36 protein-coding genes, 2 tRNA genes and 1 pseudogene are annotated in these 56,970 nt (G+C 33.7%); 24 read left to right on the top strand and 15 right to left on the bottom strand.

All coding sequences use genetic code 11. The features are described 5' to 3' along the window. Positions 1-1,837: 1,837 nt before the first annotated feature. Together ilvA and RINTHH_RS07900 are read right to left on the bottom strand one after the other, a co-directional pair. Positions 1,838-3,349, bottom strand: coding sequence for a threonine ammonia-lyase, biosynthetic (gene ilvA / locus RINTHH_RS07905; protein WP_008235114.1), 1,512 nt, complete (start codon positions 3,347-3,349; stop codon positions 1,838-1,840). 508 nt (positions 3,350-3,857) lie between these two features. After that, entirely contained in the window at positions 3,858-4,502 is a 645-nt protein-coding gene (locus RINTHH_RS07900; RefSeq protein ID WP_008235112.1) for a PAP/fibrillin family protein, read from the bottom strand. 849 nt (positions 4,503-5,351) lie between these two features. Here RINTHH_RS07900 and RINTHH_RS07895 point away from each other — a divergent pair. The 4 genes from RINTHH_RS07895 to RINTHH_RS07880 all read left to right on the top strand — a co-directional run bounded on the left by RINTHH_RS07895 (position 5,352) and on the right by RINTHH_RS07880 (position 13,053). Continuing rightward, on the top strand, positions 5,352-7,880 hold the full coding sequence (locus tag RINTHH_RS07895) for a mannose-1-phosphate guanyltransferase (protein ID WP_008235110.1): 2,529 nt from the start codon (positions 5,352-5,354) through the stop codon (positions 7,878-7,880). 307 nt (positions 7,881-8,187) lie between these two features. Next, complete coding sequence (locus RINTHH_RS07890; RefSeq protein WP_008235109.1) at positions 8,188-8,724, top strand: GIY-YIG nuclease family protein; 537 nt, start codon at positions 8,188-8,190, stop codon at positions 8,722-8,724. 1,114 nt (positions 8,725-9,838) lie between these two features. Then, positions 9,839-11,809: a serine/threonine phosphatase gene (locus RINTHH_RS07885; protein WP_008235107.1), complete on the top strand. Its 1,971-nt coding sequence runs from the start codon at positions 9,839-9,841 to the stop codon at positions 11,807-11,809. Between the two features lie 38 nt (positions 11,810-11,847). Continuing rightward, the gene (locus RINTHH_RS07880) at positions 11,848-13,053 is read left to right on the top strand and encodes a protein kinase domain-containing protein (RefSeq protein WP_008235106.1); all 1,206 of its coding nucleotides are present in this window, start codon (positions 11,848-11,850) and stop codon (positions 13,051-13,053) included. Between the two features lie 75 nt (positions 13,054-13,128). On the opposite strand, the gene RINTHH_RS07875 is transcribed toward RINTHH_RS07880, so the two are convergent. From RINTHH_RS07875 to gor, 3 genes are all read right to left on the bottom strand, one after another. Next, a complete protein-coding gene (locus RINTHH_RS07875) occupies positions 13,129-13,347 on the bottom strand; it encodes a DUF4327 family protein (protein ID WP_044258237.1) in 219 nt (72 codons plus the stop codon). A gap of 429 nt (positions 13,348-13,776) precedes the next feature. Beyond that, on the bottom strand, positions 13,777-14,904 hold the full coding sequence (locus tag RINTHH_RS07870; RefSeq protein ID WP_008235104.1) for a histidinol-phosphate transaminase: 1,128 nt from the start codon (positions 14,902-14,904) through the stop codon (positions 13,777-13,779). Positions 14,905-15,778: 874 nt separating this feature from the next. Further along, positions 15,779-17,158 carry a glutathione-disulfide reductase gene (gene gor, locus RINTHH_RS07865; RefSeq protein ID WP_008235102.1) on the bottom strand — a complete coding sequence of 460 codons (1,380 nt, stop codon included), beginning with the start codon at positions 17,156-17,158 and terminating at the stop codon, positions 15,779-15,781. Positions 17,159-18,584: 1,426 nt separating this feature from the next. Between gor and RINTHH_RS07860 the strand changes: the two genes are divergently transcribed. Next, positions 18,585-19,526, top strand: coding sequence for an FTR1 family iron permease (locus tag RINTHH_RS07860; RefSeq protein WP_008235100.1), 942 nt, complete (start codon positions 18,585-18,587; stop codon positions 19,524-19,526). 863 nt (positions 19,527-20,389) lie between these two features. Beyond that, positions 20,390-20,713 (top strand): slr1957 family protein, encoded by a 324-nt coding sequence (locus RINTHH_RS07855; protein WP_008235099.1) that lies wholly within the window; start codon positions 20,390-20,392, stop codon positions 20,711-20,713. 907 nt (positions 20,714-21,620) lie between these two features. Here the strand turns inward: RINTHH_RS07855 and RINTHH_RS07850 are convergent. Then, entirely contained in the window at positions 21,621-21,929 is a 309-nt protein-coding gene (locus RINTHH_RS07850; protein WP_044304887.1) for a DUF3067 family protein, read from the bottom strand. A 235-nt stretch (positions 21,930-22,164) separates the two neighbouring features. Here RINTHH_RS07850 and petC point away from each other — a divergent pair, with 235 nt between their 5' ends. The 12 genes from petC to RINTHH_RS07790 all read left to right on the top strand — a co-directional run bounded on the left by petC (position 22,165) and on the right by RINTHH_RS07790 (position 37,640). Next, a complete protein-coding gene (gene petC / locus RINTHH_RS07845) occupies positions 22,165-22,704 on the top strand; it encodes a cytochrome b6-f complex iron-sulfur subunit (RefSeq protein WP_008235097.1) in 540 nt (179 codons plus the stop codon). Between the two features lie 139 nt (positions 22,705-22,843). Next, positions 22,844-23,845 carry a cytochrome f gene (gene petA / locus RINTHH_RS07840; RefSeq protein ID WP_008235096.1) on the top strand — a complete coding sequence of 334 codons (1,002 nt, stop codon included), beginning with the start codon at positions 22,844-22,846 and terminating at the stop codon, positions 23,843-23,845. Between the two features lie 1,341 nt (positions 23,846-25,186). Beyond that, positions 25,187-25,867, top strand: coding sequence for a deoxyribose-phosphate aldolase (gene deoC, locus RINTHH_RS07835; protein WP_008235095.1), 681 nt, complete (start codon positions 25,187-25,189; stop codon positions 25,865-25,867). Between the two features lie 68 nt (positions 25,868-25,935). Then, positions 25,936-26,835 carry a DNA repair protein RecO gene (gene recO / locus RINTHH_RS07830; protein ID WP_008235094.1) on the top strand — a complete coding sequence of 300 codons (900 nt, stop codon included), beginning with the start codon at positions 25,936-25,938 and terminating at the stop codon, positions 26,833-26,835. Beyond that, complete coding sequence (locus RINTHH_RS07825) at positions 26,832-28,352, top strand: MFS transporter (RefSeq protein WP_008235093.1); 1,521 nt, start codon at positions 26,832-26,834, stop codon at positions 28,350-28,352. The genes recO and RINTHH_RS07825 overlap by 4 nt, the downstream gene beginning before the upstream one ends. A 418-nt stretch (positions 28,353-28,770) precedes the next feature. Further along, positions 28,771-29,913 (top strand): glycosyltransferase family 4 protein, encoded by a 1,143-nt coding sequence (locus RINTHH_RS07820; RefSeq protein ID WP_008235092.1) that lies wholly within the window; start codon positions 28,771-28,773, stop codon positions 29,911-29,913. A gap of 1,747 nt (positions 29,914-31,660) precedes the next feature. Next, the gene (gene rsfS / locus RINTHH_RS07815; protein ID WP_008235091.1) at positions 31,661-32,116 is read left to right on the top strand and encodes a ribosome silencing factor; all 456 of its coding nucleotides are present in this window, start codon (positions 31,661-31,663) and stop codon (positions 32,114-32,116) included. Positions 32,117-32,118: 2 nt separating this feature from the next. Beyond that, entirely contained in the window at positions 32,119-32,619 is a 501-nt protein-coding gene (locus RINTHH_RS07810) for a CGLD27 family protein (RefSeq protein ID WP_008235090.1), read from the top strand. 91 nt (positions 32,620-32,710) lie between these two features. Further along, positions 32,711-33,664: an asparaginase gene (locus RINTHH_RS07805; protein ID WP_008235089.1), complete on the top strand. Its 954-nt coding sequence runs from the start codon at positions 32,711-32,713 to the stop codon at positions 33,662-33,664. Between the two features lie 40 nt (positions 33,665-33,704). Further along, a tRNA-Met gene (locus RINTHH_RS07800) sits at positions 33,705-33,781 on the top strand. A gap of 228 nt (positions 33,782-34,009) precedes the next feature. After that, a complete protein-coding gene (locus RINTHH_RS07795) occupies positions 34,010-35,455 on the top strand; it encodes a YcjF family protein (protein ID WP_008235087.1) in 1,446 nt (481 codons plus the stop codon). Between the two features lie 1,450 nt (positions 35,456-36,905). After that, a complete protein-coding gene (locus RINTHH_RS07790) occupies positions 36,906-37,640 on the top strand; it encodes an HAD family hydrolase (RefSeq protein ID WP_008235077.1) in 735 nt (244 codons plus the stop codon). A gap of 546 nt (positions 37,641-38,186) precedes the next feature. Here the strand turns inward: RINTHH_RS07790 and RINTHH_RS07785 are convergent. Both RINTHH_RS07785 and RINTHH_RS11755 read right to left on the bottom strand, forming a co-directional pair. Then, the gene (locus RINTHH_RS07785; RefSeq protein ID WP_044304886.1) at positions 38,187-38,378 is read right to left on the bottom strand and encodes a hypothetical protein; all 192 of its coding nucleotides are present in this window, start codon (positions 38,376-38,378) and stop codon (positions 38,187-38,189) included. A gap of 1,311 nt (positions 38,379-39,689) precedes the next feature. Next, positions 39,690-39,958: pseudogene (locus tag RINTHH_RS11755) on the bottom strand (YciI family protein). Between the two features lie 113 nt (positions 39,959-40,071). On the opposite strand from RINTHH_RS11755, the gene uvrC reads away from it, so the two are divergent. Continuing rightward, entirely contained in the window at positions 40,072-41,943 is a 1,872-nt protein-coding gene (uvrC, locus tag RINTHH_RS07780; protein WP_008235075.1) for an excinuclease ABC subunit UvrC, read from the top strand. Positions 41,944-42,948: 1,005 nt separating this feature from the next. Here the strand turns inward: uvrC and mraY are convergent. After that, on the bottom strand, positions 42,949-44,067 hold the full coding sequence (gene mraY, locus RINTHH_RS07775) for a phospho-N-acetylmuramoyl-pentapeptide-transferase (protein WP_008235073.1): 1,119 nt from the start codon (positions 44,065-44,067) through the stop codon (positions 42,949-42,951). 88 nt (positions 44,068-44,155) lie between these two features. Next, entirely contained in the window at positions 44,156-44,386 is a 231-nt protein-coding gene (locus RINTHH_RS07770) for a DUF3134 domain-containing protein (protein WP_008235072.1), read from the bottom strand. A 1,093-nt stretch (positions 44,387-45,479) separates the two neighbouring features. Here RINTHH_RS07770 and RINTHH_RS07765 point away from each other — a divergent pair. From RINTHH_RS07765 to ndhO, 3 genes are all read left to right on the top strand, one after another. Continuing rightward, positions 45,480-45,686: a photosystem I reaction center subunit IV gene (locus RINTHH_RS07765; protein ID WP_008235071.1), complete on the top strand. Its 207-nt coding sequence runs from the start codon at positions 45,480-45,482 to the stop codon at positions 45,684-45,686. Between the two features lie 232 nt (positions 45,687-45,918). Beyond that, positions 45,919-46,755 (top strand): DNA-formamidopyrimidine glycosylase, encoded by an 837-nt coding sequence (locus RINTHH_RS07760; RefSeq protein ID WP_008235070.1) that lies wholly within the window; start codon positions 45,919-45,921, stop codon positions 46,753-46,755. 73 nt (positions 46,756-46,828) lie between these two features. Beyond that, on the top strand, positions 46,829-47,044 hold the full coding sequence (ndhO, locus tag RINTHH_RS07755) for an NAD(P)H-quinone oxidoreductase subunit O (RefSeq protein WP_008235069.1): 216 nt from the start codon (positions 46,829-46,831) through the stop codon (positions 47,042-47,044). A 611-nt stretch (positions 47,045-47,655) separates the two neighbouring features. Here ndhO and RINTHH_RS07750 read toward each other — a convergent pair. Beyond that, positions 47,656-49,122, bottom strand: a complete 1,467-nt coding sequence (locus tag RINTHH_RS07750) for a hypothetical protein (protein WP_044304884.1) — start codon at positions 49,120-49,122, stop codon at positions 47,656-47,658. A 536-nt stretch (positions 49,123-49,658) separates the two neighbouring features. After that, positions 49,659-50,825, bottom strand: coding sequence for a cysteine desulfurase family protein (locus tag RINTHH_RS07745; RefSeq protein ID WP_008235065.1), 1,167 nt, complete (start codon positions 50,823-50,825; stop codon positions 49,659-49,661). Positions 50,826-51,210: 385 nt separating this feature from the next. Between RINTHH_RS07745 and RINTHH_RS07740 the strand changes: the two genes are divergently transcribed. Beyond that, a complete protein-coding gene (locus RINTHH_RS07740) occupies positions 51,211-52,227 on the top strand; it encodes a sulfate/molybdate ABC transporter ATP-binding protein (protein ID WP_008235062.1) in 1,017 nt (338 codons plus the stop codon). A 429-nt stretch (positions 52,228-52,656) separates the two neighbouring features. Continuing rightward, a tRNA-Thr gene (locus RINTHH_RS07735) sits at positions 52,657-52,728 on the top strand. Between the two features lie 1,606 nt (positions 52,729-54,334). Here RINTHH_RS07735 and RINTHH_RS07730 read toward each other — a convergent pair. The 3 genes from RINTHH_RS07730 to efp form a co-directional block, all read right to left on the bottom strand. Beyond that, positions 54,335-54,682, bottom strand: coding sequence for an ArsR/SmtB family transcription factor (locus RINTHH_RS07730; protein ID WP_044304883.1), 348 nt, complete (start codon positions 54,680-54,682; stop codon positions 54,335-54,337). 62 nt (positions 54,683-54,744) lie between these two features. Then, positions 54,745-55,287: an acetyl-CoA carboxylase biotin carboxyl carrier protein gene (gene accB / locus RINTHH_RS07725; RefSeq protein ID WP_044304888.1), complete on the bottom strand. Its 543-nt coding sequence runs from the start codon at positions 55,285-55,287 to the stop codon at positions 54,745-54,747. 236 nt (positions 55,288-55,523) lie between these two features. Then, positions 55,524-56,087: an elongation factor P gene (gene efp, locus RINTHH_RS07720; protein WP_008235053.1), complete on the bottom strand. Its 564-nt coding sequence runs from the start codon at positions 56,085-56,087 to the stop codon at positions 55,524-55,526. Between the last annotated feature and the right edge of the window lie 883 nt (positions 56,088-56,970).

Raw genomic sequence — 56,970 nt, 5'->3', positions numbered from 1 at the left:
ATAATTACTACAATAAAAAACTAATCAAATATTCAAAATAAGTAATATTTATACATCAAGTAACAGAATGTATTTTAATAGTGCTTAAGAAATGTACTAACTGGTAGCATTAATTGCTTTTTATAGCTGGTAATTTATTTAATTTATATATTTTTTTGTTTAATTCATATAAGTTCGAGGACAATTTGTTGTGTTTAAAATATAATTTCTCAATTATGGAATAATATAGTATGAGTAGTATTCAAATTATTTCAAAGCTAACCTAAATAAAATACTTCTGATTATATAGATTAAATATCAGTATCATAAGCAAATGAATCATAGGTTTTTTATATCTTATTTATCGGTATATAAAAATATATGAATACTAAAATCAATATCTATCTTCATAATTAGAATGTATTATAATTGCATTGAAAATATTTACAAATACCTGAAAATTTCAGATACAATTGCTACTTCTTGACAACCTGATAAGGAAGATTTATTCATGTTTAAAAGGGCAGGTTACTAATTAATTATTAATTTAGCAACTTCCTAGTATTCCAATGATTTAGCTACTCAAAAACAAATTGTTGAAACATTAGGTACGGAATATATACATATCCCTATTGCTTGGGAAAATTCTTTGATTGATGATGTGAAGAGGTTTTTCAAAATTATGGAGCTCAATATCAATAAAGAGGTATTTGTTTACTGTATAGCCAATAAAAGAGTTTCGGTATTTATTTATCTTTATCGCCGCATTTATGCCAATATTATCTATGAAGAGGCGAAACAAGACTTACATAAAATTTGGATTCCAAATCAAATATGGTAAAAATTTATTGAAAATGTCATGAGAGTATATTCATAGAATATCTTTAACTCCTTTTAAATTGATCTAATTTATGACTTTTTCAAATTTGTTGGCAGTTAAAGAATTAATGTGGAGAGCCAGTAATTGTCCTATGTTTATTATAGTAATGTCTCAGATAAAAATTTGATTTAATATCATATATCTTCAAGTATATCTACTAAACTCCTTTCATTTTGCTAGGGAAACAAAATATATTTGATTTTCTCTACTACCATAATTTTATTCAAAGGCATAACTAATTTTTAGAAACTAGAATTTCATTCTATAGGCTTATTCCTCAATTTAAACCTTTATACTTCCTAACTTTTAATCAATATGTTATTCATATACTCTAGAGCAAATTTGAAGGTTTAAAAAAATTCTCAAAAATACTTAAGATTTGAAATTCAGATATCAAAATTTATAGAGCGATAGAACCTTTTAAGATACACTTTAATTATTTTATATTTTTGCCGAGTTTAAGTGGCTTAAGATTTAACTAAATTTTTTAGAAATATTTATAATTATACAATTACCTTCATGTTGTACTGTGGGTTAAAAAACATTTCAGATTATTTCCGTACAAAGATGGAAATAATTTTAACTGATGTGTTCAATTTAATAATATTTATTATTAGGATATTAACTAAGTGATTCAGTCCAAAAAGCATCATCTATTTTGAAAAATTAAAAATAGATGATGCTTTATTATAATGGATGCTCAAATTTTAGATTAATTTATGCTATTTTACTAACTAATTTACACAAGTCAACAAGTCAATATGTCAATATTTTTATTATATATATCCTCTCCAAATTTTTGTCATTTCTTTTTTTTTGAAGTCTTATCTATAAATAAGATTTAATAAATATTTTGGTATATTTATTAAATCTGCAAGCATTATAATGCTGATCTGCTTGGAGAGTTATATTCATAAAAGTTTATAGGGCAAAACAATTAATGTATAGTTCTATGCCCTATATCTATTTCATTAGATTTTATCCCAAGAAAAGTTTATATGCTGGATTAGTATTTTCATTCCAATAAGGATAACCCAAGGAATCTAGAAAATGTTGCCATTTTATTATTTCACAAGGTTTAACCTGCATTCCTAAAACAATCCTGCCGTAGTCAGAACCATTGTTGCGGTAGTGAAAAAGACTAATATTCCAGTTAGGACTCATCTTGGTAAAAAACTGCATTAACGCACCAGGACGTTCGGGAAACTCAAAACGGTAAATTTGTTCATCTTTAGCTAGGCTAGAATGTCCGCCTACCATATAACGCAGGTGCATTTTTGTTAATTCATCATCAGTTAAATCCAGAGTCGAAAACCCGCAACTTTCAAATATATTCACCATTGTGCAAGCATCAGCACGGTTTTGAGTTTGTACCCCAACAAAAATATGCGCTTTTTTTTCATCGGCAATACGATAATTGAACTCTGTTAGATTTCGCTTACCCAAACACTTGCAGAATTTTCTTAAACTTCCTGGCCCTTCAGGAATAGATACAGCAAATATAGCTTCTCGATGTTCCCCTAATTCTGCACGTTCTGCAACAAAACGCAGGCGGTCAAAATTCATATTTGCTCCACAAGCAACTGCCAGGAGTGTTTTATCCTTTATTTTTTCTCTTTCAACATATGCCTTTGCTCCTGCAATTGCTAATGCCCCTGCAGGTTCTAAAATGGAGCGTGTATCTTCAAATACATCTTTAATTGCAGCACATATATCATCTGTATTTACCAGGATAATTTCATCTAAATACTTCTGACATAAACGGAATGTTTCCTCCCCTACTTCCCTAACAGCTACTCCATCGGCAAATAGTCCTACTTGAGATAATCTCACTCGTCTTCCTGCTCTTAGAGACTGATTCATAGCATCAGCATCCAGAGGCTCAACACCAATAATTTTAATTCTTGGGCGCAACCGCTTGACATAAGCTGCAATACCAGAAATTAATCCCCCTCCTCCAATGGCTACAAATATTGCATGGATTGGTTGTTGACATTGGCGTAAAATCTCCATGCCAATTGTTCCTTGCCCAGCAATTACCAGAGGGTCGTCAAAGGGGTGTACAAAAGTCATGCCTTTTTCCACTTGCAATTGACGAGCGTAAGTAAAGGCATCATCATAGGTATCCCCATATAATACAACCTCTCCCCCCAATGATTTTACAGCATCTACTTTTACCAGGGGAGTAGTGACAGGCATAACAATAATTGCATGACTCTCCAAACGACTGGCTCCCAAAGCTACCCCTTGTGCATGGTTTCCAGCAGATGCGGCAATTACTCCCTGTTTGATGATTTTTGATGGTAACTGTGCCATTTTGTTATAAGCACCACGTAACTTAAAAGAAAATACAGATTGCATATCTTCCCGTTTCAGAATTAGCCTATTATTAAGGCGTTTTGAAAGACTAGGGGCATATTCCAAGGGAGTTTCCTGGGCAACATCATATACACGGGCAGTTAAAATTTGTACCAGATAGTCGCAAAACATTGTGTCAACAAATTGGTAGATTAGGAGCGGAAGATAATTCTATCCTTATTTATGACTTAGTATGAGATGTGAGGATGATTAATTATTCGCCAGTATAGAGTATCTGGATAATAGTTTACTCATGGATTTTTTTGTTGATACTAAATGAGAAATTATTCCCTACAGAATCAACGAAATTCGCTAATCATTTGACTCCAGGTTTAAGATTATTTTGATGTAATTCGGATTAAGTATTTAATAAAAATCATACGTATCTATAGATTATGTAAAATAATAGACAAATTTATGTCTACAGTTTAAATTCATAGAAAAATTAATCAGATTATCTAATTTTATTCGTGAACTAGTCAAAGTTACGGATGAATTAAGGAGATGATGTTCAGCCTATTTATTTTATGGTTATATTTTTTGATGTATATTTATGTATTTTATGTACTATCTTAATTTTATGTACTATCTTATAAGTGCTAAATCTTAAACAAGATGATTTTACTTCCACAATATACATTCAACAATTTAACTCTGGTAAGCCATCAGACTTAGCTAAAATAAACAAACTGCCATTACCACCTCTTCCAATACGAAAGTCTTCATCTAAATAGGTAATATCTAAGCAGGGAGTTTCATTATAAGAGCTACTAACTTGAAAAACCTGAAATGGATCGAGCTGAGGAGTGTAAATACCCACAATTGTTTGAATGGATAAAAAACGTTTATCAAAGTAAACATTGATTCTTTTATCTGGTAACATTGCCCCATTAGTCTTGATAGCCTCAAAGGTTGCTGTTACTTTTACGTAGCCTGAAATCACTCCCCAGGGATGCTTAATAAAAGCTAGGTTAAAGAAAGATTTACTGCCAACATCGATTACTTGATAAATTTGACTCACTCTTAACCCTAATGGCAGTGAATCTAAAGAACGTATTTCTCTGGCATTAGAGTATAGTAAGGACCAACTTCCTTGTAGCAATTGGAGGGCATGTACTAGTGGATATATGTTAGGGTTTAAACCTTCTAATTCTCCAGCAATTTGCTCAACTTCTGCTTCCAAGCTGGAAGCTAATTTCAAGTTGGTCACTGGAAAGCCACCTCTGTTGATTTGAATTTTCTTGAGGGTTGCTTGTAGTTTTTCTTTAACTGTTAGGTAGTACAAAATTATACTTCTTTCCTTGTAAAGTCCTGACTGCCTCTATATCCTTAATTGTAGGAAGTAAAAAACCTTCGTCAAAATGTATTTTAGTGCATTTTGGATATTATCAGACTTAAGAGTATAGACCAGAAAAAAAGTTGCTTTCAACAGGAAACTAACACAGCAACAATTAGCCAAACCCAATGTATGGATAATTTCCTAATCAAAAATTGGATAAAGTACAAATTAATTTATTTCAAATAGGGTATTCGAAATTTTCACTTTCTCAAAAATTGATGAGAATTACATATTGTTTTAAATTTCCGTGTAGAGCATTCAGATGGTATACCTTAGAAAAGAATTAAATTATTAGCCATTTGAGAGTAAGGAATGGTTAAAGATGGTCATCTATTGCAAAATAAGGAGAAATAAAATGCTATAGATAAATCTTACAAAGCTGCAATCTTCTAAAAATCATAATTGTGAGTACATACTCTTCCAAACTTCATAATTTTTGAGCATATCTCCTTTGAGGTAGCAAAAACTATAAAAATACCCACATCTAGACAAATCTTCTGAGAAAGTATAAATATTTTCCTAGCGGTAATATAGCAACTAGGTGATATGGCAACTAATTTACGTGTTCAGCAGGACTCACTGTGTGTGGTACTTGGAAGATCTACAATGGCAGGTTTAACCCTCATTTTTACTATTAGAACATGGCTGGTTAAAATAGAGAGTTATTTGCACAAAATCAAATGTAATACTCTGGAATAAATAGGTAGACAGTTTACGTGGCTTTATTTTAGTAGGCTTGTTCAAGCATCTTTAATTAGGAAATTTAACTGTTAAGTAATGACGTGAGGAGGATTTATGCGTGCTATATTGATGGCCGGAGGTTCAGGTACCCGACTGCGTCCACTTACTTGCAATCTACCAAAACCGATGGTGCCTATCCTCAATTTACCGATCGCAGAGCATATTATTAATCTTCTCAAACATCACCAAATTACAGAAATTGTAGCAGCATTACATTATTTGCCCGATGCTTTACGGGACTATTTTCAGGATGGAAAAGATTTTGGTATACAGATAACATATTATGTAGAGGACGAAGAACCCCTGGGTACAGCGGGGTGTGTAAAGAATACTGCGGAGCTCTTAAGTGAGACATTTTTAGTTATTAGTGGTGATAGTATTGCAGACTTTGATTTAACAGCAGCAATCATTTTTCATAAACAAAAAAAATCCAAAGCGACTTTAATATTAAACCGGGTTAACAATCCTTTGGAGTTTGGTGTAGTAATTACCAATGATGAGCAAAAGATTGTCCGTTTTTTGGAAAAGCCTTCCACCAGTGAAATTTTCTCTGACACTGTCAATACAGGAACATATATTCTTGAACCAGAGATATTGGAATATTTACCAGAAAACACAGAATCAGATTTTTCTAGGGATTTATTCCCTTTATTACTGAAAAATGGAGAACCAATGTATGGTTACATTGCTGAAGGTTATTGGTGTGACGTCGGTCATTTAGAAGCTTATCGTGAGGCCCAATATGATGCTTTAAAGAAAAAAGTAAAACTGAATTTTCCATATGTGGAACTTGCTCCTGGCGTATGGGTTGGTCAAAATACTCATATTGAGAATATCAATAATATTCAGGCTCCAGTATTAATTGGTGATAATTGCCGTATTGGAGCGAGGGTAAAGATCGAAGCAGGAACAGTAATTGGTGACAATGTTACTATAGGTGCAGATGCCAACCTAAAACGGCCAATTATATGGAATGGGGCAATTATTGGAGATGAAGCTCAGTTATGCGCCTGTATAATTGCCTGTGGGGCTCGGGTTGGTCGCCGTGCCCGCGTGCTAGAAGCTGCAGTAATTGGTTCCTTATCTACTGTGGGAGAGGAGGCAAAAATTAGTACAGGAGTTCGAGTATGGCCTAGTAAAAAGATTGAGTCTGGTGCCACGCTAAATATTAATTTAATTTGGGGTCATACAGTCCAACGAAACTTATTTGGACAAAGAGGGGTAGAAGGATTAGCAAATATTGACATCACGCCAGAATTTGCGGTGAAACTTGGCTCTGCTTATGGTTCTATTTTAAAGCCTGGTTCTGAGGTAAGCATATCGCGGGATGAGCGCAATGTCTCCCGTATGGTAACACGTTCACTCATTGCAGGCTTAATGTCTGTGGGGGTGGGGGTGCAAAATCTCGATGCCACAGCAATTCCCATAGCTCGTACTGTTATCCCAATAATGGGGATTACTGGAGGTATCCACGTCAGAGCTCATCCATATCGACCAGATTGCATCTTAATTGAGTTTATAGATGGTCAGGGAATTAAGATTCCTCAAGCTCAAGAAAAGAAAATTGAGGGAGCTTACTTTAAGGAGGATATGCGGCGATCACAAGTACAGGAAATAGGTGATGTTGCATATCCTAACCAGGTAGTTGATGCCTATTGTTCTGCTTTTGAGCAGCTACTACAAATAGATACTATTCGCAATAGTCGCGCTAAGGTAGTAATTGATTATGTCTATGCCGTTTCAGGAGCAGTCTTACCCCAAATGTTAGACAAGTTTGGGGCGGATGTAGTTGTGCTCAATGCAAGTTTGAATAAAAACTTTGTATCCACTCTAGAAAGGGAAGACTTGTTAAATCAATTAGGTCGTGTGGTAGAAGCAGTAAAAGCCACATTTGGGGTACAGGTATCAGCAAATGGAGAACAATTAATTTTGGTAGATGAGTTAGGAATGCCAATTCGTGGAGAAATGTTGACAGCCCTTATGATAGATTTAATGCTCACATCCCACCCACGAAGCTCAGTAGTTGTTCCTGTACATGCAAGTAGCGCAGTAGAACAAATAGCCCGTCGACATGATGCCAAAGTTACTCGCACTAAAGTCAACCCCACAGACTTAATGGAGGCCTGTCTGACAAATTCCAATGTCGTGTTGGGGGGAAGTGGAGAAACAGGTTTCATATTTCCTCAACTACACCCAGGATTCGACTCAATGTTCTGCATTGCCAAATTAATTGAAATGCTTACAATTCAGGAGCGCTCATTGGTTTCTGTACGTTCAGAATTACCCTGTGTAATCTATCAAAACCTCTCTATTCGTTGTCCTTGGAGAGTTAAAGGTTCATTAATGCGTTATCTCGTAGATACACACCCCACTGAAAATCTGAGTTTAATAGATGGAGTAAAAATATACCAGCCCTATAGTGATAATTGGGTGTTAGTATTACCAGATGCCAGTGAACCAATAGTAAATTTGTATGCTAGTAGTAGTGATCGCTATTGGGTAGAAGAATCCCTAAAAGACTATCGTCAATGGGTACAAGCTTTTATACTTAAAGAGCAAGAACAATATATGGCTGAGATTTGACTAAAACTTATAGAATAGATAAATACCATGAGTTCTCCGGCAAAATATATTATGCCAATCTATAAAAATTACGATATACACAAATTTAAGGTTTAAAAACTAATGCATCATTTAAGGAATGTAATCTTGTTTAAATTCTATCTCTAAAATTTCCCAATTAATAATTATATTAATGTTAGATTCTTAATGTTTTCATAAGATCTGATTCATAAGTCTACTAGGGGGATAATTAATATATAAAGTAGTCCATAATTTTTTTCACATTCTTTATCTTTATTAAAATATTTTTTGGAAAGTGCTACATAAAATGACTCAAGAGCAAAAATTAGCTGATATAGAATATATTTCATATATAAACCAAAATGGCGAATTGCCTGAGATTTTACAGGGTAAAATCGGAGTGTATGCAATTTTTGATAGGGGAAAAAATCTTCAATTTATAGGAAATTCTCGTAATATATACACAAGTCTAAAACAGCATTTAGTTCGCCAGCCACAATTATGCTATTGGGTAAAAGCACAAACTATTGAACATCCTAGTCGTAGATTTTTAGAACAAATTCAACAGGCATGGATTGATGAAAATAAAGCTATACCTATGGGTAATAGAGAAAATAAGCAAATATGGACTCATCCCATAGATGTTCAAATGTTATTCACTCCTGAAGAGAAAGAAAACTATAGTAATCATATGAATGATGAAATTACAAAAATAAAAATAATAAAAGATGTAGCCCGACGAGTTGAAGCGGAAATTTTGCAAATACTGGAAAACCGAGGGCTGAAAATGCAGATTCGTTTCCATCCAAAATTAAAAGAATCAGGTTTATTAGATTTGAAATAAGAATTTTCACTTTTGATTAAAAGCTTTACCCTGAGTTATTAGTTTGATAGATGACTTAAAATTTTGTTTGAATACTTTATATATACATTTTTATTATTAAAAATAATAATTACACTTGCTACTACCCAGAAAAAAATTGCAATTTTATTGGGATTTTTTGTTTAGATCTATTAACTAATAATTGTTGGTTTTCCTAGACTTAATTTGCTTTGATTGTATTAATAATACTTTCACCAAAATCAATATAATATAGAAATATAACAACTTATTTTAATAACATCTCCATTATTATGCTCTAAGAGCTTAACTTAATACAGTAGTTCGATAAAGTAGTACAATTATTGCAAACTCCCCACTATTAAACATAGGAACTAATTTGCCTAGTTTGAATCAGTGATCCACTTGGCTTAGAGTAGGTAATTGTAGAATTACTAACAAAGAACTGTAAATTTATCCCCATTAGTAGAATTGATGTTACAGTTATAACCCAAATACGATTAGACAATATATAATTCCAATTCGAAAATTTTGGAATACAAATACTCTCTACATAATTCTCAAAAATCTTTGATAACTTATATTGTATTCTAAGGAACAATCCTTAGGAGCAGGTTTGTTCTGGACTTAATCTAGTACTAGTAAAAAATATTAGAATATTTAGGAAGTCACATTTCTATGGCTATTCAAGGTAATTCGACTTGCTTAATGATTGTCTTGTCTTTAATTCCAAATGATAGGCTTAGCAAGTAAATAAGTGTTATGTTGCTAGAGTTTAAATAATCAGAGAGACCAAAATAAATTTGGTATTCTCGAGTGAACTTGTTTCATTAGCGGTGAAAGAGATTTGATAATAGGCAGAGAATCTAATATATAGGTGGTTTATAAATGAATTGAACAATAGTTTGCCAGTACTTAATTATTTACTCCACCTTTAACTTTTGTTGTGTTGGAGTGGAGAATATTTGACTTAATAAATCTCTTTGAAACTTTTAGTTGCCATAGACAATAAATGACGCTAGTAACGATTGTATATAATTGAAGTTATTATTCCTATCAGTGTGTGGAAAGTAAGTTATATTAAGCACCTTGGAGCGGGAATTAAGGAATTTCCATAATGCTAATTTGCCATGAGTGTCAATTTGAAAATCCCAGCAATCATAAATTCTGTCAAAACTGCGGCTCATTACTAAGTCAAAGATTATGTTGTGAATGTGGCACTAATATTGCTAATAATGTTGAAAAGTGTCATGAGTGTGGGGCAGTTTGTGGTGCTGTCCGAATAGCATTGATTACTAAAAATGACTTACAACAAGACTTAGTAGGAGTATCTTTGGAATTGAGAACGACAAAAGTTGATCATTCTTCTATGATCTGCCACTATCTGGATTCCCAAAAACGTTATCAATTATTAGAACCACTACCTCCTTTGGATGAAATATCTAACCCTGAGGGTATACACATTCGAGTATTAGACTGTCAACCCAATCAAATTACGCCCTTACAAGCAATTATCACTAACCAAGCCCAAAACTTGTCTCCATCATCTATGATTGATAGAGAAGGTATACCCCCTCTGGCCCAGGCATATATTGCTATGCAATCTCAAAACTACAGGGGTACTCCTAAAATTCATGATGCTTGGCAACAGGATGGTATACAGGTAATACTACTGCAATACCGTTCTCATTGGCAGTCCTTACTGACATTTTGGCAGGAAGATAGTACAACTTCATTGCAGAGATTGGAGTATTTCTATCAAATGACTATATTCTGGGAGAAGTTAGCACCTTTGAATGCTTGTTATAGTCTCTTAGAGTTGTCTAATTTTTTCTTGGATGAAGATAAATTCTTATCATTACAGCGTTTATATATAGGTAGAAAAAAGTCTACAAAAGAATTTAATCGTCAAGAATTAAATAAGACTCCAAGCATTCAGGATTTAGGAGAACTATGGCAAAATCTATTTAGGAAATCTCAGCAAACTAAATTTTCTTCAATATTTGATTTATTGGCAGATTTAGAACAAGGAAAAATTGGCACAATTAGGGATATACAGTCTCGCTTGGCAGATCTTTCTCAAAAGTTACGGGAAAATACATCAGAATTTGCTGGACAAAACATAATAGAGGAAAATTTAATTCATAGTGAGTCAATTACTACTGAAACAGTTACAGTTCTCCAACAAGATAAAAACAATGATACAAGGACTATTGCAAATGCTATATATGAAGATTTAGCAACTATTACCACACCAATAGAGTTAAGTAATCTTGATGATGCTGGCTATACCAATGCAGGCAAACAAAGAACTCACAACGAAGATTGCTTTGGCATTGAAACCCAAATAAGTAAAGTTGAATTGCCTACCAGTAGAACTATAGCTGCCCGGGGGTTGTATATATTGTGCGATGGTATGGGGGGACATTCTAGTGGGGAAGTTGCAAGTAATTTAGCAGTTAATACTCTGAAAGATTATTTTCAATTTCATTGGACTGAGAAAAAAATACCTAGTAGAGAAGTGATTTACCAGGGAGTAATAACTGCCAATCAAACAATTTATGATGTAAATCAGAATGATGCTCGTTGCGGTGTAGATCGTATGGGCACAACTTTAGTTTTACTTATAATCCAGGATAATAAGGTAGGTGTAGCACATGTGGGAGATAGCCGCCTATATCGTCTAACTCGTAGGCAAGGACTAGAACAAATAACAGTAGATCATGAAGTTGGTCAACGGGAAATTTCCAGAGGTGTCGAACCAGATATTGCCTATGCTCGCCCTGATGCTTACCAACTCACACAAGCAATTGGTCCTCGAGATAGTACTTCTATTACCCCTGACATAAAATTTTTGGAAATCAATGAGGATACGCTGTTTATTTTAGTTTCTGATGGGCTTTCAGACAATGATGTACTGGTAAAACATTGGGAAACTCACCTATTTCCTTTGTTAACTTCCAATGCCAATTTAGATATTGGTGTTAAAAACTTAATTGATTTGGCGAATCAATATAATGGTCATGATAATATTACGGCGGTTTTAGTCCGGGCAAAAGTTCGCCTGGTCAGAAGAAACCAATCTTAACCAATTTTTTTTATTCTTTTATTTTAGATTACTTAATTGTGGTAAGTTTGACCTTGCTAGAATTACAGAAACAAGTGCCTTTACAAAATTGGTGCTTTGAGAGCGAATCCGTAATTCGGGTTGGTCGTTCTACGGATAATGATGTTGTGCTAACCGATAATTTGGTTTCTCGCTATCATCTAGAAATTCGGCGTGATGCTAATAGTAATAATTGGCAAGTGTTAAATCATGGTACTAATGGTACTTTTTTAAATGGTGTTTTGATTCATCAAAGTCCCTTGCTAGATAATTCCCTTTTACAACTAGCAAAGGGCGGCCCAGTGCTGCAATTTCAAATACAGCATCAGATAATGAACCAAAATACTAATATTATTTCTTCAAACTGTACTCACGAAGGTAACCCACCAGAAAACTTATTTTGTATCCATTGTGGTCAACCACTATCAGTAGCAACAACTATCCTCAATTATCGAATTTTACGAGCTTTGGGTAAGGGTGGTATGGGTACAACCTATTTGGCCTGGGATGGTAAGAGGACAATTACTTCAAAGCCCCAGTTATTAGTTTTAAAACAGATGAATGCTGATATGGTAAAGGTTGCTAAGGCGAGGGAGTTATTTGAACGGGAGGCAAATACACTTAAGTCTCTACACCATCCTGGCATTCCTAAATATTATGATTTCTTTGTGGAAAGTGGTAAAAAATATTTGGCAATGGAGTTAGTACATGGACAAGACTTGGAAAAGTTAGTCCACTTGAAAGGACCAATATCACCACAGCAAGCTATCACTTGGATGATTCAGACTTGTGATATCTTGGACTATCTTCACAGCCAACACCCACCACTAATTCACAGAGATATTAAACCTGCTAATTTGATGGTGCGCAGTTATGATAATCAAATTGTGGTACTGGATTTTGGTGCGGTTAAGGAAATTGGTACTACTTTCGGGACACGTATTGGTGCTGAGGGTTACTGTGCACCAGAACAGGAGAGAGGTCAGCCACTAACCCAATCAGATTTATACGCTATTGGGCCAACCCTAATATTTTTACTCACAGGAGAGAACCCTTTTAAGTTTTACCGATTGCAGGGGAGAGACTTTCGCTTCCATATAGAGAATATAACAACTATCACACCCGAATTACGTAAAGTCATTGGTGAGGTTACAGAACCACTACCATGTGACCGTTATCAAACAGCAAGAGAATTAGCTAGTGCTCTATTTGCACTAAATCATTAACTAAGTTACCCAATTTCTAGCGGAGAAGAAATTATTCTCCCCTATCACTGCTATCTATTCCTTGCAATCTCCATTTTATTCTTCGTCCCAGGCTTCAACAGACAATAATTCACTAATTGGATCTTGCATAGTGAAGCCGAACTCTAAAAGCTCCTGTTTCCAGTACTGCCATTCATCACCATAGAGTAAGGCAATTTTCCAGATGCTATCAGTAGGCTTGATAATGTCAGATTCCAAAAGCGACTGCACACTACGCTGCAATTTAACCATGAGGTGAATCACTTGCTGAGTCATAACTTAAACTTAATTGTTAATTTCATTTGGCAAAAACTTAATCAAAACTGCTTTGCTTCACACCCTGGTTGCTGATGCGTAGAATTATAGCTTTTGGCTAAGCAAGTCTTAACACCCACACTATAACATACTTAATCTTGAAACATATACCAAGTGAATGAGGCATTGTACGGTAATTACTACCTTAAAGCGATTTATTAATACTGATGGCTAATAGTTTAAGGCCAGCATCATATTTTTCAGAATTTATTCTACTATTTTATCAAAATTCTTACACACTATATATTATTAACTCAAATTCTAATTTTCATTATTTTTATTTTGGCTTAATTCCAAAAAATTACATTTATTTATTAAGAATAGAGATAGTTTTATACCTTTTTTTAGAGTTAATTACAGAAACCTAAATCTACTTACTTTACTTGACTCTCAAGACAAAATTGCCTTGATTCTCTGCAGCGTACGTTTGTTTTCTGCTGGTGTACCGACAGTTATTCTTAAGCCTTGGTATATTTCTCTGACCAAAGTGCCACTTTCTCTTAGTTTTAGATTTATGGTTTTAACATCAAGATTGAGAGCTTGTGTTTTTATAAAGATGAAGTTAGCTCTACTATCCCAAACCTTGAGGGCAATATTAAGTCTTAATTCTTGAATGAGTTTATCTCTTTCAGTTAAAGTTTGGAGAACTGAACCTAGTAGAAGTTTATGGTTCTCCATGGCAATTAGCGCTGCTGCAAGGGAAAAGCTAGGAATATTGTAAGGCAATCGCACTTTCTCAAGAATTGAAATTGTCTTGGGATTAGCAACACAATAACCTATACGATGAGCAGCTAATCGGAAGGCTTTGGAAAATGTACGTAATACAACCCAATTAGGATATTGCACTAATTTACTTACCAGTGTTGTTTGACTAAATTCAAAGTAAGCTTCATCAATTACTACTAATATATTTTCTGGTAAATTTATTAGCCAATCTACCTCTGAATTATTTAAGGTATTACCTGTAGGTGAGTTAGGATGAACGATGAAGACTGTACGAATAGGAGGATTTTTTATATTATATATAGCACTTGTTGCAGCTTGTAGATCAATAGCAAAATTGTCTTCATTTCTAGGTATAGTTACGATGGGAATACCTAGAGTTTTTGCTAAAATCTCATACATGGAAAAAGTGGGTTCGGCAACAAGAATAGAGCCCTCTCCATTTACACAACTTGCAATTAATATAGATCGAATTAATTCATCAGAACCATTACTAATAGAGATACTCTGAGAAGAGAAAGTTTGACGGTCTAGTTCGGCTGATTCATTGACATAATTGGCGATAAAACTTTTTAGTTTTTCATGGCTACTATCAGGATAACGATTATTTTTAATTGATTCCTGATATGTACACAACAACTTTTCCTGTAGTTGAGGTGGAAAGTCTTCTGAGCTTTCGTTAGTATCTAATTTATCAATTTGGATTAGGTTGGTAGTTTGAGCTATCCTTCCACTTTGGAAGGGATTGTAGGCGATGAATTTAACTAAATCAGAACGAATAAAAGGTAATACCATCTGGGATTTTATCTTAGATACCAAAATTCAAAATTAATATATCTAGTCTGTAAACCTTGCAATCAACTTTACAGTAAAGACGTATGTCAAACTAGGATAATATTATTTACTCAATGAACAGTGTTTGGAAGTAAATGTACAAACTTTATTTTCCCCAACACATTGTTATTCAATAGCATAATAGAAACAATGCAATAAATATGATCGATAAAATAAATATCAGCTTGTACACTAATAATATTATTCTATTTTCTATAGATGATTTAGATTATTTATCAGTCAGTAGGTAGTCTTGCATTATTACACCTAAGTATTTCTAACAGTCTTCACTTAAGAACATTCGCAGTTTTTTCTAGGGTTAGAGTTAAGAGAGTTATTATGTTTGTAATCAATTCTATCAATTAATGGAAAGCCAGGAATAGGTGTTAGTGGAGAAAGAAAGTATTTCTAAAATAATGGTGCTTTTTCATAAATATAAATTAGTTAAACTACTCCCTATAGACTTAAGATGATCATAGTCATAGATGCATTGTAAATCCTAGCCAGCTATTAAAATTAAAATTGCTGAAGGGCTATTAAGAAAGAATAAGTCTCTTAATTTAAGTCTGCAATGTTAGCAGCAATTATAAAATTTCCTGAAGTGGTTGCTGAATAGCAGTTTTTTGCGGAATTGGATATGGAAAAAAACTTCAGGGTAGAGATATTGTACAAGGAGGATAAAACAATTTTATGCTTGTTTTATCCATGTATCTGGGAATTAAGCAAAGCCATATGCAATATAAGTGGGAGATTCATCTGTTAACCCATTTCCCATTACCTATTGAATCAAGAATCTGACACCACCCTACTAAGTAAATAAAAAAGGTGTTATCTTTTACTGCATATTGACAATTTCCTCTGCAGAAGATGGGTGAATACCCACCGTGGTATCAAAATCTTTTTTGGTTGCCCCCATTTTGATGGCAATTGCTACTCCCTGAATAATTTCTGCAGCATTATCTCCAACCATATGAGCACCCAAAACCTTATCTGTTTTTCTATCTATCACCAACTTAATTATGGTTTTCTCATTTTGATTTGGCAAAACATAAAACATAGGACGAAAACGAGAGCAATAAATTGTTATACCATTTTCCCCGAACTTTTCCCTAGCTTGTGCTTCTGTTAGTCCTATCGTTGCTGCTTCAGGTTTGGAAAAAACCGCAGTAGGTATGTTCTCATGGCTAAATACACTAGGATTATTACCAAACTCACTATCAGCAAAAGCACGTCCCTTACCAATTGCTACTGGAGTTAGGTTAATTTTATTCGTAACATCACCTATAGCGAAAATATTACTTTGAGAAGTTTGGCTATATTCATTAACAGAGATCGCATTAATTGATTTATAACCAGGTTTTTCTATAGAACTTGCAACTAGGTCGACCCCTGCATTTTCTAAACCTAATCCTTTTATATTGGGACTTCTACCAGTTGCAACTAACAAGACATCGGTGGTAATTGATTCTGTATATTTCCCCGAAACATTTATTTCTAGTCTATCCTCAATTTTCTTCACACTAGTTACCATAGAATTTGTCAATATGCGAATTCCATGATTAATCATTCCATCTTGAATCCAAGCACGGATATCCTTATCAAACCCGCTGAGAATTTGCTCTTTGCGAATAATTTGAGTGACCTTACAACCTAGACCCCTCATAATACAAGCAAACTCAGTACCAATATAACCGGCACCAATAATAGCAATATGCTTTGGTAGAAACGGAAGGTTGAAAATCTCCCGGGAAGTAATAGCATGCTCGATACCAGGTATATTTGGCTTAATTGCCTCCCCACCAACGGCAATTAAGATTTTATCCGCCGTAACTTTTTGATTACCCACTTCTACCGTATGTTCGTCAATCAGCGTAGCACGATAGGGAAGTAGTTTCACTCCAGCCTTTTGCAATAAATTACTATGAATGGCTGAAAGTCTCTGTACTTCCTTGTTTATAGATGTAATGAACTTTTCCCAATCTAGCTGAGATTCCTCTATTTTCCAGCCATAGCCTACTGCACTCTCGAATAAAGATGGGAAATGGGATGAGTACACCATAAGCTTTTTAGGCACACAACCACGGATTACACAAGTTCCACCAACTAAATCACTTTCTGCAATCACTACCTTTACCCCATAACTGGCAGCTTTCTTGGAAGCAGCTAATCCCCCAGAGCCAGCACCAATGACAAACAAATCGCAATCGTAGGTCATAAATCACCGTGCCTTTCATTAACAAATAAGTATGTTTTAGAAGTATTTTTTGGCACCCATGAATTGTTGTTATATCAAAAAGCCAAGTTAACTATTGATAGAAGCTTTACTGTTATGACATTTTTCCACAGAATTTTACACAAGTTTTTCACCTTCAGAATAGAAATATTTACTACATCACTGTTGAAAGTTCACATTATTAGGTTAGTCAACACTTAGGTGGATCCCAAATACGCTTTAACTTTGAATATATATTAAATTTTTTTGAGAAGAGTAGGTTGGAATTATCTACTCCACTGTCCTATCGTATTTTAGGGTCAAAAATGCTTTAATTCCGGGATAGCAAGGGCTTATATATTTATCTATATATCTCTTTATAACTGAACTCTACTTTTATATAAAATTCACATATTTATCTAATAAAATAGTCCTAATTAAGGCTTGCCTATGATATATAGGTCGTCTTTTTGGATTCTATTTTTGTTTCTTTATTTTCTTTATTGTATTATCTTATATTTATTTAGTGGGTAGTTTTATGCTATCTAAACCTAGACTAAACTTGAGTTACTGTATCTATTCTTTGATTCCTAATACTCTGCTTCTTATGTACTACATAGTTATTCTCTATGTAATCAGTAGATTACCTAGTTACTCTATTACCAACTCTTTTAATTTTAATTACCTCATCATAGGTAGAAATCTTTTTTATAATTTTTATATTTTATGGAATAGATTACTATTGCAGAGATCTGATTACCTAAATTAGTATATTATTTATAATAATAAAAATTAGTATAAAATAAAGCAAATATTGTAAATAATTTGGCAGCCAAAAGTAACTTTATATCTATTATTTATGGTTTAGATTAAAATCATAAATAATACTCATGATTAAATACCATGGTAAAACTATTACTCTAATATAGTATTAACATTATATATTTTTAAGGCTAAAGTAAATAAATTACTATTGAATGCTCAATAAGTGAGAGCAATTCTCGCAATTTTGGATTGATATCCAAACATAGAAATTAAACCAATATAAAGAACATGTAAGCATTCTATTAAAGGTATATCGAAGGAAATTTTAATTTATGAAAATGATTCCCTACTTATATATAATACGGTTATTATATTCAGTGACTAATGCTAGTCATCATCTTGAAAAGGTTGCTCATATTATGATTGATCAGGAAGAAATATGTAACCTTAAATTAAGTAAAATCCCACATGGTTTTAGCTGTTTTGACTCAACCGTTTAATAAACCTCAATCTTTTACCCCACAGTTAATAATATAAGGTGTTAAAAAAAAATGAGGTTAATTTATTATGTTTAGTTCGGTTATCTGCTTGTTATATGTAGATTTATACCTCGTATGTCTAGAAAAAATATGGTAAATAAATATTACAATATTAACGCAAGCTTATGGATTTTAGTATAGCATTACCAATTTTCTTGATTACCTTTAGGGAATGTGTAGAAGCCGTATTAATTATAGGTATTGTGCTAGCTTTATTAAATAAAGCTGGAAAGTCTCAACTTAATTCTTGGGTATATACTGGGATAGGTATAGGAATTGTAATTAGTGTATTTATTGGAGTACTATTTGTTTGGTTAATCTCAACTTTAGGTAGAATTAACCCTCAATACTCAACAGTTATAGAACCATTGCTAGAAGCAATATTCTGTATATTTGCTATCGCTATGCTTAGTTGGATGCTAGTTTGGATGAGAAGGCAAGCTAGATTTATAAGAGCTAATGTGGAGGGTGCTGTAAATCATGTACTAGAGGGCACTTCCAATGGTGCATGGGGAATTTTTAGTATAGTTTTAATTGCAGTTGTACGAGAGGGTTTTGAAACAGTATTATTTGTTGCTGCCAATTTTCATCAAGGATTAATTTCTGTTGTTGGAGCTTTTGCCGGATTGTTCCTGGCTGCACTTATTGGCATGTTGATATTCAGATTGGGAGTTCAAGTTAATATTCATAAATTTTTCCAGGTGATGGGAGTATTATTAATACTCATCATCGGAGGATTAGTATTAAAAGCTTTTAAAAACATTGATAATAGTTTAGCTAATTTGGCTTTAAGCAGCATTACACTGTCTGATATTTGTTTTTACTATGAACATTTCACTCACGTTCATTCTTGCATATTAGGTCCCATGATATGGAACGGTGACCAAATATTACCAGAGGGTAAATTTCCCGGAATCATTTTCAAGTCTTTATTTGGTTACAGAGATCATCTTTATCTTTTGCAAGTAGTGGGATACATAACTTTTTTATTGACTATTAGTATTTTATATTTCTACAATCTTGGTTTTGGGATACCAACTAAAAAAGAAGTTGAGAAGTTAAATTAAAAACTTCGCTAATAAAAGTTCCATTTTGTCTCACAAGTCAGGTTAATGTCAATTTGTATTGACCTGACTTAATATTTTAAATATAAAATGAAGATTAATTATGAACTTTAATAAGCTAAGTTTTATGATTTACATAAATTTACTAGAAAGCAAGTAGTAACCAAAAGAAAAGAGATGCAAAGACTTAAAAGACTGATTTGTTCTTCATTATGCTTATTAAGGGATTGATTTTTTATTCAACTAAACTTATAAAAATAATATGAGAATATAATCAAACTATAATATATGGTTTTAGAAAATCGAATCATCTTAATGATATGGTTATATATTGTTTACGTACCGTAACAAAGTAAAATTAGTGGATTTTACTTTATATTTTTTATGAAGGTTAGATTTATAATTGGAAATTATAATGACAATATGAATATTTCTGAATAAACAATGTCAAATACTTAAAAAGTGACAGAATAAATATTCTTGAGTTTTGACTGCATATTACTTAGGAGTGTTTAGACTTTATACCCTAATTCTTCATAGGGCTATATTTTCCTAGTATATATAATACTGATAGTGATTTCTGGTTAATTTAATGAATATTACTGATTGATTTTAGGGATAGGTAAAGTTTGTTTTCTTTTGGCAGAGAAGCCAAATCAATACTGTTAGTTTATTAGCATAGATATTTACCAAGATGTTTGAGTGATTCTAATCATCTTCAAGTTTTCTTAAGAGTTTGAATTATTATTCAGTGTCAAATAGTAAATAGACTACGAATAGTATTTAGGCTCTTAAAGTCAAAATTAATGATTATGAGTCATATCAATAATAAGTGAAACAGAATAATGAGAATTCTCACCTTAAAAATGAAACATTACTACGATACATGGATTGAGGAATGGTGTGAAGACAATGGTTGGACAAACCTGTTTATAGAGCGTTACAACAATTATTGGGCTTTTCCACCAGGAGCAGTAATGCCTGAACCCATTCCATCTCAAGTACTAAGCTTGATTAAGCAGGAAAAAGGATTCACTTTCGAAGAAAAAATTTGGTCGTTTTTGGCATTGATATGTACAATCATTGCAATCACTTCGACTTATCTTCTCAGATGTCCTATGCCTCTGGTTATTGCTTTTGCCTTCAATGCATTTACCATGGCACGATTGGAAGTAGAAGATGCTTATTAAAATAGTTAATAATAGTTGGCAATGGAGAAGTAAAAGGATAATTCATTGTTACATCCAAAGAAGGGGTAATTTTTTTAAACTTACTATGATCTTTCCCTTTACTCTATCTTGAGTTTTTTTGCTAATTACAAAACCATCTAAATATTTGCTAATTCGGTAAGAAATTCTGAACAATGATGGAGTTTGCCTTGCTATATGATTCATATAGTAAGAAGATATAAGGCAATATTTTATATGTTAGGTAAATGTAAACATTGCTTTTAACAGCAAAAGTTTATAACTAAAAATAAATTTGAAGAGGTTTTTCTATCTAGATTGCCATTTAGTTCAGATGATCGTCGTCAGAACTTACTACCAAAACTTCTTAACTTATTTAATGTTTTGTTTACTTCAAGTAGACCCCTTTAATATTTCCTATTATTATGCCAACAATCAAAGCGTAATATTTGTTGTTCTGCTTTCATCACTTTATATATCAGTAATTACATCAGGTCTATTCCCCGGTTTTCAATTTCACTCTGATTAAGTTTTGCTTCCATGGGGATATAGTGAGTTTTTAGCTAATCCTTGAATGAATTCCACATAAAGGCATACTCTAGTATAGACTTTTTGTTACCACAAGATAAGTTATCTGGGAACACCAAACTATTCTAATCATTGTCATGTTTACATATACTACTATCTAGGTAAAATACTACTAATTACACTTGTATTTATTGAGTAAGTGCTGGCACCCTAGGTAAGATTTATTTCTGAAAAAATCCTAAACTCTTAGAACAACTAAGTTAATTAGAAATAAAATATATATTTACATATAGGACACTTACTATGCGTAGTATGATGATACATACATCATTATAAAAGAAACTAAAATATTTCTTTTATTGCTTCTCCACAATCTTGCTATCTATAATAGCCACTCTGATGCACGATTGCCCAAATCTAGGGGGATGCTGACAGCCCTACCTAAACGGGGACGTTCCTTCGTCTCTTGAATAAAAGTTTGTACTATGCTATCACTATCCATGGCTTGTAGATAATTAGCGATCTGATTTAGGTGTTCTTCATACTCTCCCTCAGAAAGAGGAAAGGAGGCCTGTTCTAAATATCTCCACATCACTTGCATGAATATCTTCCCTTGTGTTCGTCGTAGCTGAACATCATAAGAATATCCCCACTTATTACATAACAATCTCTGTAACTCTTTTCCTGTCATTAATCTATTTCCACCATATTTTACGTTAAGTTATAAAGTTAGATCCCATAACTCGAGTATGATAGGGATATAAAGAAATGTAATGCTAATACAAAGAATGCTGGCGGTATTCTGAAAAGTTGATAATGTCAGCATAACTATAGGTCATAGCATCTCGGAACAAACTTGATTCTCCTAAGAGATTATCAAGATTACGTCAAACTTGTAAACAAAATGTACACAGAACACGGAGATTATGACTCAATATTCTGAATCCATGGACGTGCCGGACATGGGGCGACGTCAGTTCATGAATCTTCTGACGTTTGGAACTGTTACAGGAGTAGCTCTGGGGGTATTATATCCCTTCACAAAGTATTTTCTTCCTCCTACCAGTAGTGGTGCTGGTGGTGGTTCTACAGCTAAAGATGAGCTGGGCAATAACGTTAGTGTAACTAAATTTTTGGATAGCCATAATGTTGGAGCTCGTGTTCTTGTCCAGGGGCTTAAGGGTGACCCTACATATGTCGTGGTGGAAAGTAAAGAAGCAATTGGTGATTATGGCATTAATGCCATTTGTACCCATTTAGGCTGTGTGGTGCCATGGAACGCTGCAGAAAACAAGTTTAAGTGTCCTTGTCATGGTTCTCAGTATAATGCAACAGGTAAAGTTGTTCGTGGCCCTGCGCCCCGCTCTCTAGCTCTTAGTCATGTTGCCGTTGAAGAAGACAAAATATTAATTACCCCCTGGACTGAAAAAGACTTTCGTACCGGAGAGGAAGCTTGGTGGGCATAATCGGCTACTAATCTAGAAATAGTTGTATATGTTCCCTAATGAACAATAAATATTCTAAGTCACTAGTCCTATGGCTATTGAACTTCAAGTATTAAGTATTGACTAAATTATTTAGAGAATCCCAAGTCCTTTTTTAGAGATGAGAAACGTTTGTACCACAGCGAGTTTATCTCGTATTTCCAGAGCAATAGCCAGAATTTTGCTCGTTGTGATTGCAACAGTCACATTTTCTGTTGCCAGTGACTTTATTGCGCCCCAGTTTGCTGCTGCTTACCCTTTCTGGGCACAGTCAACATATCCGGATACACCTCGCGAACCAACAGGTAGAATTGTCTGTGCTAACTGTCATTTGGCACAAAAGCCAACACAGGTGGAGCTTCCACAGTCAGTATTACCGGATACTGTTTTCAAAGCAGTAGTGAAAATTCCCTATGATACCAATGTGCAGCAGGTAGGTGCTGATGGTTCTAAAGTAGGCCTAAACGTTGGTGCAGTAATAATGCTACCTGAAGGATTCAAGATCGCTCCAGAGGATCGCATTCCAAAGGAAATAAGAGAAGAAGTAGGTGATGTTTACTTCCAGTCCTACAAAGAAGATGCAGAAAACGTTGTTATTGTTGGGCCTCTGCCCGGGGAGCAGTATCAAGATATAGTCTTCCCTATCCTTTCTCCTAACCCTGCAACTGATAAGAATGTACAATACGGGAAGTATTCAGTTTACGTAGGTGCAAATAGAGGACGAGGCCAAGTTTATCCTACTGGAGAGAAAAGCAATAATAATGTTTATACTGCTCCTAATGCCGGCAAAATTGACAAGATTGTTAAGGAGGCAGATAGTGAAGGTAATACAAAATACACCATTACTATCCAAACAGAATCTGGTGACACTGTGATTGAACAGGTTCCCCTGGGACCAGAACTAATTGTATCTGAAGGACAAACTATAAAATTTGGGGAAGCTTTAACTAATGATCCAAATGTTGGTGGTTTTGGCCAGAAGGATGTAGAGATTGTTCTTCAAAATGGTAATAGGATTAAAGGACTAGTTGCCTTTATTTGTTTGGTAATGTTGGCACAGACCTTACTGGTACTTAAAAAGAAGCAAGTTGAGAAAGTTCAAGCTGCAGAAATGAATTTCTAAATCCTAGTGTGGATTGATGTCATGCATGGAAAACAATCTGAGAGTCTGTTTTTCATGCATGATTAGCTATTATTTAGTACTAAAATCCAGACCGAAAAATTATAAAATGGCTAAGAAATAACAAATTTGTGAGAATATTAGGGCAAGAGTTAAATGCTTAAGTTAGTTGGGAAATAAAAGGGAATGCAAGTCCAGTAATTAAATTTATGAAATGCTAAACATGATATTCTTCATTAAGATAAAAATAACTAAGCAGGAAAAAATTTAGAGATATATTAGCAAACTCTATTATTTTCCTGAGGATAATGCGAGTCTTAATAATAACACCAAGCTTGGTTCCATAGGATAATATTCTAATTAAGACATATTGTGGGTTTGTTGGTTTATAAAAGTATTCTGAGTATATTCTCATATTGAACAAAATCTAAAAGTTAGAGAATTCAAATTAATAACAAAGTAATAATAATCTAAAGTAGAACTAATCATATGTATTTTGATAAGGAATCTTTTACTACATAGTTAATCTCATGGTCAAATAGATAATTCTCTAGTAATATAATTGGGCACTTTAAGGATAATTATATTATCCCCATAGTTAAATTATGAGGATAATATAATGATAAAACCTAAGGGTATTTAAAACAAATGGGATTATATAAGAATTCCTTAAAAAGTAATTTGTCCACAGCTAATCTATTTAATAGATATAATCGGTTATCCTGTAACAAAATTGCATTAAGCCCAAATATCATAAGTTTTAAATATTCCATATGTATATTTTTAATATTGATTATTAAATCCACAACTTGTAAAAAATAATCTGCTATGATTAAGTCAATATAGTAACTTTTGGATAAAATAATTTATTAATAATCACAAAATCAAGGATAATTTAGCTATTAATGAATTCCTAATCAGTCTTGGCTTTTTTTCTCCTAAGTCTTTCATGAACAGTAATGACTGAAAACCCTTCAATTTTATTATCCGAGGAATTGAGGGTAGCATTATTCTCTAAGCATTATTGCCTTATAGTCTTGGTCTGCTGAGAATTAATTTTATATCGCCGACAATTCTAATCATAAAATAACTAAACTATTACTAATATGATTTATTCACTATTCTACCAAATAGGCTCAATATAATTGACTATTTTTATGTTAATAAAATTAAAGACATCATTCTAATTATCTGGTCAAATAATAATTCTTGATTTGTAAGTTATCAGCAATATTGAATTAACGTAAACTTCAAGAATAGAATAATTAAACCCAACAATTTAACTGCCCAAAACATATAAAGACTTCCTAAAAGTTAATCATTTTTGTAATTATCATTATCAACATGTCAATTAATTTAGACTATCCAACTATTGATATCGCACCACTGATAGATCATACTTTACTAACTTCCATAGCTACATCAGAGCAAGTTGAACAATGGTGTGCTGAAGCAGACAAATTTGACTTTGCCTCTGTTTGTGTATATCCCATTCATGTGAAGCAAGTAGCAGAATTACTCCACAAAAAGAAAACAAAGGTTTGTACCGTTATTGGTTTTCCCAGTGGAGCTTCAACACCTAATACCAAAATATACGAAGCCCAAGAAGCTGTCGAAAATGGTGCTAATGAATTAGATGTAGTTATAAACCTAGGCTGGCTAAAAACAGGAAAAACTAGTGAGCTTTATAGTGAAATATCAGAAATTTGCCAAGAAACAGAACAAACTGTCAAAGTGATTTTGGAGACGAATCTGCTTACTGATACTGAAAAGAAACTAGGAGCAGAAATTATTATGGATGGAGGGGCTCATTTCATCAAAACTTGTACCGGCTGGTATGGTGGCGCTACTATTACTGATATCAAATTACTGAAGACAATAGTCAAAGATAGTATAGGTATTAAAGCCTCTGGCGGCATTCAATCTATTCAACAAGCTTTTGATTTGGTTTTAGCTGGTGCAAATAGATTGGGTACTTCGAGAGGTGTGGATTTGATCTATCAGCTTAATGCTCTGAAAAATTAGCGAGGGTAGTAATTTATCTACACTTACTTAACGTTAGGTAGAGTTAAGTGACAAACTATAAATAAGTAATGAGTAAAACCTATAAAGTTACTGGAATTAACCTTAAAACCCAAGACTTCGGAGAGTCAGACCGTATAGTTACAATTTTGACTCCAGAATTAGGTTTAATTCGTGTTGTTGCGCCGAGGGCGCGCAAACACCTTTCCACTCTACGGGGAAGGTGTGGAATATTTGTAGTGAATGAATTATTAATTTCTCGAGGGCGATCAATTGATAGAATCGCTCAGGCACAAACTATAGCATCCTATCCTGGACTTGCTGAAAACTTAGGTAAACTTTTAGCTGGCCAATATTTGACAGAGTTGGTCTTGTTTCAGGCTCTCAGTGAACAACCGCAAGTAGAAATATATATACTACTTAATGAACACTTAAGCCGTTTGCAAGGTTTATCTGGCGTTAGAACAACAATGATTTTAGCTTATTTATCCCACGGTATATATCAACTTTTAGCCTTTGCAGGATTAGCCCCTCAATTAAGAACTTGTTGTATAACGCACCATCAGCTCATGCCAGAACTGATATTAAATCCCCACTGGTATGTAGGATTTAGTATCAATTCTGGTGGTACTATTTGTCTTCAAGCGTGGGAAAATTTAAAGGCACAGGCTTCCAAGAAATCATCCAAAATAGAAGGCTATGGGGTTACCCATAAAGAGGATTTAAATCCTCTTAAGTATGAAACCATGATTAATCCTTTAGAAGTTCCCAAAATCTCTTATAGGCTAAATGCCAAACAACTTTCCCAATTCCAAAGATTGTTGCAGCCAGAAGTAATGCCAGAATATATAGCTAGGGATGATAATTGGTTATTGGTAGAGAAAATATTACGTCAATACACTGAGTATCACTTTGGTTATCCCATTCGCTCTGCCGCCTTGATAGATTCTTACTTTGCCCCGGAGTTATGATACAAATCCCCAGTGTAAACACTAATGCATTATTACAATTACCCAGCACCCAAGCACATCAACCGTCCATTATAGGGTGCCAAAGTGCATTCTCCAAAAGTCATGTCCATGAAGAAATATTTCCATTCTCAAATATCAATCAAAATGGCATTAATACATACGGTAAAGAAGAAACGAATAAGGATAGAACATCAAAAGTAGATAATTATCAAGAAAATAGGGATATACCACCAGAAAATTGTTTGGAAAAAGGATTTTTGCCAGTTTTGAAAAATCCAGATTTTTTGGCGCTTTGGGGAGGTCAGGTTTTTTCCCAGCTTGCAGATAAAGTTTATTTGGTATTGATGATTGCCTTAATTGATAAGCAGTTTCATTTGGAAGGTCAAACAATTAGTGTTTGGGTATCTACAATGATGATTACATTTACCACTCCTGCAGTCGTTTTTGGTTCACTCGCAGGAGCTTTTGTAGATCGATGGTCTAAAAAAACTGTTCTGGTTACTACAAATATATGGCGAGGTGCTTTAGTGTTAGCAATTCCTCTATTATTATGGCTGACACAAGATTTTCGGCCTTTGGGGCTATTGCCAGCAGGTTTTGTAGTTATTTTGGTGGTGACTTTTTGTGTGTCTACATTGACTCAATTTTTTGCTCCTGCAGAACAGGCAACAATCCCGTTAATTATAGAAGACCATCATCTATTGTCAGCAAATTCTCTATATACAACTACAATCATGGGATCTTTAATTGTAGGCTTTGCCATTGGAGAACCAGTACTAGCTGCAGCAGACAGTTTGTGGGTGCAAATAGGTGGCAGTGCTGACTTAGGAAGGGAAATTATTGTTGGTGTTAGTTACATTATTGCTGCCTTTATTTTATTACTATTAAAAACTAATGAAAAAGTCGAAAACCATACAAAAATAGAATCTCATATACTTAGCGATCTTCAAGATGGCTTGGAATATTTAAAGACAAATTTGAAGGTACGTAATGCTCTAATTCAACTAACTATTCTATTCTCAGTATTTGCAGCCTTAACCATTTTAGCTGTAAGCATAGCAGAAGTAATCCCCAGTTTAAAAGCAGAACAATTTGGTTTCCTGTTAGCAGCTGGTGGGGTAGGAATTGCTATTGGGGCTGCTGCTTTAGGACAATTTGGCCAAAGCTTTGCCTATTATCGCTTGAGTTTGTCTGGTTGCATAGTTATGGCTACATCTTTGGTGTCATTATCATTAACTAACCAACTGTGGATCATTCTTTTTTTGGTAGGGTTTTTGGGTATAGGAGGAGCACTAATTGGTATACCTATGCAAACTACTATTCAAACAGAAGTACCTTCTGAAATGCGTGGAAAATTATTTGGATTACAAAATAATGTGATTAATATTTCTCTTTCCTTACCATTAGTATTTGTAGGTATTGCCGAATCGATTGTCGGACTAAAGGCTGTTTTTTTAGCATTAGCATTACTAGTAATTTTAGGGGGTCTATTTACTTGGTACAATCCACACAGGTAATTATTAAGATCAAAGCAGAAATAGCAGAAACCTAGTGCTTTATAAATAAATCACATTCCAATTAATAATTTCCACTATTAACATGGAAATTAGTATCTGCTCATATAATGCTAATGCAAATTAAAAAGTATTGAACAGGATAACTAGTATGGAGAATCACAGGCGATTATTTGAAAACTTGCACAATATACGAACTTATCTATTTGTTTTGAAGAACACTATAATATTCTTTGGGGTATTTTTTTAGTGGGTTGTGCATGTGAGATAATATAACAACCATATTCTCAAGTTAATATATATTTTGATTAATAGCGAGTATGCATGCTAGGCAAATATATGCATTAGCTATATAAGAACTCTTTTGCTAGGTAACATAATACCTAGAAATTATTTCACTCCCCCAGTACAAATAGTCAGAATGCACATAGCCTGGATTGGAAAAAAATCGCCCTTTTGCGGCAATGTAACCTACAGTCGGGAAATTACTAACTCCTTACTGGATAGAGGACATCAAGTGAGTTTTCTTCACTTTGCCCAAGAAGAAACACAAGTTGATAAATGGCCCAACTGTCAAGAAGTACCCCTACCATTTATATATAAGTCCCAGGTATACACCATTCCTAGCCTTAAGGCTACTAAGATCCTAAGCGGATCTCTACGAAGTTTGAAGCCAGATATCGTTCATGCATCCTTAACTTTGTCCCCCTTAGACTTCCGTCTTCCAGAAATTTGTGAAGACCTAAAAATTCCCCTGATTGCAACTTTTCATCCACCATTTGCTGTTAAGGGGGTAAAGCTGGTATCAGGGACACAGTTTTTGACATATCAACTTTATGCACCCTTTCTAGGTCATTATGACCGTACCATTGTCTTTTCCCAAGTTCAGAGAGAATTATTAGCACGTTTAGGTGTACCGAAACGGAAAATCACTGTTATCCCCAACGGGGTAGATGCGGTCAAATACACCCCTGACTCTACTAGTGCTAAAACAGAGTTTCAAGCAGAACGGTTGTTTGTCTACCAAGGCAGAATTGCACCGGAGAAAAACATTGAATCCCTACTAAGAGCATGGAGACAGGCAAGAATGGCCAAAAGTAGTAAACTACTTATAGTTGGTAATGGTCCCTTGAAGTCTTCCCTAGAAACATTTTATGGTGAAGAACATGGTGTTATTTGGTTAGGATTTATTGCTGATGAAAATCGCCGTATCGAAATACTACGCAAGACTGACGTGTTTATTTTACCTTCATTAGTAGAAGGATTGTCTCTTTCCTTATTGGAGGCAATGGCCTGTGGAGTAGCTTGTGTAGCTACGGATGTTGGTGCTGATGGGGAAGTACTAGAAAAAGGGGCTGGAATAGTTTTAGATACGAAGGCTACACGCTCACAACTCAGAACCCTTTTACCCTTATTTCAAGATCATCCGGAAATTACTACCCTCTTAGGAAAAAAAGCCAGGGAGAGAGTATTGGAACGCTATAATCTAACTAATAATATTACACAGCTGGAAATACTATATGAGGAAGTTTTGGGTCAGAAGCAAGTACAGTTAACTCCATGATATAATACAAATATACCAGTAGCAATTGCAATTATTTCTTATGCTGGGATCTAATTAGGAGCTTGTGTTCGTAACAGCTATTCCTTTTGAGGTTTCATTTTTTATAGAATAATGAATACATATTAAAACTTATGTTTTAGTGAATAAGATATAGATAAATCATTGATTGTAGTTTCCTAAGAAGGATAGTCTATGATCATTAGCAGTTCTACTGGAACAGCCATAAAAAGCAGGAGGAAGAGGAAAATAATATATATAATGGAGATTTAAAACTGGTAATAAAATATTAGGATAAAATCCTAAAAAAACTTGGAAATTTTATTTCAAGTTAATTTTTAATTATCGGAAATATTGTGTTTATAACATCTCATACTTAGGCAGCATTTTAAACTTTTGTTGCAAAATATGCCAGTAATACTGGGGCTCAAAGTAATAAAAATTACAACGAAGAACAAGGGTAGGTATTTCATTAGGGGAGAAAAACAAATATCCACTTAGATTATTATGTGTGGGTAAAATTAAGTGTTGATATAAAAATGAAAAGTATACTGATAGTTGCAGTGAAATAGAATATATATTTGACGATCTCAAGTGTGAAGAGTTTTATGTTTTGATAACCTTATAAGAGTTTTTATAAAGCGTTTATCATTATGGTTGCAATTATGTACATATATTATAATTGCCAATACATTTTTTTGTTTCAAAATATTATAGTCTGTAATTGTAGATCTTGACTCACAAGACTGCCTCAGACAATTTAATTTTTAGCTGCAGCTAAAAATTCATCAAATAAGTAGTTTAAATAAACTGAGTTAGTTTGGAAGTATTTTAGGGCAATTCTTCACGGTTCTCTATATAGTCCATAGTTAAAATATTGAGTTAGTCTCCTAACAATTATAGAGTCAAAGGATTTTATATCTGCTACTCTGTTGATGAACAGAGTAGCAGATATAAAATTTGATGCATACGCTTATAGTCAAATTTATGTTTGTCACTAATACACGTTAGCGAATTTAAAATAATTTTATAGATTTATCCGTTTGGATTGAGTTATCAACGATAATTGTGGAGTATAAACTCAAAATAAGAGTGGCGAAGAACTCTTTATGGTATAAATTATATTTTACTTTAAATATAATTTATACCATATTAAAATAATAGGATCATTATCCAGTTATCTTTAAGTTTCAAATGATAATTAAGGTTATTTTTTGAGTTCTACTCACCACTAATTTGAGTTCTACTCACCACTAATTTTAACTCAAATACTATCAGAATTATTGAGTAGTTTGCTATAAACCATAAGGAGTTGAGGGTAACTTCGGGAAAACGCAGTAATATTTGGAGTTAATACAAAACCTTAAGAATTTCTAAGTAATTTAACTTAAACTATTTGTATTTTATTTAACTCGTTTTCTCTGACATGTTTGACACATGTACTACAATATGAGTAATTAAATTAGTCTGAAGCCAAATTGAACTAATTGATGTTAGATAACATTAACTGGTTTTTAGTATCTTGACGTATATTATTCAGATAGAATTTGTAGTAAGTGGGATATTTTAGCAAGCCTGCTTGTTACTCAACATAGCTTATATCTTAAATTTTAAAGCCCAGAGTAGGAAATATTTTCAAATTAAATTACTATTGCTTAAGTGTGTGAAGTTGGCTCTTGCTTGTGATACAACTAAATTTTGTTGTTAATTGCTAAAAATTGCTATAAATGAATAAAGCTTTAGAGTTTTAATGTCTGATTATTTGCAAAGAAATTCTCCAAGCCAGTCTGTTGCCTTTAATGATCAAGAGAGAATGGATAAACCAAAAATTACAGCAGTCAAAGCAGAAAGTGGAAACTTAGCTTTAGCTATAGCTGAAGCTGCATTGGAACGCAAAGCAGGGGAATTACTAGTACTTAAAGTGGCTGATGTATCTTATCTGGCTGATTATTTTCTAATGATGACTGGTTATTCTCGGGTGCAAGTGAGAGCCATTGTAGATGCTATAGAAGATAAAATAAAAACGGAATGCCAGCGAATACCATTACGTACTGAAGGGAAAATGGAAGGTCATTGGGTACTCCAAGACTATGGTGATGTTATCGTCCATATTATGATGCCCAAAGAAAGGGAATTCTATAACCTAGAAGCATTCTGGGGCCATGCGCAACAAGTAAAATTGCAAATTAATAATAGTGGAATATGAATATGACCTATTCATTATTGTCTAATTGTCCAGTCCCTAGTGATCAACAACCTATGAATGAATACCAGGAGCTAAAAGCTACATGGTTATTTAGTGATTGTACTCGTGACTGGTCAGCCTATTTACAAAAAATGGCTTGGATTGGGGGCTTTTGTTGGCTGATTGCCGCACCAGTTACTGCTGCTAGCTTTTCCCCATACAAGCAACTGGCTCATTTTATTCTTTGCAGTTTGGCTGGAGCAAGTATTGGAGTAATTCTAGCTTTATTACATTTATATTTAGGTTGGTCTTATTTACGTGATCGTCTTTTTAATTCAGTCATCTTGTATGAGGAATCTGGTTGGTATGATGGTCAGGCTTGGAATAAACCTCAGGAATTAATAACACGTGACCGTTTAATTGTGAGCTACGAAATAAAACCAATCATCCAACGGTTACAAATTACTTTTGTAGGTCTAGCTTTATTATTTCTCATTGGTACAGTAATTTGGTATTCAGTCTGAGAAATACTTCCAAAAAGTATCTATCATAAGTTAGTGTCTGTACAATACAATTGAAGTTTTAACAAAAACTATTACTGGTGAAACTTAACCCATGACAATGGGCAAACGAACTCAAGCCAACTCATTAGAACTTAGACTCCTAAGAGAAGGAATAATAGAATCTCGACATATAGTCCATGCAGTTGTATGTGACAATCGGGGGAGACTCCTTTCCGTTGCCGGAGATGCTGAGACAGCAACATTTATCCGCTCATCCTTAAAACCATTTCAGGCCTTGGCTGTAATAAGCACAGGTACATTGGAAAAGTTCGATTTGAACGATCTTGACCTGGCAATTATTACGAGTTCCCATAATGGCAGTATGGAGCAGGTAAGACAGGTATTTAATATCTTATGGCGTTCAGATATTGATCCTTCTTTATTACAATGTCCCACTCCTCCAGGTAAACGCAGTCCCCTGGAATATAATTGCTCTGGTAAACATGCAGGAATGTTAGCTGTATGTAAACAGAGGAGTTGGGCATTAAATACATATATGCAGGGGAAAAGTCCTATTCAGCAACTTATTTTAAAAAAAGTTGCTGAGATACTGCGTATGCCAGCAGAAGAGTTTATTAGTGCTCATGATGATTGTGGAGTACCTACATACTTAATGCAACTAGGACAGATGGCATCATTATACGCTCGTCTTGCTTCCGGTAAAAGCTTGGATATGGAAAGGATTGTACGTGCTATGACCCATTATCCAGAAATGGTCGCAGGAAAAGGGGAATTTGATACCGAACTTATGCGTCTAACACAAGGAGAACTAATTAGCAAATCTGGATCAGAAGGAGTACAGTGTATTGGAATATTAGGTGAAGGTATGGGATTAGCTATTAAGGTCATTGATGGAGCTACAAGAGCTAAATATGCTATCGCAATTTACTTACTACAACAGTTAGGTTGGATTACTCCTAGTATTGCTGAAGTATTAGGAGAGAAATTTATTACTTTTGGCCAATACAAGCGTTTGGAAGTAATTGGAGAATTATCTGTTTTATAGTTGCCAAAATCTTACCTTTAAGCTATACTGTTTTAAGTAGCGCGGGATAGAGCAGCCTGGTAGCTCGTCGGGCTCATAACCCGAAGGTCAGTGGTTCAAATCCACTTCCCGCTACCAATTTCTATGTTGGCTTTGGTTCGATCTCGGGAATTAAAATCCAACTTAACTTGCTTTAAAAGCATACGATTATAATCAGAACCCAGTAAGTATAATCTTACTGGGTTTTGGTATTTTTGCAAATGTTTATGTTCGAGTAAACAACTATTATATTAACCACTGCAAAATGCAAATTTAGAGATTTTTGATATATTTTGGAATAGAATATCCAATAGAGTTTGGTAAATCATGTTGATTCATTTGCGGCAGCCAAAGTCGATTCTATTAGCAGTGTTAGCATTGTCATTTGTTTTGTGGTTCTTATTACAAAACTGGCATGATTCTATTATGTCGATAGGCGAATTGAGCCTGTTAGGTATTTTAGCATTGAATGTTAGTTTATGGTTGTCGAAACGCAAGCGTAATAAGACTGATGATATAGTGGATGAACTTCCAAGTAATCGTTACTGTGTGGAAAATGTAATTGCAAGAGCAGAGGTTGCAATAAATTGTTTAAATCAAGAAGCAAAGAACAAGATTAGTGAATCCTACATCACATCTTTAAAACATCAAGTTTCCTTCTTGCATAAAGAATTAAACCGGAAAGATATCCAATTAACTGTAACTGGTGGAAGGTCTGTAGGCAAAACTACCCTAATAAAGACTCTGCTTTCACATTGGCAAACAAAAACAGACAAACAAATAATATTTAAAGAAACTCAACCTTTATTTACAGAAATGCCAGATGCAGCCATATTAGATGATGCTAAGCTTGCTGATGCTGTTTTATTTCTGATAAATGAGGATTTAACTGATACAGAATATCAAGCCCTAGAACAATTAAAAGAATTAAAACAAAGATTAATACTAGTATTAAGTAGAAAATATAGATATCTGCCCGAAGAAAATATAATTATTTTGCAGTCTTTAAAGCAACGTATGTCATGTGTAGTGGTCGAAGCTTCTTTATCCCCATTACCAGTAAAAGTACGTAAGTATACGGATGATACCTCCATAGAAGAGTGGCTGGAACAACAAAAACCAGATGTTCAGCAGTTAACTCAACGACTATGGGAAATGATTACTGACCAAGGGGAAAAACTCATTTGGGCAGCAACCATGATGAAAGCAGCCTTACTATACAAGCAAACTAAAGACTGCTTAAATACAATTAGACGTGATCAAGCCCAACCAATTATTGATAGATATCAATGGGTAGCTGGAGCAGCAGCCTTTGCTAACCCCATACCTATAATAGATTTAATAGCTACAGCGGCTATTAGTGGACAAATGGTAGTTGACTTAGGCGAGGTTTATCAACAAAAACTTTCTATAGAACAGGCAAAAGCTGCTCTAGGGGAAATAGGAAACCTGATGCTGAAGTTGGGGTTAATAGAAATTTCTACCAAGGCCATTACTACTATCTTAAAAGCTAGTGCTATTACTTTTGTTGCAGGTGGTTTGGTTGAGGGGTTGAGTGCAGCATATCTTACCCGATTAGCTGGTTTAAGTTTAGTTGAATACTTTCAGCAGCAGGAAATTTCTGTTGTGAAAGGAGAGAGTTTCAATATTGGAAAATTGCGGCAGGCATTACAAAATGTTTTTCAGCAAAATAAACAATTTGTATTTATGCAGGGTTTTGTCAAGCAAGGTGTAAAACATTTACTTCCAGAATTTGTATATAAGGATTTGTAAAGTATTTACTTCCAGAATTCACATATATTTAATCAATTAGGTTAGAAACTGAGTAATACAATTAAATTGGTATAAAAGGTGGATAAGTAGATTTATCATTATGACCAATATTTTGATATCAGTTGCCAACTATAGAAAATAACAGTATAAGATACCTATAATAAATTGAACTATAATTCAACAAACTCATGAGAGATGATACCAATAATATAAAATAAATAGAATTAAAAATAATAGACTATTGAATGAAATTTATTTGCAATTTTATATATTTTTTCTGTATTTTATTCCAGCATAAATGGAGTATTCGAGTAATACTAATAACTTGTAAATAATAGATTAAAAAAATATTCAATATTGGCAAGGATTTCAAATATCAAGATAGTTTTGAAACAATAATATTAACTGATATAAGAAACTGCTCAATTAAAAAGGAAAAAACATGAAGCTATATTGGTAAACCTTAGCACTATCTATGAAAATAACTCATATTTAATGAGTATGTCAATTTGATTTGAGGAAAGATTAGAAAACTCTATTATGCAACATCTGAAAAAGTTACTTTATATTGGGATAAGCTTTAAGGATGACTGAAATTTGAAGTATTTATATGAACTGGTGTATATTTAATTACTAGGTTTACAGATTGTAAATATCTTTAGAGTATGATTTGTGTAATAGCACGAAGATAATATGGGTAAGATTAAATAGTATACGGTAGTGAATTGATTATTTTCATGTAGATGAGCATATTTACAATTAATGGAATTAATGAGACAATCAAACCCTCAAAGATAGGGAAAAATTCAAGTTAAATTATTCTAATAATATAACCCAAGGACTTAGTACTAATACCTCAAACTAGTAGAGCACTATTTTTAGGCATAATAAATTTAAAATAAGTTAATAGCAAATGTGAAAATGTGGCAGAAAGCATAACTGAACTTAATAGTAAGTATCATCAATATGTGTCTTATTAGGGTAGACGACATGCTGCATTACCATACTGCAATGACATATGAAAAATACAAATTTAATAAATTACTCCAAGAACAAAATAAAAATGGGAGTTGAGTTAACAAGATGTAGTTTATGAAAATGCTTTTCCTGAGATAGAAAGTCATATTCTTTGGGGTTAAAACAATTTATTGCAGACCAATCCAGTATTTTGATAGTCATCATAGTACTTTCTACTTACTGTATTATTGATTTTTATATAGTTGCAATATATGCTTACGAGGTATAGTAAGTATTATTCTATAAGTAAATAATATTTAAAGATGTTTGAGTCACTCTCATTAAAGAGAGGGATATTTTGTTTATCTTAACTACAATTTAGATTGTGGCAATATATGAGACAATACTTACCGTTTCAGAAATAATTTATATTTTTGGACTAAATTATTAAGATCTAACTAAACCAACTAGCATTATAATTTAAACAAATCCAATGAAAACGATTCAGTGCCATAATATTTCTTTTCCCAATATAAAGGCAATTTTATTTGATAAAAATGGCACATTGGAAGACTCAGAGATATATTTATGTTCTCTTGCTCAAGAAGCAGCAAGAATAATTGAAGCCCAAATAAGAGGTACGGGAGAACCTCTATTACTAGCATTTGGTGTTAAGAATAGTTACCTCGATCCTACAGGTTTAATATCAGTGGCTAGTCGTCAAGAAGTAGAAGTAGCAACTGCTGCTTATATTGCCTCAAATGGCAAGGGATGGATTGAATCTCTTTGCATTGCTCACCAAGTTTTGGAAGAGGCGGAACAATGCCTTAGTAATACTATTACGCCTTTATTTGATGGTGTGTTACCAGTCCTTCAAAAAATCTCCAATGCTGGATTGAAGCTAGGTATACTATCTGCAGCCACGACTCGAGAAGTTAATAACTTTGTCACAACACATCAATTGCATAGTTATTTCAATTTGGAAATGGGAGTTGATAAAGGTCCTAGTAAACCGGATCCACGACTGTTCTTACAGGCTTGTCAGGCATTAGAGATAGAACCCAAGTACACTTTAATGGTAGGGGATTCTGTTGCTGACATGCAGATGGCACGTAATGCCAATGCTGCTGGCAGCATTGGCATTACGTGGATAGATAAACCAGAAAATGTAGCTGGTGCAGATGTTGTGATTAACCAATTACATGATATTCAAGTATTTGATTATTAGAAAGAGTGAGCCAATAGCCCTTTTTTATGTCTGAAAGCTTCAGTATAATATACTCAAATGCACAACTGAACCTAAGCAAATAGTTTTTCTCTGCTTCTTACTTTGTATTACACACATACATTGTCAAAAATAATACCTACCGAGAAAATAATTAGATTAATGATGTAATAAAACCGGTAAGTCAATACTTGGTTATCTAATTTGTGCAAAACCACTATTCTGATACCAGAATGAGGACAGTTTTTATAGTGTCCATCTCTAAGCAGTGATAGAGTCACATTGATAAGTCATGCAGATTTCTAGGTATTTTATGTTTTATATGCTGATATACCCTTTATTCGCAAGAAAAAAAACAATAACCTTAAATGCAACAGCCTATATTCATATAAGTAATGTAATCAAAATTATCTTCATCAGTCCTATTATAAATTATGTAAATAAATTCAGAGTTTCCATGCCAATTTTACAAAAATAAAACCCAAAGACATTTAATTTATTTAAAAAAATAAATTAATTAAACTCAAAATTATATAGTACAGAATATAATCAACCCTTGAGGGCTTTTCTAAAGTTTGTTCTGTAAGACTTATTGGCAATAAATAACGCAGGCCATAGCAACGATAGAATAAGACGATCAAGTAGTCTACGAGAAAAATTAGTTTTCTCGAATCCACTCCAGAATCGCCAAAAACCAACAGCATAAACAACTATTAAAGCAATTACCATCAATTGTGCCATACCGGTTGACTCCAGTTGTCAGATATCAAATGAATCTAGTCTACCCTGATTTATTAGTGGGTAGCTAGAAAACTAAGTTATATTTCTATAGTTTAATTTAGCCTATCTCTTGTTAAGAATACCTAGAACTAAATTATGTTTATCCTCTAAGTCATTTTACTCTCCGGAGAAAATTTTTTGTAGTTAGTACAGTACATCTACTAATACTTATTGAATTTAATTACTTCTAGCCTTTTATCTTTAGCTATAGATATGAATAAGACTATATAATACTTATGATACTAGCTAATACAGCTATATTAAGGATTGATAAATTGTCATTAGTCATTATAAAATTAGAAAAAATAAGAAATTTTCAAGCAAAACATAATATAATAACTATTAAAGAAATTATATCAGAATTTAATTTACAGTTATATAATCTCATAATTACATAATGAGATTATATTCGCATAAAATGAGAGTCTAAGCATCAAATAATAAAGAGCTAACTACATTTAATTAACTAAATTCTCTATTTTTCTTGTAGCTTGCTCTCGTTGAGCAATTATAGATTTTAATAAACCAAGAATTTATCCTAATTTTAATATAACTAGCTAACTTAGGTAAGTTTGCTGCTAATGTCTCAGATTTATGTAAATTTTTTCATCTACTCTTAACAATTGTGTCTTAACTTTGCTGTTATCAAGTATTTGTGATTATATCTTCCTCTTTTACCAGAATAATTTAGTTTTTTCTGGATGTTAGGCCTATTAAATGGAAGATTGAACTGTATAAATGATGATTTGCCTCACCACATCAAAATTATTGGCTAATTATTACATATAGTTTAAATTGTATTCCCTAGTATCATATTCTTAACCAATTTATACTCTATAACCCCTTGCTATCCAAAGCTTCATTAATGGACTTTACTGTAGTATATTTCAAACAATAGCTCTGGTAAATAAAATTCTTGGTAAAACTTTGAAGTGGGAGAAGTTGATATCATTGTTTCCATATTTTGTATAACTTAGCCGTGCGTGTTGCTTCATTTATCTATATATTTGAAAAATATTCAAAATGATCATCTTGAGTGACTACTATAGCCTAATTATTCATTAGGAATAATTTTTAATTAGTTCGCTTTATTACGAAGTTACTTGAAATTGACTAAAAATTTCAAATATTAAGCACACCGTAAAGATATCCAATGATAATTATCATGTATGGTTTTTCAGTCCCTGATTCCTTTAGTTTAATTTTCTTTAAACTCCACAATTTGGTCTAAATATTAACTAATACAGATATTCCATATATTTTATTATTAGTTTATAAAGCTTGAATCCATTCTTTAATTAGGTATTCAGTCCAAATTCTTTTTGCTAAGGTGGATTACCCTCTATACGCTGACGTATAGTTGCTTCATCTTCAGCCTCATAAATGCCAAAAACTTTGGCGAGATCCTTAGTAGAAATAATGGTAATGAGTACACCAGATTCTTTTTGTTTTGCTAGTCTATCTAAATGTTCTTGATTGTAGAGATGACGTTTTTATACTGCATTTTTACAATAACTTCCCCACATTATGTCTTTGGCCATGATTTTTTGATAATTGTTATCAGTTTCCTCAAGAGTTTAAGATATGATAAGTTCCATTGAGTAAAGTATTTATCAAAATTCATTGTAATAACTATTGTATTTCGGCTGTAACTATGTCTGCACAAACAATAGAACTTATAAAAGTACCCGAAATCCTAGAAGAACGTTTACAAGAGCTCCCAATAGAACCAGGAGTTTATTTTATGCGTGATAGTAATGGTCGTATTATATATATAGGCAAGTCACGTAAATTAAGAATGCGGGTTCGCTCCTATTTCCGCGAATCCCAAAACTTGAGTAATCGCATTGCTAATATGGTAAGACAGGTGACAGAAATTGAGTTTATTGTTACTGATACTGAGGCAGAGGCTTTAGCTTTAGAAGCAAATTTAATTAAGCAGCACCAACCATATTTCAACGTTTTGCTTAAGGATGATAAGAGATATCCCTATATTTGTATTACTTGGTCGGAAAATTATCCCCGGGTTTTTATGACCCGTAATCGTAAATTGGGTAAAGCTAAGGACAAGTATTATGGACCCTATACAGATTACTATCTTCTACGGGAAATTTTACGCTTTTGTAAACGTATTTTTCCTCTACGACAAAGACAAAAGCCCCTATTTAAAGATCGTCCCTGTTTAAATTATGATTTGGGAAGATGTCCAGGGGTATGCCAACAATTAATTTCTCCAGAAGAGTACAGGCAAGTTGTACAGAAAATAGCAATGGTATTTCAGGGAAGAGTCCAAGAATTGGTACAAATCCTGACCATACAAATGCATCAAGCAGCAGAAACCCTGAATTTTGAGACTTGTGTAAGAATCAGGGATCAAATTTCTAGCCTAAATTCCCTTAATACTCAACAAAAAGTATCCCTTCCTGATAATAAAGTTTCTAGAGATGCTATTGCTCTAGCAAAAGATGTAGAACATTGTTGCATACAATTATTTCAGATTCGCTCAGGTAAGTTAGTGGGTAGATTGGGATTTACGACCAATGGTTATGCAGAACCAGATGCAATTTTGCAGAGAGTATTGGAGGAACACTACCAAAATGCAGATGTTGTGGAAATACCCTCAGAAATTTTGGTACAGCATGAATTATTAAATGGAGAGATGTTAGGAGAAGTTTTAAGTCAACGTAAAGGTAGAAAAGTAAATATATTATCCCCCCAGCGCCAAACAAAGGCAGAGTTAATTGAGATGGTGGAGCGTAATGCTGAATATGAATTACAGAGAATGCAAAAATTGAGTGATCATAATCAGCAATCCATGCGAGATCTAGCCATGGTTCTAAATTTACCAGAATTACCTCATCGGATTGAATGTTACGATATATCTCATATTCAAGGTAGTAATGCAGTTGCTTCCCAGGTAGTATTTATTGATGGCTTCCCAGCAAAACAACACTATCGCCATTATAAAATCAGAAATCCAGAAGTTTTTATAGGTCATTCTAATGATTTTGCAAGCTTAGCTGAAGTAATTCAGCGTCGTTTTCATAAGTATATAGAAAATTCTCAATTACAAAGGATAGGTAATCCAGATTGGCCAGATCTAATTGTAATTGATGGTGGTAAAGGTCAGTTATCGTCGGTGGTTGCAGTGCTGCAAAACATAAATTTCTTAGAAGAATTACAAGTTATTAGTTTAGCAAAACGCAGAGAGGAAATTTTCCTTCCAGGCAAGTCTCAACCTTTGAAAACTCACAGTGAACAGTCAGGAGTAAAATTATTGAGACGCCTACGAGATGAGGCACATCGTTTTGCCATTAATTTCCACCGCCAGCAACGTAGCCAAAAATTAAAGCAATCTGGCTTAGATGAAATTCCGGGTTTGGGACATCACCGTCAAAAAAAACTATTAGAGTATTTCCGTTCCATGAGTTATATTGGCCAAGCGACACCAAAGCAGCTGTCAGAGGTACCAGGAATTGGCCCACGTTTAGCGCAAGAAATCTACGATTATTTTCATGTAAATTAATCTTAATAGTTCTTCCATAATCAATCAAAAAATTCAGCGATTAATACTTCATGAGGAAATTAAAACAATAATCGCCATATTTATATTAATAATCATGGATAATTGATTATTATGATTATACTTGCCGATTAACCACCTAAAATAACGAAAGTATAAGAGCAAAATTTTATTACATATCCTTAAATTCTAACCAAAAGTTGTTTATCTGATATGGAGAGATTTACTAACAATTTTGAGTGTTAGCAAGATACTTTTGATAAAATAGCGAGTCAATAATTGTTTCCTGTAGAGAGTTAATAACTAAGAATACTTGGCAGTATTTGACTTTTTAGTCAATCAAAGATATTTCTCTGTCATGTTTATTTCTAAACTACAGACATGAGCACGTAACTAGTTTCAATACCAAATGACGGCGCATTATTAATTGGTAGCTTAAGCAAAAGCAATTAATGAGTGTAATCATTCATATTCAGGCAGAATCCTAATACTCCACTAGCAAATTTATGTTAATATCTATGAAAGTAGAAAAATATTCTAATCTTATAGCTAATATGCCTTGCAAAGTAGAATACAACATGGGCTTCTATAAATTCAGTGGTAAGTAAATCATAACTGCACTGCATTTCAAGTTTCATGAGGAAACTAATTTAGTGTAACTTTTATTTGGTTTTCATATAAATTATGGTCAAGCCTTTTATGAGGTGAACAAATAATAGAGAAATATTTCTCAAATATGCTTTTTGGAAAAACTAAAGTATTACTGGGTTGTTAATAATTTATTATTTAGTGTTATTGCATATTACGAGTACAGCTGCTTGTATTCTTGGAAGGTAACACATGGGTGGTTATACACGTAAGATTATTCACGAATGTAGAATCTACCAGGTCCAAATTTTAAATTCTGATTAGGACTTAATATTACTCCAACTAAAACCCTGAGTTGCTTTCCCAAAACTAGATTTTAATCGATAACATTAGAATTGTATTCTTATGTAATCGAGTTAATTATCCCAAAGTTCCCATGCTTGAGTTAATCACAAGACCACTAACAGCAAGAATTTCAGCAATAAAATAGAACACAGCGACTAGCTGTAACTCAGACCAGCCAGATAATTCCAAATGGTGGTGTAATGGCGCCATTTTAAACAGTCGTTTACCCCTCCCATCTGAACCCTTCGTTGCCTTGTAGTAACTCACTTGTAACACTACAGACAGGGTTTCCACAAAGAAAATACCACTGAGGATAAATAATCCTACTAAACTATTAGTTAAAAGTGCTACCCCTGCTAAAGCGCTACCTAGTGATAAGGAGCCAGTATCCCCCATAAATACTCTTGCAGGGTTTCGGTTGTGCACTAAAAACCCCAAACAACCCCCACTTAGGGAAGCGCAGAAGATCATCAAATCTGGAGAGGTGGGAGCAACCATTGCACCTAATGCCAATGATGAAACTGCCACTACACCACCTGCCAAACCATCAATACCATCAGTTAGGTTCGTAGCATTACTCTCTGCAACTAACACAAAACTAGCAAGTGGCCAGAACAAAAAGCCTAGAGGCAAAAAAATATCAAATGGCAAAGCAATACTAGTAATACTGGCTGGTTGGGTAAACATCATCCATGAACAGAAGACGGTTGCTAAAAAGATTTGCAATACTAACTTGATTTGAGGAGATATACCCTTATTAGACTTGAAACGCAAAATCTGCCAGTCATCAATCCACCCTATAAATCCAAAGCTCAGAGTTAATGCTGAAATTGCCAGCACATCAGTTGTAAAACCAGACCCTATACAGGCAATCAACACAGCAGTTGGGACAAAAAAAATACCTCCCATTGTCGGCGTCCCAGCTTTTTTTAAATGTGTTTTGGGCCCATCTTCGCGTATAATCTGTCCAGTCTTGAGAGTTTGCAGTAAGGGTAAAACCACATAACCAAGAATTGCCGAGGTTACAGCAGCTAATAATATTGGCAGGGTTAGTGATGAAAACTGCCAAGGCAATCTGTTTGCAATTCCATCTAAAACTATTGCTGCCAGTATTATGCCACCAGCTAATAAAGACGCCAGGGCAACGCCAGAAGTATTTAAAACTTGTTGTTGACTAGATAATTTAGCATCCACAGAATTCCCTTCTCACTCCACACTTAAACACTATAAAAATTAATTAGCTGATATGGTTGATTTGCAGATTCAAGCATAAGTGGATCTGCTATTCACTCCCATCATCATCGAAGTCGTCATCATCATAACTGATTCCATCTTCAACACCCAGCATAGATTCAACATCTCCATTTTCTACAGTAGATGAAGACTCATGAACATCACGGGCAATTAGGCGACCACTTGCCTGTAACCAATCCAATAAAGAAGATTTTTGCTGTAATGGAATCAGAGTAGCCCTTTGATTTCGAGGTGCTTCACGTAATGGGGAATTCAACATAACAAATGATTTAAAACAAGAAACTTCAAAACAGACATTTTTAAAATAGACATTTTAGAGTCTATCATTAGGTAAAAAAAATATATATTCCAGTTATTTATTCAATACCGATCAGATAAAATCCGACAAATGAATTCATAATTTGAACCTCTTCAGATTAACTATCAAATTAGGTTTATTCTTCACCATAATAACTGGCAAATGGTTGGTTTAATCTATATTATCCAACTCTTCTAAATTGAAAGAGCCTACATTTTCCAAGCCGACATGCTAATATGGCATTTAATTTAAATACCCTAGCAAGGACCTTCAGTATAAATACTTTTTAAAGTCAAACTGGCTTTGATATTTAGCCTAAAGACACCAACAAGAAATTTATCAATTTCTTGTATAAATATTTAATTACTAGTTTTAACTCCTTTAAGAGTCTGAAATCCTTAGATGCAGATAACTATAACTAATAAAACCGGCCAAAAACCCTTTCAACCAATTCAAATTTTTCAGGATAGAGAAAGTAATAATGGTTGAATGACAGAATGCCATACAGGAGATTTTTTGGTATTTGGGGATAAATAAGGGGATTTTACCCATACAAAACTGGTCAAATGTTATAACGTTAGGAGTTAAATAAACAAATACTAATATAGTAACCCACACTCGTGAGCGCAATTATATTTGAATAGTCACGATTTGTCAATAGTTTTTTATAATGCGATGTTTGGCCAATAAGCGTACAAGCATAAGTATATTATTAAGAATGGAGTACAGCCAATATAACCTAGTGTCTCAACTCAATCAGACACTAGGTTATAATATGTTTAACTGTTTTATCGACCAAAGTAAGTTTTAAACAAATATTGGTATTGGATTTTCAAATCCTGACTTAAATTTTATTTTTAATAACATTTAAGTCAGGATTTGAAAATTTAAAGTTTGTACTATAGTCATCGGAGATGGTAGAAAATGGCTATCATTATTTTGATAGCCATTCTATAAATAACTTAATAAAACATCTAACGACGACATTCAGGTTGTAGAGTTAGAGGAAATACTTCTAATTTACTGGCAATTTATAACTCAAAAGGAAAAAATCATGGTTCAACGTGGTTCTAAGGTACGTATTCTACGTAAGGAGTCCTACTGGTATCAGGATACTGGCACAGTTGCTTCCATTGACACATCCGGGATAAAGTATCCTGTAATTGTCCGTTTTGAAAAGGTCAACTACAACGGTCCTAGTGGTAGTGCTAGTGGTGTAAATACAAATAACTTTGCTGAGAGCGAACTTGAAGAAGTGTAAATGTCAAAAGCATAAAGAATAGAATTATCTTAGGTCAAGTATAAGGTAGATTTTGACTTAATATGGATAATGGGAAACTAATGTGAAAGGGGGTATGAATTTCAATTTAATAATTATGTAGTTTCAGCCTTTCTTGGTTAATAGTTTTCCCATTATTTTCTAGTTTGGAAATATCTACAAATAAGGTTTAGATTAGTTTTTCTTGATGCTCTAATCATTACGTTAGATTAAAATGCCTGAACTACCAGAAGTTGAAACGGTACGTCGTGGATTGAATGACTTGACCCTCAATCAAGAAATCATTGGTGGAGAGGTTCTGTTAGAACGTGCAGTTGCTGAGCCTGCATCTGCTACAGAGTTTTTGCAGGAAATCAAAGGTAATGTAATCAATCTTTGGCACCGTCGTGGGAAATATCTGATTGCTCAACTTTCTCCTCACTGTAGCTGGTTGGGAGTACACTTGCGGATGACAGGGCAATTGTTGTGGTTACATCAAGATGAAAAATTACATAAACATACAAGAGTAAGGTTATTCTTTCATGGTGATTGGGAACTGAGATTTGTAGATCAGCGAACCTTTGGTCGAATGTGGTTAGTTAATCCCAGTGCTGATATGGAAAATGTGATTACAGGTCTGGCAAAATTGGCAGTTGATCCATTGAGTGATGAATTTACAGTTGAGTATTTGATCAATAAATTGAATAGTAGTTATCGTCCCATAAAAAGTGCCTTATTGGATCAATCTACAGTGTCAGGACTAGGTAACATTTATGCTGATGAAGCTCTATTTCTTGGCAAGATATTACCATATACCAAATGTATTGATTTACAGAGATCACAAATTGCTGACTTGCGTGAAGCTATAATTAGAGTCTTAGGAACTAGTATTGCATTTGGTGGGACTACTTTTAGTAATTTCCTCAATGTTCAAGGTGTAAACGGTAAATATAGCGATATGGCCTGGGTTTATAACCGTACAGGAGAACCTTGTAGGGTTTGTAGTCATTCTATTCAACGTATTAAATTAGGTGGACGTTCCAGTCATTTTTGTCGCCAATGTCAAAATTAAGGCGAATAGGAGTAATATTTATATTTTTCAATACTACAATATTAATAATCTAAGAATCCACAAGGAGAAAATCATGGCTCTAAAAAAAGGAAATATGGTGCGCGCCATCCGCGAAAAATTAGAGAATAGCCTTGAAGCACAAGCTAGTGATTCTCGTTTGCCCTCCTACTTATTTGATAGCAAAGGGGAAGTGATAGATATAAAAGATGATTATGCTCTCATCAAATTTGGTAAAGTACCAACACCAAATATTTGGTTGCGTTTAGACCAAATTGAAGAGTTCATATAATTAATTCTGTATATTTCCTCAATTGTAATAAATACAGTTTTTGCTGTGTCTGTCTTCATAGCCATTTACTTTAGTCTCTAGTCTACTGTTGCTAAATGTTGCGTGATTACATTTTCACTTTTTACCATAAGAAACTTAGTTTCTGTTTTTATAGGTATTAAGTAAAGTTCCCGAATAGAATATTTAACTTTGCCAATCATGACTTAATTCATATTTTCAAAAGTAACAAAGAATATTCTGAGTAGTATCATCTTAACTAACCAAGGTACATTCTCAATTATTATTCTTTATAGTTAATACATGCAGTAATAGTTATAACCCAGGTCTATATTAAATAAGAGTACTTCTAATGAAGTTGTTGGATAACATTTGAAATCAAGGTAGATAAGGAATATGCACTAGTGAGCTTACCTAATCAGGTTTTATCTGAATTAACTACCCTTAGTTTAGTATAATGTTCAGTGATGGGTGCTATCTTTAACTCTTGTCAGCTGTATTAATCCTCTTTTTTCTGTCTGAAAACCTCTGGTGCTCAAAGCTGCTTAGATATTTTCTTGGATATACTTAGTGCATAGGTAATATTTACTCTTCTGGCTAAATAAAAATGTATTTTAGCTTGTCAATGAGTTATTTGAGTTGAAGAAATGTCGTACAGATGTTTGAGTTTTTAAGTGGCTAGTTCTTTCTAATATCTCTTCGATCTCTTCTTCTGATAACTGTTGTACATAATTAATTTTGACTTCTTCCAGAAAATCAATGAATAAGTTCTGAACTTCTGAAAGGATATTTTTCTTCTGCATTTCCGACCCTAAGACCTTAGTGAAACTTTCCATTAATTTACTGGAAAGTTCAGTTGATACTGGATCTTTACAACCACTAACTAGAAATTGGTAAAGATTAGTGGTGATATGATTCACGAGTTCTTGACCCAACTGGGTTTGTATTGCCTCTACACCAGGAAAATTTTTGAAATTCTGGTAAAAAGGAGTCTGATTTAAGGTGATGTGAATAGCATGTTGTAAGATTGCATCTATCTCGGGTTTTATTTGGGGAATTATCTGGTAAATAAGTACTTGAACGAAAATTTCTATTATTGCCTCTATTTCATTTATATTATTAACATCCACATAAGAAAACCAATTATCTCTTTGTAACAACCACCTTGTTAATTCTCCCTTGCTAATAGATGTCTGAGTCTGATTAATTACCCTCACAATAACCATTTCTGTAATTTCTTCAGCAAAACTAGCAACAATCAACTGCTGGATTTGTCGTCTTAATTGATTTACATGAAGGAAATCAGCTCTTTCCAAGCGGAATATCACTGGCAATATGCGCATCCACCTCCATAATGGAAAAATTAACCATAAGTTATACCAGTGCCATAATACTAGTCTAAGATAACTAAAATTAGGGTGTTTATGTTTTAGCCATAAGCTAAGAATTATAAATTCTAGGCTAAATAAAACAATAAAAGGTAAGTCTATCATCCAAAACAAATCAATAAACTCACCATTATCATCAATATGACGGAAATAATTACTAGCAATTAAAGGTTGAATTTTCTGATTGAAAAAAAGGTTTTCTTTGCCCCATCCTTTAGATGATAAGTAATCATATGACCAGAATATCTTAAAAGCTTCTTTGGAAGAAGATATTTTTCTACCATTAGTAACAACTGCAATACGTTCACGTATATTTTTCTTAATTTTTTCTAAGGTTCCTGCTTTACCAACACCAGCAAATGGATTGTTATTAATCATCTCCACACTCAGTTTTTGCAGTTGATACAACCTATTTTTTACTTCTGGAAAATCTAAACCAGAAAGTTCTATAGATGTTTGGAGATCATCTACTGTTGCTAAATATTTTTGCGTGTCTCGGTGAGGCTCAATACCTTTTATTAGGTCATATTTTTTGGTAAGTTCTGGCAAGTGATTGAAATACAAATTACGCCAAGGAATATAACTTAAGTCAAATATAACTAAACTTAAATTAGCCATAGAAATAATTGCCATCAATCTTTCAAACCATAGGTTAGCATTGTTACTTTTATTTTTAGATTTATGGTTATCCATTTGTATACAAATATTTACTCCAACTTTTAGAGATGTTAAGAAATAAGGACAACAAAAAATCAGCAATCAGATGAGGGCAATGCTAAACATTAAACAAGCATTAATAAACTCAAGAGCAGCTTATATAAGCAATAGCTAAGTTTAATAGGGAAACTCTTGAATAACAAACAAATCCTATAAGCAAAAGTTACATTACACAAACCCAAATATGCTTTTGGATGAGGATACAAAGTTCTGTTATGCAATACCAACGATAAACTATTTTGTATTCCGTTTTACTTTAAAAATAATACAATATCTGATTTAGCATTACTTTTATTTTATACAAACTATATTTTCATATCTAACTGCATAATCATGAATAGCTGAATTATCCCAGTGAGAAAAGTTTAATTGACTAGTGATTGGCGTGGCAAGAAAATACCTAATGTGAGATCTACCATTCCCTTGTCTGTTAATCTTGTTAAGTTTGAGCTAGATAAAAATAATTATGGTTTCTGCATCCCAAAAATATGAATAAGACCCAGACATAATAATTACACCAAATTACTCTGCTTTCGTAAACTGTGAACAGTAGAAATAAAATGTGCTGCCACTATATTAATTTCTTCTTCAGTATTGTATTTTCCTATACCGAATCGTATGGACACATGGGTCAAATCAAGTGACCCCCCTAAAGCTCTCAGCACATGGGATTGTGCTATTTTGGCAGAAGAACAAGCAGAACCTGAAGACACTGCTACCACAGGCTGCAAACCTGATAATAAGGCTACACCATCCACTCCAGCAACACTAACATTTAAATTTCCTCCTAACCGCAAAGTAGGATGTCCATTAAGATAAATCTTATCCAATTGAGAAATTTGTAACCATAATTGATCTCTGAGGGTAACTAAGCGCTGGTTCTCTTGATATTGATCGGCTACAGCAATTTCTACAGCTTTTCCAAATCCCACAATTTGAGGTATTGGCAAAGTACCTGACCGTATTCCCTTTTCCTGATCACCACCATACTGTTGAGGTGCTAATTGTACCCTAGGATTACGCCGACGCACATATAACGCACCAACTCCTTTAGGACCATATATCTTATGTGCAGTTAGTGACATTAAATCAACTTTCATCTCCTGCACATCTAAAGGAATTTTTCCAATACCTTGGGCTGCATCTGTATGTAAAAAGATATTATTTTCCCGACATATAGCTCCAATTTCTGCTAATGGTTGCAGTACCCCAATTTCATTATTTACTGCCATAACTGATACAAATACCGTATTGTTGCGTAAAGCTTGCCTTAGCTGTTTTAAATCAATTATTCCATCTTCTTGTACTGGGAGCACAGTAATTTCAAACCCTAAAGACTGCAGATATTTACAAGGATTGAGTACCGCATTATGTTCTGTTGCAACAGTAATTATATGTTGCCCCTTATGAAAGTAAGCCTCTGCCAATCCTTGGATAGCCAAATTATTGGCCTCTGTAGCACCACTAGTAAAAACTATTTCTTCAGGGGTTGCATTTATAGCTGCAGCGATGATTTCTCTTGCTTTCTGAGCGGCAGCCTCACCTTCCCACCCGTAAAGATGAGTGACACTGGAAGAATTACCAAAGCGTTCTGTAAAGTAAGGTAACATTGCAGTCAGAACTTGTTCATCCACCGGAGTGGTAGCATTACAATCGAGGTAAATGGGACGAGCAGACATGATAACTACATTTAGTGATGGGATTACAGAGGATAATGAAACATTTTGTAGAGGTTTAGTAGTTTGATCATAAGTAGTTTATACAACCCCATAGTTTCAATAGTATTAAAACTTATGTAAAAAAAAAGTGAAGGTAATATTTTCTTATCTTGTTGTATCTGAAGTAATTATTATGTTGTCATAGTAGCTTCGTGGAGTAATACATAAAATAAGACCATCAAAAATTCATTTAATTCCCCTTATCAACTACTTTATTGCTCTTTAGCATTTTACTAATCTAGTACAACTCATGCTTGTATTTATAACTCCTAATCTGTGGTATATCTGAGATCTAACCCCTAATCCTGTCAAAAAAACATAGATTTAGTTGTAGAGGTTGTAAGCGGTGGGCGTAATAGTTGAAAACCTATCCAAGCAGTTCGGCAATTTTCAGGCTGTCAAACAAGTTAATTTAGAAATTAAAAGTGGTTCCTTGGTAGCATTATTAGGTCCTTCTGGTTCTGGTAAATCCACCTTGTTACGACTAATTGCCGGACTAGAGGTGCCAGATACAGGCAAGATTTGGCTTACTGGGAAAGATGCAACTTATCAAAGTATACAAGAAAGAAACATAGGCTTTGTATTTCAACACTATGCCTTGTTTAAGCATATGACTGTAAAACAGAATATTGCTTTTGGGATGGAAATTCGCAAGGCCCCCAAGGCTAAAATTAAGTTGCGGGTAGAGGAATTATTAAATTTAGTTCAATTAAGTGGATTGGGTGATCGCTTTCCATCCCAATTATCTGGGGGACAAAGGCAAAGGGTAGCACTAGCTAGAGCATTAGCGGTAGAGCCAAAAGTGTTATTATTAGATGAGCCTTTTGGCGCATTAGATGCCAAAGTGCGTAAAGATTTAAGAGCTTGGCTACGTCGTCTTCATGATGAGGTTCATGTTACCACTGTTTTCGTTACTCATGATCAGGAAGAGGCGATGGAGATTTCCGATAAAATAGTAGTAATGAATAAAGGAAATGTAGAACAAATTGGCGCTCCTGCGGAAATTTATGATCATCCTGCCACTGCATTTGTTATGAGTTTTATTGGTCCTGTAAATATTTTACCTAGCACCTCCCGTATTTTCCAAAAACATAGTTTTGGTTCTGCTCACACAGAAATGTTCCTTCGTCCTCAGGATGTAATCGTAGAAAAATCCCCAACTGCTACCTCTGTACCAGCAAGGGTTAAGCGTCTAATTCATTTGGGTTGGGAAATTCAGGCAGAATTATACTTAGACGATGGACAAGAGGTAACTGCACATTTGAGTCGAGAGAAATTTGATCAGTTGAATTTAGAACCAAAACAGCGAGTATATGTAAAACCAAAAGATGCAAAATCTTTTCCGTTATATTATTCAATTTGATACTTGAGAGCATCACGACTGCTCCAACAAAAAATACATAGGTTATTTTATGATTATCTTAATGATAATACAAAAGCTTTACACCACTATTTAATGAGCATTAGGCTGAGTAATTATGGCTTAGTAAAACTGCACTCATGCTCGGATTCTTTAGTAGAAAGTAAAAATGTTGTCTAAGCTTAAAGCCATCGTATAAAATAGAAAAAGATTTATCATCCTATCTAGTTTTTAAAGTAAACTTGCTAGTGTTTTTACAATGTTTATATGGTAATTTATTAAGAATAAAGCTTGATATAGTGTTATTATATAGATTCCAAGTAGTTAACTATGATAAAAATTACTTCTATAAAGAAAAAGACTAACTCAAAAAAAATTTAAATTTCCTTTTAGTTTATATGATAGGGTATATATTTGGAATCTAATTTTGGTGCCGGTATAGCACAGTGGTAGTGCATCCGACTTGTAATCGGAAGGTCGTCGGTTCAAATCCGACTACCGGCTTATAAATAAAGTGGTTTCGATGAACAAAATAGTTAATTACTATCTCACGTATGCGGATTATCATTTAAAATGATAGGCTTTGCAAGCTATTGTTGTTTCCAAATTTCATCATCTTAAATGAATTCTTTGACTAACTACTTTGTTACAGTATGACATAACCAAAATGGAGATAATAGTATGTTTCTGCTGTGTGAATCGCTTTACTAAAATTCAAAGAGCAAGTTATAACTCTAAACTTATGCTTTCTAAAGCATGAAGAAAATACTTTCATTCAAAGTAGTAATTTCTATAGCAGAACTGATCCGGAGTTAACAATTGAAGGCATATAGATGGTAAATTATCCTGGTGTTACTTATCAGATATTGAAGTGAGAAGCTTATACTAGTCCAAATAAAATTATAGTTGCCACTGCCGAGCTATTTTGTCATGTGAAAGCTATAGACATGGAATTGTTGTCAGGACTCGGATAGTTTGATTATGGTAAATGGAAAACGAAAAACAGATTATTTATTCAGGGCAGTTACTCAGAAAAATATGTTAATGGTTAATAAAACCTGCTTGGAATACACAGGATGGAGGAAAAGGAGCGGCAAATATTGCTATTGTTTGATGTCTGTAATTGCAGAAATATAGGAACAACATGATGCTCAAAGTCAATATTTTAGTCGTTTTCCACAAAGCTACTCTTTAGTAGAATTATGCTCTGCTATTTATTGGTAATTCATTTGGATGCATGCTTAGTTTGACAAACTTATTAAAATATATTGTTAGTATTAAATACTGATATATCAAAATTATCTACTACAAATGCTGCCTAACAGCCAACATAAATAACTACCTACATGGGTGAAATTGATGTTATGGTATTCTACCAAACTTAATATTGCAAGGCTTATTATTCAAGACTATTCTAAAACTTTTATTTTCAAAGAATGAGATAAATAGCTATCTTTATGATCACCAATTTTATTTCTCCTGCTCACAAAACTAAAACTCTTACAAGACAAGTTTCATTTTGATATATTACAGTTTATTCGCAAGAATGGATGCACAGGTGAGAGTGCCAACAATCAAACTAATATAGCAGGAAAAGCAATACTATTCTACTGAATAATAGATGTAAATAAGTAGTAAGGTAGAAAAATATTTCTACAGTAAAGCTTAACTTAGCATACAAGAAAAACTCATAGATGTAGCAGAAGAATATTATAAATCACCAGTATTAAGGTTCAATTATTTTCATTAGAATATTCTTCCTAAGGCAAGGCTTATTTATCTGTAGGAAATTTAGTTATAGGGTTAAAAATCTACCTTTACCAGAGTTCAGACTGAAGCTAGTATTTAATGAAAAATATGTAGAAGTTATTGAAGTTTTAAACCCATATGCAAATGATTATAAAGTATTTTTGATCTTTCACTGAAAGATTAATTTTTTGTTTTTTCCGAATTTAATTGATCTATTACCAGATTGAATTATTGGAATCTTAATAAATGGATAATTACCTCTTATTAGTAATTAAAGACTACTATTTTGCAGATTGCTTCCTCTATGCAGAAATAGTTGCAACTGAATATTGATGTGCTAATGTTTTCGATATCTGTCTCCTTAGTTCCTACTATTTAAAACCCGGAAATTGCGGGCCTGTTGTTCTAACCTACTAGCTAAGCAATCACAGACCTGGTTACATAATTCAAAAATCATTTTATCTTCTACTCGATAATAAGCAGAAGTCCCTTCACTACGGCGACTAAGGATCCCAGCCTGCCACATTACTTTCAAATGTTTAGACACATTAGCCTGGGAGGTTTGTGTTGCCTCTACCAACTCTTGCACGCATTTTTCCTCATCACGCAGTGAATGCAGCAGCCTCAGACGCATGGGCTCACTTAAAAGGCTAAAGTATTCTGCTAATTGTTGCACCACTTCTGTTGGCACAGGCAACGTTTGTTTCATCAGGATAGATCCACCGGAGATACTCGGCAAACAACTTAGGTCTGTATTATTAAGATTAATACTTAATCAGGGTTTATTCGCATTAAAGGTTGGCCATATTCCACAGGTTCACCATTTTCAACCAAAACTTCCATAACTTGACCCGAAAATTCAGCTTCAATTTCATTCATAAGCTTCATTGCTTCAATAATACACACTGTTTGATCACTACGCACACAATCACCAACTTCCACAAATGGAGATTCTCCTGGTGCTGATGCACGATAAAAAGTTCCCACCATCGGAGATATTATTTCTAATAACTTGGAATTGTTAGCACTTGTTGATAAGGATTGATGAGATACATTAGTAACTTTATCAATATCTAAACCGCCACTCGTATCAGTTAGAGGTACCGAAGCTGGAGTTCCGGTGGATATAACAGAGGAGCCAGAAACAATCATCCCAGACCCAGCCATTGTGGATGTAAACTGCTCTTGTGGTTGAAAACTTACAGCCTTTCTAACTGTGATTTCAAAGTCATCACTTTTCAGAGTCAATTCGGCAATATCAGTATTGGCAATAGTTGCTAGGAGTTGGCGAATTTCATTAAAATCCAATGACACTATTTTTATAACCTCATGAAATTTATTTTTTATCAGTTCATATACAAACTTACATACTAGAAGGTAAATAAGAACATTCAGTTCTACTTGTTGTGTAGGAGCATAACTAGCAATCATTTAGCATACACGCTGAATTTAATACTCTCGCCTATTTACATAGGCAAATTTAATTTAGGGTGAGGTGAGTTTATTTTCCTTCTGCACCTCCCTACTGTGTAGCTCTTAAGGATGACACCCTAGTCTTTTTCCCTGCCCAGATAAGTGTCATTGCGTATATCTACTTTAATCTTTTCTCCTTGAGATATAAATAATGGAACCATGACAGTTGCCCCTGTCTCAACCAGAGCAGGTTTATTACCACCTGTTGCTGTATCTCCCTTCACACCAGGATCTGTTTCTATGACTTCTAAAACCACTGAATTAGGTAACTCTACCTCCAACACTTGTTCATTCCAACGTACAACATTAACTTCCATCCCTTCTTTAAGATACTTAACGCGATCACCAATTTGTGTTTTGGTTAATCTACTTTCTTCATAACTTTCCATATCCATAAAGATAAAGTCTTCCCCCTCCTTATAGGTATGTTGCATAACACTTTTTTCTAAATTTGCTTGGGGAACGGTTTCTCCTGCTCGAAACGTTTTCTCTACAACGTTACCTGTCTGAACGTTTTTTAATTTTGTTCGTACAAAGGCAGCTCCCTTTCCTGGTTTAACATGGAGAAATTCAACAACCCGCCATACGGAGCCATCTATTACAATTGATACACCAGGTCGAAAGTCGTTACTGGAAATCATGGTAATTTAAATTTTTGAAAGACAATCGGCATTTATTGTACCCTTCAAAAGTAATAATTTTGCTATTATTATTAGCTTTCTCAAGGTAAGCCTTAATATAGTGCCCAATTGTGGAAGTATGATTATAGAAGTTTGGCAAAAATCCATCATAAAATGATCAGGTATTTGCAGAATTCAATTAAATACATAATTACAGCTTGAATACTAGTTGTTAAAAACCAATATTTAATATGTAATTATGTATTTATATTTGTTTATAAGACTTGTAATAATTACTATACTTATATATCAAATATAAGTGAGTACTAAAAGGCTACAGAAACTTGTTATTTTATCTTTGCAACTATACCAAAAACACCATGGTGTTTATCCCGGTAAAAGTATTTTCATAACCTATGCATAATTGACCTAAAGTTTGATTATATCTTCTTTTTAGATTACTATAAACATCAAATAAACTTTTATTGAAAAAATACCAAGTACACATTATTTAAAACTAACATTCTCTTCTACAAGCTACTACAATAGACCCAAATAGAAATGAGCCAAATTGGGTTATATTGAAAGCAAAATATTTAAAATCATTGATATCAGAAATATTGTATTCATGCAAAGTAGATTGTTTAATCTATTAGTAGAATAGTTTAATAACTTTCTTATTTAGTTGGTTAATAACATGCCCGACATAAATCGTAATTCTATTGAAATAATAACTTTCCATAATATCTTTTTCTCTAAACATTGTATTGTATATATACAATACTCTATTATTAAGTGGTATATCCAATAATTTATAAAGCTTATAATTCAATTTAAAAAATATGTTTTTTATACTGCAATAATAAATGGTATAAAGTTTAATTTAGTATTCTTTTAATGCTAT

This window comes from Richelia intracellularis HH01, assembly GCF_000350105.1.
In the GTDB taxonomy this organism is placed as follows: domain Bacteria; phylum Cyanobacteriota; class Cyanobacteriia; order Cyanobacteriales; family Nostocaceae; genus Richelia; species Richelia intracellularis.
The sequence above is the reverse complement of the archived record's forward strand: the minus strand, read 5'-3'. Positions and strand labels throughout refer to the sequence as shown.

Coding starts and splice junctions, on each gene's coding strand:
- uvrC (WP_008235075.1), top strand. CDS start 40,072: ATGTCTGCACAAACAATAGAACTTATAAAAGTACCCGAAATCCTAGAA.
- petA (WP_008235096.1), top strand. CDS start 22,844: ATGAGAAACGTTTGTACCACAGCGAGTTTATCTCGTATTTCCAGAGCA.
- RINTHH_RS07805 (WP_008235089.1), top strand. CDS start 32,711: ATGACAATGGGCAAACGAACTCAAGCCAACTCATTAGAACTTAGACTC.
- gor (WP_008235102.1), bottom strand. CDS start 17,158: ATGACCTACGATTGCGATTTGTTTGTCATTGGTGCTGGCTCTGGGGGA.
- RINTHH_RS07820 (WP_008235092.1), top strand. CDS start 28,771: ATGCACATAGCCTGGATTGGAAAAAAATCGCCCTTTTGCGGCAATGTA.
- RINTHH_RS07795 (WP_008235087.1), top strand. CDS start 34,010: ATGTTGATTCATTTGCGGCAGCCAAAGTCGATTCTATTAGCAGTGTTA.
- RINTHH_RS07760 (WP_008235070.1), top strand. CDS start 45,919: ATGCCTGAACTACCAGAAGTTGAAACGGTACGTCGTGGATTGAATGAC.
- ilvA (WP_008235114.1), bottom strand. CDS start 3,349: ATGTTTTGCGACTATCTGGTACAAATTTTAACTGCCCGTGTATATGAT.
- RINTHH_RS07810 (WP_008235090.1), top strand. CDS start 32,119: ATGACCTATTCATTATTGTCTAATTGTCCAGTCCCTAGTGATCAACAA.
- RINTHH_RS07870 (WP_008235104.1), bottom strand. CDS start 14,904: ATGGTATTACCTTTTATTCGTTCTGATTTAGTTAAATTCATCGCCTAC.
- RINTHH_RS07745 (WP_008235065.1), bottom strand. CDS start 50,825: ATGTCTGCTCGTCCCATTTACCTCGATTGTAATGCTACCACTCCGGTG.
- deoC (WP_008235095.1), top strand. CDS start 25,187: ATGTCAATTAATTTAGACTATCCAACTATTGATATCGCACCACTGATA.
- RINTHH_RS07875 (WP_044258237.1), bottom strand. CDS start 13,347: ATGACTCAGCAAGTGATTCACCTCATGGTTAAATTGCAGCGTAGTGTG.
- RINTHH_RS07765 (WP_008235071.1), top strand. CDS start 45,480: ATGGTTCAACGTGGTTCTAAGGTACGTATTCTACGTAAGGAGTCCTAC.
- RINTHH_RS07790 (WP_008235077.1), top strand. CDS start 36,906: ATGAAAACGATTCAGTGCCATAATATTTCTTTTCCCAATATAAAGGCA.
- petC (WP_008235097.1), top strand. CDS start 22,165: ATGACTCAATATTCTGAATCCATGGACGTGCCGGACATGGGGCGACGT.
- RINTHH_RS07885 (WP_008235107.1), top strand. CDS start 9,839: ATGCTAATTTGCCATGAGTGTCAATTTGAAAATCCCAGCAATCATAAA.
- RINTHH_RS07860 (WP_008235100.1), top strand. CDS start 18,585: ATGGATTTTAGTATAGCATTACCAATTTTCTTGATTACCTTTAGGGAA.
- RINTHH_RS07785 (WP_044304886.1), bottom strand. CDS start 38,378: ATGGCACAATTGATGGTAATTGCTTTAATAGTTGTTTATGCTGTTGGT.
- ndhO (WP_008235069.1), top strand. CDS start 46,829: ATGGCTCTAAAAAAAGGAAATATGGTGCGCGCCATCCGCGAAAAATTA.
- RINTHH_RS07850 (WP_044304887.1), bottom strand. CDS start 21,929: ATGACAGGAAAAGAGTTACAGAGATTGTTATGTAATAAGTGGGGATAT.
- rsfS (WP_008235091.1), top strand. CDS start 31,661: ATGTCTGATTATTTGCAAAGAAATTCTCCAAGCCAGTCTGTTGCCTTT.
- RINTHH_RS07895 (WP_008235110.1), top strand. CDS start 5,352: ATGCGTGCTATATTGATGGCCGGAGGTTCAGGTACCCGACTGCGTCCA.
- recO (WP_008235094.1), top strand. CDS start 25,936: ATGAGTAAAACCTATAAAGTTACTGGAATTAACCTTAAAACCCAAGAC.
- RINTHH_RS07890 (WP_008235109.1), top strand. CDS start 8,188: ATGACTCAAGAGCAAAAATTAGCTGATATAGAATATATTTCATATATA.
- RINTHH_RS07750 (WP_044304884.1), bottom strand. CDS start 49,122: ATGGATAACCATAAATCTAAAAATAAAAGTAACAATGCTAACCTATGG.
- efp (WP_008235053.1), bottom strand. CDS start 56,087: ATGATTTCCAGTAACGACTTTCGACCTGGTGTATCAATTGTAATAGAT.
- RINTHH_RS07730 (WP_044304883.1), bottom strand. CDS start 54,682: ATGAAACAAACGTTGCCTGTGCCAACAGAAGTGGTGCAACAATTAGCA.
- RINTHH_RS07770 (WP_008235072.1), bottom strand. CDS start 44,386: ATGTTGAATTCCCCATTACGTGAAGCACCTCGAAATCAAAGGGCTACT.
- RINTHH_RS07825 (WP_008235093.1), top strand. CDS start 26,832: ATGATACAAATCCCCAGTGTAAACACTAATGCATTATTACAATTACCC.
- RINTHH_RS07855 (WP_008235099.1), top strand. CDS start 20,390: ATGAAACATTACTACGATACATGGATTGAGGAATGGTGTGAAGACAAT.